This window comes from Sphingomonas sp. DMC8, assembly GCF_056314185.1.
This window is the reverse complement of sequence record NZ_JBQUYV010000006.1, coordinates 1-55575: the sequence shown is the minus strand read 5'-3', so window position 1 is coordinate 55575 and position 55575 is coordinate 1. Positions and strand designations below refer to the sequence as shown.

Here is a 55575-nt window from a genome sequence, read left to right as displayed (position 1 = left end):
GGCCATCGTCTTTTGCGGGATTTCCCCGTTGCGCTGGCTCGGCTCGACCGTGGGTTGAGACTGCGCGGAAGCCGGGAAGTCATCAAATTGTAAAATCTTATGTAGCCATCTGATTCCTGGATGCCACCGGACGGGCGATTGCCTGCCAGCCCCGCTTCAATTCCTCGACCAGCCACTTGATCATCGGCTCGCGCGCGCGATACGGTTGCCACTGTGCTACGGCCTGCGACGACAGCTTCAGGAACGGCAGTTCCGCGAGGCTCATCGACAGGTTGGCTGCATTGTGCTGCGCAAACCAGTCGCTGGTGGTCACCACCAGATCGGAGCCGAGTGCGAGGAGCGGCAGCATCGAATATAGGCTGGTGCGCACAGCAACGGTCCGCCGGGCCAAGACGTGCTCTGGGCCATATTCGCCAAACATAGCCTTCTCGATTTCTTCGGAGACGGCCACGTGCTGCGCAGCAAGATACGCATCCTCCGACACGACCTGACCCGCAAAGGGGTGGCGGCTGCAAACCAGCCCGGTCAGCCGCTGGCGAAACAGGGGCTCTGCGCATAGCCCATCATCGACCATGGCCTCGGGTAAGATTGCAACATCGGCGCCCGAATCGAACAGGCGCCGCGCAGAACCGTGCACGAAGGGCAGCATCCTGATCTTGATACCCGGCGCCCTAGCGCGAATGTCGGGAATCACTCGGCCCAGAAACATTAGCTCGATGGCTTCGGGGGCGGTGATCGTCACGGTTTGGGTGGCCGTGGCCGGATCGAAATCGAGCGTCAGGTTGAACGTGTCGTCCACTTCGCGCAGCAGCCGTCCCGTGCGCGGCAGCAGCGCCTCGCCCAGCGCGGTCAGACGCCGGCGCTCGCCATAGACTACCAGTTCATCGCCGAAATGCTGGCGCAACTGACGCAGCTTCGCGCTCATGGCCGGCTGACTGAGCGCGATCGAATGGGCGGCTGCGGTAAGCGTATGCGACCGCAGCACCGCATCGAGCGCATAGAGCAGGTTGATGTTCAGGCGGCGCAGCCGGGGGCCCACCTGCTGCGGGGCCGGGTTCTGGTCGGGAAGATTCAATGCGTTCTCCCTTTCGCCGGCATCGGTTCGTGCGGGACGGGCTATCGAGAAGCCATCGTGCAGCGCCTGGGCCTTCCCCGCAAGTCGTGGCGCTACGGGGCCTCGGCGGTACCAAAATTACCACCGCCCGGCGTACCCATTGCGAGGCGGTCCCCGCCGCCAGCTTGATGCTTGACGTCCCCCCTGTTTTCCCCTGTTTTTTGGCCCGTTTTGAGCGAGAGTTTTCCGGCCTTTGAAGCCTTTTGGCAAGGAGCTGGGACATGAAGAAATCGCGGTACACGGAAGAGCAGATTGCGTTTGCGCTGAAGCAGGCGGAGACGGGCACGCCGGTTGCCGAGGTGATCCGCGGATGGGGATGGCGGAGCAGACCTTCTTCTCCGCCGTCGCTCTTGCTGCCACTTCATTTTCTGGCTGTGATCAAGGAGTCCTGACCCTAGGTGTTCAGTCCCGGCATTTGGTGGATCGGATTGACGATGAACCGTTCTGGGTCTGACGTCCAGATTTTGGCGATGTATTCGTAGGGCGTGAGGCCGCTGAGCGTCTTGAGCCGGCGGGCGAAGTTGTAGGCGGCCATGAAGTCGGCGAGGTGCGCCCGCAGCTGGTTGTGACTTTCGTAGTGGAAGCGTGTGACGGTCGCCTCCTTGATGGTCCGGTTCATCCGTTCGACCTGACCGTTGGTCCACGGGTGGTTGGGCTTGGTGAGCCGGTGCTCGATGTCGTTGGCGTCACAGATCATGTCGAAACGCATCTGACGCGCCCAGGCGGTGTTACGGTTGCGGGGCTGCTCGCCTTCCACCTGACGCCGGGTCAGGTCGCGGACCGTCGAGCGGCCGAAGCATTGCTGGGCAGCCTGCCAACGCGCTGCATCGTCCATGCGGACCGCGCCTATGACACCAACCGCATCCGCGACCTGATTGAGCAGGGTGCCGTTCCCAACATCCCGCCCAAGGCCAATCGACGCTGGAAAAGCTGTTTCAGCCGCAACCATCGCAAAGCTGGCAGGGACATTGCCGCTCTCTTCAGGGGGGGCTTATCGCGTCGAGGCATGAAGCCGAGATCTGCGAGCAACGCGACGATCAGGTGGATGCATTGCGACGGCGAACGACCGTTTGGGCATTGGTATATTCAAGTAGCCCTTCCACCCCGCCTTCCACCCCGAGTCCCGATTGCTTCATCCCGCCAAAGGCAGCGAGGGGGCTGAGATGCTGGGTCTCGTTGATCCACACCGTGCCGCTGGCGATCCGCCGTGCCACCGCGAGCGCGGCATCCTCGTCGCTGCCCCAGACCGAGGCGCCCAACCCATAATCGCTTGCATTGGCGCGAGCGATCACCTCGTCGATATCGCGAAACTTCACTAGCGGTAGCACCGGGCCGAACTGTTCCTCCTGGACGATCCGGCTCGTTTCGGGCGGATTATCGAGGATCGTCACCGGCACGAAATAGCCTGGTCCTTCATGCGGCGCGTCGCCGGTCAGGAAGCGATAGCCCTTCTCGCGCGCATCCGCGATCAGATCGAGCACCCGGCGATATTGCACGGCATTGTTGATCGGCCCCAACTGCGTTCCCTGCTCGGCACCGTCGCCCAGCCTCACCGTGCGGGCATAGGCGACCAGCGCGTCCTTCAGGCGATCATAGACCTGCTCGTGCACATACATGCGCTTGGTGGCGATGCAGACCTGCCCGTTATTGGCGAAGGCGGCCCAGAACAGCCGCTCGGCCAGCGCCTCCACATCCGCGTCGGCCAGCACGATCGCCGGATCGTTGCCGCCCAGTTCCAGTGTGACGCGCTTGAGCGTCGCCGAGGCGCTCTGCATGACCCGGCGGCCGGTGGCGGTCGAGCCGGTGAAGCTCACCTTATCGATGCCGGGATGTTCGGTCAGCCACGGGCCGAGCCGGTCGCCGCCGCTGATGGTGTTGAGCACGCCGGCGGGCAGGATCGCCGCCGCCAGTTCGCCGAATTTCAGCGTCGTCAGCGGCGTGAAGGGCGAGGGTTTCAGCACCACGGTGTTGCCCGCCAGCAGCGCCGGACCCAGCTTGAACATCGCCAGCACCATCGGGAAATTCCACGGCGCGATCGCGCCGACCACGCCGATCGGCACGTGCCGCGTTTCGCTGTAGCGTTCGGCGCTGTCCTCGTTGACGGTGACCGGCAGGTCCAGGGCCGCCGCCCCTTGCAGCCAATAGGCGGAGGCGAGGATCTCGGTACGGGCATCAGCATGGGGCTTGCCCTGCTCCGCGGTCAGGAGGCGGGTGAAGCCGTCGATTTCGGCCATCAGCGCATTCGCCAGTTTCTCCAGGAGCGCGCGGCGCGTCGCGATTGGCGTGTCGGCCCAGCCCGGGAAAGCTGCGCGTGCCGCAGCGACGGCGGCATCCAGCTCTGCGCTTGTGGCGTCGGGGGCCTGCGCGATCGGCGTTTCGGTGGCGGGATTGAGCACGTCGAACCGGTGCTCGCCGGCAACCGCGCGCCCACCGATGGTCATCGAAAACAGCCCGTCAAACTGCATGTCACTCTCCTGTGCGTCGGCGCGATGCCGGGGCCGCGCTCTTAAACGGGGGCGTATCAGATTGCGCGGCGCTTGCCGCCCGCAGCGCAAAAAATGTCAAAAAGCGCGGCAAGTCGGTGCAACGCGCTTGGCGGCGGGCTGGGCTACACCCTCGAGTGGAAGAGGCCGCAACAGAGCCTCATCGAAAAATGGAGAGGCACCATGAAGGCCAGCATCATCGCTGCGCTGCTTGCAGGGGTCACATCGATACTTCCCGTGTCGGCCTATGCGCAGTCCGCAACGGACACCGACCCGGTTGCACCCGATCAGACCACGCCGCCGGCGCAGGCAAGCGTGGCGGGCGACGGGGAGATCATCGTCACGGCACAGAGGCGGGCGGAATCGATCCTCACCGTGCCGATCGCCATTTCGGCGATCGGGGGCGACACGCTGGCCAGCAAGGGAATTGTCAACTCCGCCAGCCTGGCGACGGCGGTGCCGAACCTTCAGGTCAGCAGCCCCTATGGATCGACCCAGCCGAACTTCTCGCTGCGCGGCATCAGCGTAGCCAACGAGTATAACTCGAACCAGGCGTCGCCGATCGGCGTGTATGTCGACGATGTCTATCTCGCGAGCCGCACCGCGCACGGCATGGGCCTGTTCGACATGGAACGTGTAGAGGTGCTACGTGGGCCCCAGGGCACGCTGTTCGGCCGCAACACGACCGGCGGCGCGATCAACTTCATCACCAAGACGCCCACACTGAGCGGCAACCAGGGCTATGCCGAGGCCGGGTACGGCAATTTCAACACCGTCACTGCCCAGGCAGCGATTGAAGCGACGATGGTGGAGGACGAACTGGGCGTGCGGATCGCCGGCAACTATGTGAAGGGCGACGGCCAGATCCAGAATGTCTATCCCGGTGGCCGCGATGCCAATTCGCAGGACACGCTGCAGGGCCGCGCGACCCTGCGCATCCGGCCCGGCGCTGGGCCGCTCGACATCAAGCTCAAAGTCTATGGGGGGCGCGATCGCGGCAGCCAGGCTGCCGTGCAAGGGCTGCTGCCCTATCGCAGCGGACTCGATTTTTTCCAGGTCAACGAGAACCGCATCGGCCTGAACAAGACCGAGGCCTATGGTGGATCGGCGACGATCGCCTACACCATCTCGCCGGCGCTCACCTTCACCTCGATCACCTCGCGCGACGGCGGCAAGCAGAATCTGCAACAGGCTGCCGACGGATCACCGCTCGATGTCCTCGACATCAACTGGCAATCGAAATTCCAGCAGTTCAGCGAGGAGGCGCGCTTCAACTATGATGCGGGCAAGCTGAAGCTGGTCGGCGGCGGCTTCTATGGCTGGGACGAGACGATCACGGACAACACGTTCAACATCGGCCAGGCGATCGCGCCGACGATCAACGGCGGCTTCTTCCAGCATTATCGCCAGGTCCGCCGCTCCTATGCGGTGTTTGCACAGGGCGATTATGCGCTCACCCCCAAGCTGACCCTCACCCTCGGCGCCCGCTATACCTGGGACCGCAGCCAGTATCGCGACGGCTATGCCTATCTCTTCGCCGGCAATGTCGATGGCGCCCGGACGCCGCTTGCGACGACGGTGCCGTGCCCGACCGTGCCTGGCACCTGTGCCTACAACCCCGCGGTGCGCTACCAGCTGGATGGCCGTAACAATGCGCTCACGGGGCGGGTGTCGCTCAGCTATACCTTCGACAACGGCACGCTCGTCTATGCCAGCTACAATCGTGGCTATCGCTCGGGCGCATTCAACGGCGGCGGCTATACCTCGTCGGCGGGCATCAACTACATCAATCCCGAACGGGTCAACGCCTATGAGGTGGGCCTGAAGGGCCGCTATCTCGACAATGCACTGACCCTGTCGATGGCCGGCTTCTACTATGACTATCGCAACCAGCAGGTGCAGGATACGCGGCCGGGTCCGGTCTCATTCCTGGTCAACGCGCCCAAGGCCGAAGTCTATGGGCTGGAGGGCGAGGCGCGACTTCGCGTGGCGCCGACGCTGACCCTGAACGCCGCCGCCGGCTATCTCCATTCGACCTACAAGGAACTGACCCTTCAGGGCACGAACCTGTCTGGCAACGACCTGCCGTTCGCGCCGCGCTTCACGGCGCAGGCGGGGGCGGACCTGACCCTGTTCCGGCGGGGCACCACCGGCCTGACCCTCTCGCCCAGCGTCGCCTATTTCTCGCGGCAATATTTTTCGCCGTTCAACGCGGTGAACGCCGTGGGCACGGCGCAGCAGAACGGCGAACTGCAGCAGGAAGGCTATGCCAAGGTGAATCTAACCGCCGCGCTTACCGTGGATCGCTTCACCTTCAAGGCGTTCGCCAACAACCTGCTCAACGCCCGCACCTATGCCTATGGGCTCGATCTTCGCGGCGCCGGCTTCCCCTACAACTTCCTGGTTCCGGCGATGCCGCGAACCTATGGCCTCTCCGCCCGGGTGAGTTTCTGATCATGGCAACATTGCTGCAAACCGACCTGAAGGATCCAGGCCTGTACGAGGCCGGGGTTCCCTGGGACCTCTTCGCGGCGCTGCGCCGCGAAAATCCGGTCCACTGGACGGCCGAAACCGATGGCGCCGGCTTCTGGTCGGTGCTGCGCCATGCCGATATCGTCGAGGTATCGCGCCAGCCCCAACTATTCTCCTCGGCGCACGAAAATGGCGGGCACCGCATCTTCAACGAGAATGAAGTGGGCCTGACCGGCGCGGGTGAATCGGCGATCGGCGTACCGTTCATCTCGCGCGATCCGCCGGTGCATACCCGCTATCGCAAGTTCGTCATGCCCGCGCTGGCGCCCGGCCGGCTGGGAGACATCGAGACGCGGATTCGCGAGCGCGTGACGCGGCTGGTCGACGCGATTCCGCTCGGCGAACCGGTCAATCTTGTACCGCTCCTGTCGGCGCCGCTGCCGTTGATGACACTGGCCGAACTGCTCGGCGTGTCGGGCGATCTGTGGCCGAGCCTTTATGATTGGACCAACGCCTTTGTCGGCGAGGACGATCCCGAGTTCCGCCAGAGCCCTGAGGCGATGGCCGCAACCCTCAGCGAATTCTTCGCCTTCGGGCAGGAGCTGTTCGAGGCGCGCCGTGCCGAACCCACGTCGGACATCGCCTCGCTGCTTGCCAATGCCGAGATCGACGGCGCGCCGGTGCCGTTCCGGGATTTCATCGGCAACCTGATCCTGGTGCTGGTCGGCGGCAACGAGACCACCCGCAATTCGCTGAGCCACAGCGTCGCGGCCTTTTCGGCAAACCCAGATCAGTGGCAGGCGATCCGTGCCGACCGCAGCCTGCTCAAGACTGCGACGGCGGAGATGGTGCGCCATGCCAGCCCGGTGATGCACATGCGCCGCACCGCGATGGAAGACACGGTCATCGGCGGGCAGAAGGTAGCCAAGGGGGACAAGGTGGTCCTCTGGTACATTTCCGCCAATCGCGATGAACAGGTGTTCCCCGATGCCGATCGCTTCCTGGTCTGGCGCAAGGGCGCGCAGCATGTCGGTTTCGGATCGGGACAGCATGTCTGCGTCGGCTCGCGGCTGGCCGAGATGCAGTTGCGCGTCGCCTTCGACATGCTGGCGGATCGTGTTACCTCGTTCGAGGTGCAAGCGCCGCCGCGACGGTTCCGGTCGAATTTCATCAACGGCCTCAAGAACCTCGACGTCATTCTGCGGCCTGCCTGAGGAGAGGTGCGATGGCGAACCGGCCGATGAGCAACGAAACCATCATTGCGGATACGATCGGCCGAGCGCCCGATCGCAGCGTGAACATAGGCGCCTGGCAATTCGCCCGCTGGCGCCAGTTCATCGGCAGCTACGAGCTGCCCGCGCTGGTGGATCCGGTGTTCGTCGTCCACGTCGGCGGCAAGCCCGATACCCGGTTGTGGGAAGCCGACCATTGGAGCGCCTCGCGCTCGATCCCGGGCTGCGCAACGATCGTGCCCGCGGGGTGCCGCACCGGCTGGCGGATCGACGGGGAGCTGGACGTCGTCACCGTCTCGGTGCCGCTCGCACAGTTGCAGGACCAGAGCGCCTATAACCAGTTCCGCGAGATGCGCTTCGCCTTTGCCGATCCGCTGGGCATCGCATTGACCCGGCAGATTCTGGGAGAGCTCTACGGCGCGCCCACGCCCGAACGCACCGCCTATATTGGCACGCTGCTCGATGCGCTGAAGGCGCATACCCTGCGCGGAACCACGCCGGGCACCGAGGGCGCGTTCCCCAGTGCCGACTTCTCCGCCTATCGCATCCACCAGATTATGAACGATATTCTGGCACGACCCGAAGCCGAGCACAGCCTGGAGGCGCTCGCCGCCAAGGCGGGGTTGACGGCATCGCACTTCTGCCGCGTGTTCAAGCGCGCGACCGGCATGTCGCCGCACCAATATGTGATGAAGGCGCGGCTCGACCGCGCCCGCGATCTGCTGGGGCAATCCGACCTTTCGGTCGCGCAGGTCGCCGACATGACCGGCTTCACCAGCCAGAGCCACTTCACCCGCGCCTTCCGCCAATATGCCGGCCAGACGCCGAGCAGCTGGCGACACCCCTCCCAATAATCCGAGGAAAGCATGCAGACACTCGCCGCCGTTGCCCGTGAACCCCATGGGCCCTTTTCGATCGAGATGGTGGCGGTGGAAGCGCCGCGCGCCGGCGAGGTGCTCGTGCGCATCGTCGGGGTCGGCCTGTGCCATACGGATCTGGTGTTCCGCGACCAATTCGCGCCCTATCCGCTGCCGGCGGTACTAGGCCATGAGGGCGCGGGGATCGTCGAGGCGGTGGGCGAAGGGGTGGTGGACCTGGCGCCTGGCGACCGCGTGGTGCTCGGCTTTTCGAGCTGCGGCCATTGCCCGCGCTGCGACGAGGGGTTGCCCAGCTATTGCCGTGAATTCCCGCCGCTCAACTATGCGGGGATGCGGCTGGACGACGGCTCCAAGGCCTATGCCAACGGCGACGAGGCGATCGCCTCGCACTTCTTCGGCCAGTCGAGCTTTGCGGGCCATGCGGTGGTGCGCGCGCGGAACGTGGTGAAGATCGAGGACCCGGAAGCGCCGCTCGAACTCCTCGGGCCGCTCGGCTGCGGGTTTCAGACCGGGGCGGGCGGGGTGATGCGCTCGATGGCGTGCCCGGCCGGGTCGAGCATCGCGATCGTCGGCGGCGGGCCTGTTGGCCTCGCCGCGGTTATGGGCGCCGTGATCCAGGGCTGTTCGACGATAGTGCTTATCGAGCCGGTTGCCGCGCGGCGCCAGCTTGCGCTCGATTTGGGGGCGACGCAGGTGATCGATCCCGCCGCCGGCGACGTGACCGAGGCATTGCGCGCCTTGTTGCCGGACGGCGTCGACTTCGCCTTCGATACCAGCGGCCGGGTGGAGGCGATCCAGGCGGTGCTCGGCGCCCTGACGTCGCGCGGGATGCTCGGGCTGGTCGGCGTGCCGCCGCGCGCCGAGGATGCGCTGACGATCAATCTCGCCGGCATGATCACCTATGGCCAGCGGGTGGTGGGAATCATGGAAGGTGACAGCGATCCGCAGCGCTTCATTCCCGAACTGGTCGCCGCGCACCGCGCCGGGCGGTTCCCGTTCGACCGGCTGGTGAAGACCTTCCCGCTCTCCGCGATCAATGAGGCGATCGACGCCCAGAAGCGCGGCGAGTGCGTGAAGGTGGTGTTGATTCCCTGAATCGCGAAGCCCCCCGTCAGACGGCGGGGGGCATGTAGCGCTCGCGCAGCAGCCGCTTGAACAGCTTGCCGGTGGGTTCACGCGGCAGGGCGTCGGTGAAGTCGATCCGGCGCGGCGTCTTAACCGGGCCGAGTTCCTGCCGGGCGAAGGCGCGCAGTTCCTCAGCCAGCGCGGCATCGGCGGTCGCCGAGGGGGCGGGCTGCACCACCGCCAGCACCATCTCGCCCATTTCCTCGCACGGCACTCCGATCACCGCCACGTCGGCGACGGCGGGATGCGTGACGAGCAGATTCTCGATTTCCTGGGGGTAGATGTTCACGCCCCCCGAGATAATCATGAAGCTCTTGCGATCGGACAGGAACAGATAGCCGTCGGCATCGACATGGCCGATATCGCCCAGCGTCGCCCAGCCGCGCGCGTCATGCGCTTCCGCGGTCTTGGCGGGATCGTTAAGATATTCGAAGACGGGCCCGTCGCTGAAGAAAATCGCGCCGGTCTCCCCTGGTGGCAACTCGCGCCCCGCCTCGTCGAGCACGTGCAGTTTGCCGAGCACCGCGCGGCCGACCGATCCCGGTCTTTCGAGCCATTCCGTGCAGGAGAGCGCGGTGATTCCGCAGCATTCGGTGCCCGAATAATATTCATGGACGATCGGTCCGACCCAGTCGATCATCGCCTGCTTGACCGGCACGGGGCAGGGCGCTGCGGCGTGGACCACCGCGCGGAGCGACGAGAGGTCGTACGCCGATCGTACGGCCTCCGGCAGCTTCAGCATCCGTACGAAATGGGTCGGCACGAAGGTGGCGTGGGTGATCCGGTGGCGCGCGATCAGGCGCAGCGTCTCCTCCGCATCAAACCGCGCCATCACCACCACCGTGCCGCCGAGCTGCTGCACCGCCATCGCCCAGCGTAGCGGCGCGGCATGATAAAGCGGGGAGGTGGAGAGATAGATGGTGTCCTCGCCCATGCCGTAGAGGGTCGCGCCCATTCGCATCAGTGGCGTTTCGGCACCGATCGAGCCGGTGGGCAGCATGGGCTTCACGCCCTTGGGGCGGCCCGTGGTGCCCGAGGAATAGAGCAGGTCGGTGCCGGCGCTTTCGTCGTCGATGGGAGATTGTGGGTGCAGCGATGCCGCCGCCCGCCAGTCGCCCAGCCGGTCGTCGCTGCCGGTCCAGCGATAGGCGACGAGTTCCGGCAGCTCGGCAAGCGCGGTGCGGGCGAGCTCGGCATGCTCCGGGGAGACGAGCAGCAGCTTCGCGCCGCAATCGCGCAGGACATAGGCGATGTCGCGCGGGCTCAGCTTGTTCGAGATCGCCGTCTGGTACAGCCCGGAACGTTGTGCCGCCCAACCGAACACGAAGACTTCGGGCGCATTGGCGAATAGCGTCGCAACCACGTCGCCGCGCCGCAGCCCCAGCGCGCGCAACTGCCACGCGCTCTGGTTTGACAGCGCGTCCAGGGTGCCGAAGCTGATCGTCTCGCCGGTTTCGGCCAGCACTAGGGCGGGCCTGTGCGGATGGCGCGCGGCATGATCGGCCGGGTGCATCGTTCCTCTCCTTCACTGTTCTGCGGGCGAGGAACCACGCGCATGGTCGGGGCAGCAACGGGCGCGCAAGAAATGTCAAAATCCGCGCATCGCCCGGGCAAAGCCCAAAGGACCACCGTCCGCTATTCCGGTTCCAGCGGCAATCCGGCCAACGGATGCCGGTGGAGAGGCGATGTGATTCTCACCGAAGACCAGCGACAGATCCGCGACTCCGTCCGCGCATTCGCGCAGGAACGAATTCGCCCGGACAGCGGGAGGTTCGAGGCCGAGGGCGGCTTCCCGCCCGCATTGTTTCGCGACCTGGGGGCGATGGGCCTCATGGGCATGACCGCGCCGGCCGAGTGGGGTGGAGCGGGAGCCGATAGCGTCGCCTATGCGCTGGCGCTGATCGAGCTCGCCGCGGCCGATGGTGCGCTTTCGACCATCGTCTCGATCCAGAACTCGATCCTGGTGAACGGACTGCTGCAGCATGGATCGGCGGCGCAGCAGGCACGCTGGCTGCCGGCGCTGATCGCGGGGGAAGCGATAGGCGCCTTCGCGCTTACCGAAAGCGAAGCAGGCTCGGATGCCGCGGCGATCCGCACCCGTGCCACCCGCGTCGGTGGCGGCTGGCGGATCGACGGCGCCAAACAGTTCATCACCTCGGGGCGGATCGCCTCGGTCGCGATCGTGATCGCGGTCACCGATCCGGCGCTCGGGCGGAAGGGTATCTCCGCCTTCCTCGTGCCGACCGACACGCCTGGGTTTTCGGTCGACAAGGTCGAACACAAGCTGGGGCAGGGGGCATCGGACACCTGCGCGCTCCGGTTCGATGCCTGTGTGGTGCCGGACGATGCGCTGTTCGGCGCCGAAGGCCGGGGCTATGCGCTGGCGCTGGCCAATCTGGAAGCCGGGCGGATCGGTATCGCCGCGCAGGCGGTGGGCATGGCGCAGGCCGCCCTCGACATCGCCGTCGCCTATGCGCGTGAGCGGCGCAGCTTCGGCAAGCCGATCCTCGAGCACCAGGCAGTGGGCTTCCGTCTTGCAGATCTCGCCACCCGGCTGGAGGCGGCGCGGCAGCTCGTGCTGCACGCCGCCGCGCTGAAGGATGCCGGCGCGCCGGCGCTGGAGGCGGCGTCGATGGCCAAGCTGTTCGCCTCGGAGACCGCCGAGACGGTGGTCTCGGGCGCGCTCCAGACGCTGGGCGGCTATGGCTATCTGGAGGAATTCGGCATCGCCCGCATCTATCGCGACGTCCGCGTCTGTCAGATCTACGAGGGTACGTCGGACATCCAGCGCATGGTGATCGCCCGTGGCCTCTGAACGCGACGCAATTGTGGTGGCGGGCCATGCCCGCACGCCGATGGGTGGGTTCCAGGGTGCCTTCGCGCCGCTCGGCGCAGTCGATCTCGGCGCGGCGGCCGTGCACGCTGCAGTTGCCCGAGCAGGTGTCGCCGATGCGGCAGTCGAGCGCATCTATATGGGCTGCGTGCTGCCGGCTGGGCTCGGTCAGGCGCCGGCGCGCCAGGCAGCGCGCAAGGCCTGTCTGCCGGACACGGTCGAGGCGACGACGCTCAACAAAATGTGCGGATCGGGGATGCAGGCGGTGATCCTCGCTGCCGAGACGCTGGCCGCCGGCGCCGCGGACTGCATCGTCGCGGGCGGCATGGAGAGCATGACCAACGCGCCCTATCTGCTGCCCCGGCATCGCGCCGGCGCGCGGATCGGGCATGACCGGGTGCTCGATTCGATGATGTTCGACGGGCTGGAGGACGCCTATGCCCCCGGCAAGCCGATGGGCGCCTTCGCCGAGGAGGCTGCGCGCCATTATGGCTTTGGGAGGGAAGCGCAGGATGCCTTCGCGCTCGAAAGCCTCGACCGCGCCCAGCGCGCCATCGCGTCGGGTGCCTTTGCCGGAGAGATCGTGACCGTCCCCGTTACGGGCCGCAAGGGGACGATCGAGGTCGCAACCGACGAACAGCCCGGCAATGCCCGGCCCGACAAGGTCCCGTTGCTGCGCCCGGCCTTTTCGCAGGACGGCACGATCACCGCCGCGAGTTCGGCGTCGATTTCCGATGGTGCGGCGGCGTTGGTGCTGACGCGCGTGGACAAAGCGGATCGGCTTGGCCTCGTGCCGCAAGCCCGCATTGTCGCGACCGCGGCGCATGCCCATGCGCCCGAATGGTTCACCACCGCCCCGGTGTTCGCGGTCCGCAAGGCGCTCGATCGCGCCGGCTGGACCGCTGCCGGGGTGGACCTGTTCGAAGTGAACGAGGCGTTCGCGGTCGTCGCCATGATCGCGATGCGCGAGCTCGGCATCGATCGCGAGCGTATGAACGTGAACGGTGGCGCGACGGCGCTCGGCCACCCGATCGGCGCCAGCGGCGCGCGCATCCTGGTTACCCTGATCGCAGCGCTGCGCGCCCGCGGCGGCCGGCGCGGCATCGCTTCGCTGTGCATCGGCGGCGGCGAGGCGACGGCGGTCGCGATCGAACTGATCTGATATCGAGGAGGAATCGACAGCATGGACATCAACGGCGTTCCCGCCATCGTCACCGGCGGTGCATCGGGACTTGGCGGTGGCACCGCCCGCAGGCTTGCCGCTAGCGGCGCGAAGGTCGCGATCTTCGATCTCAACGCCGATCTCGGCACGGCGTTGGCGGCGGAACTCGGCGGCCACTTCGTGCGCGTCGACGTGACCGACGCGCACGAAGTGGCCAACGCCATCGCGGAGGCGGAGGCGGTCAACGGCAAGGCGCGCATCCTGGTCAATTGCGCCGGCATCGGTCCGCCCGCCAAGGTGATCGACCGTGATGGCAATGCCCTGCCGCTCGCGTCCTTCTCGAAGATCGTGACGGTCAATCTGGTCGGCAGCTTCAACGTGCTGTCGAAGTTCGCCGCCGCCCTGCACGCTGCGGACCCGATCGGTGAGGAGCGGGGCGTGATCATCAACACGGCCTCGGTCGCGGCCTATGACGGGCAGATCGGCCAGGCCGCCTATGCGGCCTCGAAGGGCGGCGTGGTCGGCATGACGCTGCCGATCGCGCGCGAATTCGCGCGCTATGGCATCCGCGTGATGACCATCGCGCCTGGCATCTTCTGGACGCCGCTCCTCGAAACGCTGCCGGCCGAAGCGCAGGCAAGCCTGGGCGCACAGGTGCCGTTCCCGTCGCGGCTGGGCCAGCCCGACGAATATGCCCGGCTGGTCGAGGCGATCGTGACGAACCCGATGCTCAACGGCGAGACGATCCGGATCGACGGTGCGATCCGTATGGCGCCGCGATGAACCCGCCGACGCCGCGCGCGGCCGAGATAGGCGCCCGCGTCGAAGCGTTCGTGCGCGAGCTGGTCGTGCCCTATGAGCGCGATCCTCGCCGCGACACACACGGCCCCAGCGATGCGATGGTCGCCGAGCTGCGCCAGCTGGCCCGCGCGGCGGGCGTGCTGACGCCGCATATCCTCGCGGACGGCACCCATCTCACCCAGCGCGAGACCGCATACGTGCTGTGCCTCTCTGGCCTGTCGCCGCTGGGGCCGGTGGCGCTCAACACCGCCGCGCCCGACGAAGGCAATATGTACCTGCTCGGTAAGGTGGGCAGCGCCGAGCAGAAGCGCCGCTTTCTCGATCCGATGGTGCGCGGCGAGGTCCGCTCGGCGTTCTTCATGACCGAGCCGGCGGAGGAAGGCGGCGCCGGCTCCGACCCGTCGATGATGCAGACCACTGCGGTGCTCGACGGCAACCATTGGGTGGTGAACGGGCGCAAGGCGTTCATAACCGGGGCGCAGGGTGCCGGGCTGGGCATCGTCATGGCCAAATCCGCCGATGGCGCCTGCATGTTCCTGGTCGGCCTGCCCGACCCGGCGATCACGATCGAACGCGTGCTCGACACGATCGACAGTTCGATGCCGGGCGGCCACGCGGTGGTGCGGATCGACCATCTGCGCGTGCCCGCCGACCAGATGCTCGGGCATAGCGGCGAAGGTTTTCGCTATGCTCAGGTGCGCCTGGCGCCGGCGCGGCTGTCACACTGCATGCGCTGGCTGGGGGCATGCATCCGCGCGCACGAGATCGCCACCGACTATGCCTGCCGCCGCCAGGCGTTCGGCAAGCTGCTTATCGACCATGAGGGCGTCGGGTTTCAGCTCGCCGACAACCTGATCGACCTCAAACAGGCCGAGCGGATGATCGACTGGTGCGCCGGCGTGCTCGATGCGGGTGAAGCCGGCGGCGTCGAAAGCTCGATGACGAAGGTGGCGGTTTCCGAGGCGCTGATGCGCGTCGCGGATCGCTGCGTGCAAGTGATGGGCGGCACCGGGGTGACCGGCGACACCATCGTCGAACAGGTGTTCCGCGAGATCCGGGCTTTCCGGATCTATGACGGCCCCAGCGAAGTGCATCGCTGGAGCCTCGCCAAGCACATCAAGCGCACATTGAAGGAGCGCGCATGACCGCGTCCAGCATCACCGTCGAACGCGACGGTCCGCTTACCATTGTGACGCTCGCGCGGCCGGAGGCGCACAATGCACTCCACGCTGCGGCGCACGAGGAATTGGCGGGGGCGTTCGACGCCTTCGCCGCCGACCCCGATCAATGGGTGGCGATCATCACCGGCACCGGCGAGAAGGCGTTCTGCGCCGGCCATGACCTGAAGCAGCAGGCGGCGGGCGGCGGCCTCAAGACGCCGCCCAGCGGCTTTGCCGGGCTCACTGCGCGGTTCGGCATGACCAAACCGGTGATCGCGGCGGTGAATGGCGTGGCGATGGGCGGCGGCTTCGAGATCGCGCTCGCCTGCGACATCGTCGTCGCGCACGCCCGGGCGGTGTTCGCGCTGCCCGAGCCGCGTGTCGGGCTGGCGGCGCTTGCCGGGGGCATGCAGCGGCTGCCCCGCGCAATCGGCCTCAAGCAGGCGATGGGGATGATGCTCACCGGCCGGCGGGTCTCGGCCGAAGAGGGGATGCGGCTGGGCTTCGTCAATGCGGTGACCGAGGGCGATGTGCTGGCGCTCGCCCGGCAATGGGCCGCTGACATCCTGGCCTGCAGCCCGATGGCAGTGCGCGCTACCAAGGATGCGGTGCTGCGCGGGCTGGAGACGCCGGTAGAACGGGCGATGGCCGAGCAGTGGTCCTATCCTGCGCTCGCGGCGATGCTGGCATCGCAGGATGCGGTGGAAGGCCCTGCCGCCTTCGCCGAGAAGCGTCCGCCGGCCTGGAAGGGGTGCTGACCATGGCGACCCCGCTCGATCAGGCGAGCAATGCCGGCACCACGCCGGTGCGCGAGGGGCACCGCTTCGACGAGGCCGCGCTCGCGCGCTGGATGGCTGCGGAAGTGGAGGGCTTTGCCGGGCCGCTGGTCGTCGAGCAATTCAAGGGCGGCCAGTCTAACCCCACCTATCGGCTCTCCACGCCGAAACGCCGCTATGTGTTGCGGCGCAAGCCACCGGGCCCGCTGCTGAAGGGCGCGCACGACGTGCTGCGCGAGGCGCGCGTGCTCCGCGCGCTCGCGGGATCGAACGTGCCCGTCGCGGCGGTCGTCGGTATCTGCGCCGACGAAGCGGTGATCGGCTCGCCCTTCTATGTGATGGACCTCGTGGAGGGCCGCATCTTCTGGGACGCGACCTTCTCCGATGTGCCGGTTATGGAGCGTTCCGCCTATTTCGATGCGATGAACGCGACCATCGCCACGCTGCACCAGCTCGACCCGGCTGTGATCGGGCTGGCCGATTACGGCAAGCCGGGCAATTACTTCGCGCGCCAGATCGGCCGCTGGACCCGGCAATATCTCGACGACATCGACGCCGGCCGCGATGCGGACATGGACGCGCTCGTCGCGTGGCTGCCCGCGCATATCCCCGAAGGTGACGAGACCCGGCTGGTGCATGGGGATTTCCGTTGCGACAATCTGATCTTCCATCCCAGCGAGCCGCGCATCGTCGCGGTGCTCGACTGGGAGTTGTCGACACTCGGCCATCCGCTCGCCGATTTCGCCTATCACGCGCTGATGTACCGGATGCCGCCGGATATCGTCGCGGGGCTGGGCGGGGCGGACATCGCCGGGCTGGGGATCCCGGACGAGCAGGCCTATGTCGCCGACTATTGCGCGCGCACAGGCCGCGCCGGGCTGCCCGACTATGACTTCTACGTCGCGTTCAATTTCTTCCGGCTGGCCGCGATCTTCCACGGGATCAAGGGACGGGTGATCCGCGGCACGGCGGCCTCTGCCCATGCCCGCGAACGTGCTGCCAGCTTTCCCCGGCTCGCGCGCCTCGCGCGCGCGGCGATGGAGGCGTGCCAATGAGCCCGATCCTGCTCGAACGCGATGGTCCGGTGGCGCAGATCCGGCTCCATCGGCCCGAGGCGGGCAACGCAATCAACCTCGCGCTTGCCGAGGCGCTGGCTGAGGCTGCGGTCGAGGTGGCGGCCGATGCGACGATACGCTGCGTGGTGCTGACCGGTACCGGCCGCATCTTTTGCGCCGGGGGCGACGTCGCGGCGATGGCAACCGCGGGGGCCGAGGCGCCACGCCTGCTGCGCGGGCTGATCGATCCGCTCAACCGCGCGATCCTGACGCTGATGACGATGCCCAAGCCGCTGCTGGGAGTGGTCAACGGCGCGGCGGCGGGCGCCGGGCTCAGTCTCGCGTTGATCGGCGATGTCGTCATCGCGGCGCGCTCGGCCCATTTCACCGCTGCCTATACCGGTGTGGGTCTAACCCCCGATGGCGGCATGAGCTGGTTCCTGCCGCGCCTGATCGGCCTGCGCCGCGCCCAGGCGATGATCCTCACCAACCAGCGGCTCGATGCCGAGGCAGCGGAGCGATCGGGCCTCGTCACTGCCACCGTCGACGATGGAGCGCTGGCGGAGGAGGCGGCGGCTTGCGTCGTCCGGCTGGTCGCCGCGCCCGTCGCGGCACTGGGTGCGGCGCGCGGACTGTTGCTGGAGGGCGGGGCGGTATCGCTGCGCGACCATCTCGAAAGCGAGGCCGCCACCATCGAACGCAGCGGCGCACAGGCGGAGGCCCGGGAGGGGTTCGCCGCCTTCGCCGCCCGCCGCAAACCGAATTTCCAGGGAGTCTGAGCATGGCCGAAGCCTATATCGTCGAAGCCGTTCGCACCGCCGGCGGCCGCCGCAACGGTCGCCTTGCCGGGGTGCACCCCGCCGATCTCGCCGCCACCGTGCTTAACGCGCTGGTCGATCGCAACGGGATCGATCCGGCGGCGGTGGACGACGTGATCCTCGGCTGCGTCACCCAGGCGGGCGAGCAGGCATTTGCCTTTGCCCGCAACGCGGTGCTCGCCTCGAAGCTGCCGGCCAGCGTGCCGGCGGTGACGATCGACCGGCAATGCGGCTCGTCGCAACAGGCGGTCCACTTCGCGGCGCAGGCGGTGATGTCCGGCACGCAGGACGTGGTGATCGCGGCGGGCGCCGAAAGCATGACGCGAGTGCCGATGTTCTCCAACCTGTCGTTCCACCAGCGCGAGGGGATCGGCATCGGCCCGGTCAGCCCCAGCATCGCCGCGCGCTTCGGCGTGCGCGAGTTCAGCCAGTTTCAGGGCGCGGAAGCGATCGCGCGCAAGCATGGCTTCGATCGCGAGACGCTCGATCGCTATGCGCTCGAAAGCCACCGCCGCGCCGCCGCCGCCACCGATGGCGGTGCCTTTGCCGACGAGATCGTGCCAGTGCCGGTCGACGGCGGCCTGCATGTTCGAGACGAGGGCATTCGCTACGATGCGACGCTGGAAGGCATAGGTGGCGTCAAGCTGTTGCAGGAAGGCGGCATCATCTCCGCTGCCAATGCGAGCCAGATCTGCGATGGGGCGAGCGGCGTGCTGGTGGTGAGCGAACGTGCGCTGAAGGCGCACGGGCTGACGCCGATCGCCCGGATCGTCGACATGACCGTTACCGCCGGCGATCCGGTGATCATGCTCGAAGAGCCGTTGTTTGCCACCGATCGTGCACTCGCCAAGGCGGGGCTGTCGATCGACGATATCGACCTGTACGAAGTCAACGAAGCGTTCGCGCCGGTGCCGCTGGCCTGGCTGGGCCATGTTGACGGCGATCCCGCGCGGCTGAATGTGAACGGGGGGGCGATCGCACTCGGCCATCCGCTCGGCGCCAGCGGCACCAAGCTGATGGCGACGCTGATCCACGCGCTGCGCGCGCGCGGTAAGCGCTATGGCCTGCAGACCATGTGCGAAGGCGGTGGCATCGCCAACGTCACCATCGTCGAGGCGCTGTGATGGCCCTCCGCACGCGAATTACCGAGCTGCTCGGCATCGAGCACCCGATCGTGCAGGGCGGCATGATGTGGGTGGGGCGGGCGGAGCTTGCCGCTGCCGTGTCGAACGCCGGCGGCTTGGGGATGCTCACCGCGCTGACCCAGCCGACGCCCGATGACCTTCGCCGCGAGATCGATCGTTGCCGTGCGATGACCGATCGGCCGTTCGGGGTGAACCTGACGATCCTGCCCGCGGTCTCGCCGCCGCCTTATGCCGAGTATCGGCAGGCGATCATCGACAGCGGCGTCACCATCGTCGAGACTGCCGGCCATCGCCCGCAGGAACATGTCGAGGCGTTCAAGGCGCACGGCATCACCGTGATCCACAAATGCACCGCCGTCCGCCATGCCCTTTCGGCCGAGCGGATGGGTGTGGACGCGATCTCGATCGACGGGTTCGAATGCGCCGGCCATCCCGGCGAAGACGATGTGCCTGGTCTGGTCCTGATCCCGGCTGCTGCCGATCGGGTGCGGGTGCCGATGCTTGCGAGCGGCGGCTTTGCCGATGGGCGCGGGCTGGTCGCAGCGCTGGCGCTGGGAGCGGAGGGCATCAATATGGGCACGCGCTTCTGCGCGACCGTGGAAGCGCCGATCCACGATGCGGTCAAGCGCTTCCTTGTCGACAATGACGAGCGCGCGACCAACCTTATCTTCCGCCGTTTCGGCAATACTGGACGGGTGGCGAAGAACAGCGTGTCGGATGCGGTGGTCGCGCGTTCCGGCGCGCCGGACACGGTGTTCGAGGATATCCGCCCGCTGGTTTCCGGCGCGCGGGGACGGACAGCGCTGGAAACAGGCGATCTCGATGCCGGCCTCATCTGGGCGGGGCAGGTCCAGGGGCTGATCCATGACGTGCCGACCTGCCGCGACCTGGTCAGTCGGATTGTCGCCGAGGCGGAAGCCCTGATCGCTGGCCGGCTGGCCGCATGTGCAACCGTGTAACATGGGGTGGAAATCACATGATCCGCCAGGTCACCGTTATCGGCCGCGACGGAGCGCCATGCGCGTTCCCTCTCAGGTACCGGCACCCCATCCTCCCCAAGCAACTCGCCAGGGATGACGGCCAATCGGTAGGCACCCTCCACCCCAACTGCGCTATCAACAGGCCGAGCGAGCACGGTGAACTGATCGGTGGGGGCCGGCGCGTTGCGAACGTGGTCGATGACCGCGCGAACGAAGCCGCGAAAATCCGCCCAGCTTTCCGAACGCCGAATCCACATCCTCGACATGGCCGACCATCCAGGACGGTGTACTATGTTCCCGATAGACGAGAGCCTGGATGATGAGCTCGCCACCTCCCTCGTGCTCACCGCGATCGGGTTCGGTGGTTTGGACGATACGCCGCCTCCCATGTTCGGAACTGTGGCGTACGCGCTCGCTCGCGACATTCACCAAGCGCCCCTGAGCCGATGGAACTACTTCAATTGAACGACCAAGGATCAGTGGAAGTACATCACTTCCATCGAGTTTTTACAAATCGGGAAATCTCGGACGCCAGATCTTCATCCTCCGGCGTGTTCCCCTGAAATCCTCCATGCGGCATCGCCTCGAACACGTGCAGTTCGGCGTCTACCTTCGCCTGTCGAAGCGCACGGTGCATCCGTACCGCGTTGGACAGGAACAGGTCGCGCGTGCCCGTTTGGAGGAAAGTCGGCGGAAGGCCTGTCAGGTCGCCGAACAACGGCGAGAGATGGGGGTGCGACAGATCGGTCCCACCGGCATAGAGTTCGTTGTTCTGCATCAGCGACTTGGGCAGCACCACATCGATCATCTGATTGACCTGGAAGCTGTCACCTGATTCCGTCAGATCGACCTGCGGGGAAAGCAGGATCAAACCGGCAGGCATGGGGAGCCCTTCCTGCTTCGCGCGGAGGAGCATCGCCGCAGCCAGGTTGCCGCCGGCCGATCGCCCGCCGACGATGATGCGCGAGGGTGCGTGCCGTCCCAGCACATAGCGATACGCCGCCATCGCATCATCCAGACCCGCAGGGTAGGGATATTCAGGCGGCATCCGGTAATCGATGCCATAACAGAGCGCCTTGTGCTGATCGGCCTGCATCTGCGCCTGCGCTCGACACGCTTCTCCGCCGCCAAACACAAACGCTCCCCCGTGAAAATCGACATAGGCACAATGCGGCGCCTCCACGGTTTCAGGCGTAGCGACGTGAATCGTGGTCGCGCCGGTTCGAACCGTCTCGACGGTGGCGTGCGTGGTGCCGGCGAGCCCTTTCACCGACGTCGCATAAAGCCCGTCTGCCGCAGCCTTAAGCTGCACCCAGCCGGCATGGTCGCCCGGCAGGGGTATCGTGTAGAGCGCATTCAGCGGAACGCCCTCGTCGTTCACCAGTCGCTTGAGACTGACGTGTGCCTCCCGACTTATCGAGGAAGGAAAGGGAATCAGACGGCCTTTGACCAAGACGCCGTTTTTCTGGTCGCTCATCTCGTTACGCTACTCTCGATTTTTGCCCGGTCGCGGGCAGTCCTTTGCTGGCTCAGGCATTCCCCGTCAAACTCGCAACATCGCTTATGACGAGGCTCCTCCCATGAAGCCCACACGCCGCGTTTTTTCGCTTGGTTTGCCTGCGCTGGTTTGCTGGCCTGGGCTCGCGCGATCGGCTGTTTCCGACCCGATCGCACAGTATGAGCGGGTGACGGGCGGTCGGATCGGCGTCTATGCGGTCAACGTCAGGACGGGCGCGAAGCTGGCATGGCGCGCCGACGAACGATTCATCATGTGCAGCTCCTACAAAGCCCCCCTGGCGGCCTTCGTGCCGTCGCGCGTTGATCGCGGAGAGGAAAAGCTGAACGCCGCCATACGTTATGGAGTCCAGGACACGAAGGATCTGTGGGGGCCCGTCGCCAAGGCCAATCTGACAAAGGGCGCGATGACCGTCGAGGCGATGTGCAAGGCTGCGGTGGAGATAAGCGACGGCCTTTGTGCCAACCTGCTGTTGGCGCGTTCTGGCGGTCCGGCTGCGCTCACCGCATTCCTGCGGTCGATCGGAGATGGCATAACCCGCGTCGATCACTACGAACCGCAGCTCGATCGCGTACCCTCGGGTGGGCCATGGGACTCGACGACCCCAGAGGCGATGGCAGCCACCTTGCAGAAAATCGTCCTCGGAGAGGTTTTGTCCTCCCGGTCAAAGGCGCTGCTGACACGCTGGCTCATCGGGAACCAGACCAACCCCGCCTGCGCGGCGGCCTGCCGACAAGCTGGCGGATCGGCAACAAGACCGGGCATAGCGGGCGCGACATGGCCGGCGACATCGCCGTTGCGTGGCCTCGGTCAGATACGCCGATCGTGATCGCGGTGTACACGCGCGAGGGAAGACCGACAGAAACGCGGCAAGAAGAAGCCCGGCAGTCCCGCGCTACGGCTCCTGTCGATCATCCAGCGCAAGGGAGTGGAGGGTGTGGCCTGAGTTTGGCGCCTGTCGGTACGACTTTCGAAAAGCAGTTAGCCAATAATATCTCTCATTTACTACAATTTACAGGGGGCTTGCGTCTTGCCGAGCGAGATGTACTCTGTGCCGGCGCCGTGAATGCATGGCGCCGAGGCGTGAGAACCTCGTGCGAGACCGAACTGATCTGCCATCCTGTAGCCGGGTGGCCCACGCGCATGTCCAAGCCGTTCGCGGCCAAAGGCGTCGGCGCATGTTCTCGTGCATGTTCTCAACACCCGGCTTTCGCCGGCATCGCCTCGCAGATTGCGAGGAGGTGGAAGCGATGCGATCCCGCGCGAAGGTCAGTGCAAGGCGCCCCGCGACGTGCGCGCCGCGCTAGGTCCTGTCCGCCTGCCGCTGGAGGAAGGCAATCCGCTGCCACCCGACCATGACCGGGTGGCGCCCATAACGGTTGCGGACACACTCTATCGCGCCGAGCGACCGGGTCTTTTGCGGTTTCTGCACCGCCGCGCCGCAGAGGATCGCGCCGAGGATATCGTCCAGCAGGTATTCGTCCGCCTCGTCGCGCGAGAGCGAAAGGAGGCGGTCACGCTCGACGCGCCGGGTGCCTATTTGCGCGAGGCGGCGAACAATCTTCTGCTGGACCATGCTCGCGCCGCCGGGCGTACCTCTCAAGCCCAGCATGTGTCGATCGACGATGTCGATATCAGCGATGGCGATCCGGTGGCCGCGCTGGAGGCGCGCGACCGGCTTGCGCGGATCGAACAGGCCGTCCTTCGTTTGAAGCCCCTTACGCGACAGATATTTCTCGCTTGCCGGCTCGACGGCTATAGTTACGCGGAAATCGCGGAGCAGACGGGGCTGAGCGTGCGAGGGGTGGAAAAGCAGATGAGCCGGGCGATCAAGCAGCTTGGACGGCATCTCCGCCGCCATGACTGACACAAAGAAGCACATTCCGCAGCGTATCCATGATGCCGCTGGGGAATGGCTGGTGCGTCGCCAGGGCGGCGCCAGCCCGACGGTCGAGCAGGCTTTCGTTGCCTGGATTGCCGCAGATCGCCGTCACGGCATCGCCTATCAACAGGCGGAGCGAAACTGGCGCGACAGCGCCCAGCTTGCCAGCAGTATGGTAGCTGGCAACCGAAAGCTTGTGCCCGCGCCTTTCCTGATGCGGCACAGCACGCATATGGCTGCCGCCACGGTCGGCATCGTTGCCGCGCTCGGCATCGGCACGGCTGGCCTGCTCCGCTACGGTCCACCTGTCGGATGGATTGCGGCGGCAAAGGCCACAACCTACGAGACCCCGCGCGGCGAAATCAGGACGATCGCGCTCACCGACGGATCACAACTGACCCTCGATACCGGCACGCGCATAGAGGTCACGTTATCATCTGGCGAGCGGCGGGTGTCCCTCGAGCGCGGCCGCGCCCGCTTTCGCGTTATGCGCGACGGCAACCGCCCCTTTATCGTTGCCGTGCCCGGTGGCACCGTCGCTGCGGGCAGCACCGTTTTCGACGTCAGTGTCATCGGCCGCACCCCGACCATTGCCGTACTGGAAGGCCATGTCGACTGGATGCGCAGGGAGGGCGGAAAAGCCAGGCAAACCCGCACGCTGGTCGCGGGTCAGGCTGCGGCACTAGACGACAAGGCTGCGCCCCGGCCTGCGGTGGCAGGAGAAGCGCGCTGGGTATCCGGCATGCTGGTGCTCGACAACACGCCGCTTGGCCAGGCCGTGGAGGCCATCAACCGCTACAACCATGTCCAGCTGCGCCTGGCGGATACGCGCCTGTCACGGCTGACGGCAACCGGGGCGTTCCAGGTGCATAACCCCGAAGCATTCGCCCATGCGGTGGCAGTGACTTTCCACCTCGGCATCGACCGATCCGACCCTGGCCTCCTGCTGTTGCGCCCGGGGCCACAGGGAGCGAGCGCACCGCGCTAAAAAAGTTGTCGGGGGTTTTCCTCCCCCGGCGTCTCCCCGTCCGAGCAGCCACGTCGTGGCTAAGGGGAGGCAAAAGAGAATGGTGCGGTTTCACGCGAAAAACTGGCTGCATGGCGGCGCTGTCGTGGCGCTGATTGTAGCGCCCTCGGTCGTGGGAGCGCAGGTGGTGCGACGCGTTGCTTTCGACCTCCCGGCCCAATCGCTTGGCGAGTCGCTCAAGGCGCTGGCGCTGCAGTCCGGTGTGACGGTGCTGGCGGCCAGCGAAGACGTAGCGGCGCGGCAGGCGCCCGCGCTGCACGGCTCTTATACGCCGGAGGAGGCGCTTCGTATTCTGCTCGGGGCTTCCGGACTGGTCTTCACGCCCGTTGAGGGTGGATTTGCCGTGCGGCAAGCCCGCGGGAATCGCGACACTGGCACCGCAAGCGATCCGCAGGACATCGTCGTCACCGGTAGCCGGTTGCGGGGTGCCGCGATTGCGTCACCCATCGTCCGGATTGGCCGGGAAGAAATTCGCGATTCCGGTCAGCTCGGCCTGGGTGACGTGGTTCGCCGTATTCCGCAGAGTTTCGGCGGGGGGCAGAATCCTGGCATCGGCATGAACGTACCCTCTGCCAGTGGCGTCGATGTCGGTGGCGGATCTTCCCTCAATCTGCGTGGCCTTGGCAGCGACGCGACCCTGACGCTGCTCAATGGGCATCGTCTCGCCTATACGGCGGTCCGGCAGAGCGTCGACGTGTCGGGCATCCCGGTCGCTGCGCTTGATCGCATCGAGATTGTTCCGGACGGTGCCTCGGCGATCTATGGCTCGGATGCCGTCGCCGGGGTCGCCAACATCATCCTGCGGCACGACTATGACGGGCTGGAAACCAGCGCACGCCTCGCGAGCACGACGGACGGCGGTGACTTTCGGCAGCAATATGGCGCGCTCGCCGGACGCACCTGGGCCTCCGGGGGGCTGTTTGCCGCCTATGAATATGGGAGCAACACCGCCATCCGCGCGGAGGAGCGATCCTATGCGGCCAGCCGCTCGCCGGGGCTCGACCTGTTTCCTGCGCTTCGCCACCACAGCGTCGTCGCCAGCGGGCATCAGGACCTGGGTGGCGGCCTGACCTTCTCGCTCGACGGGCTGTACAATATCCGCTGGAGCGACCTGACCTTTCCGACGATCGCGGGCGGCAATCTCGATCAGGGCAAAGCGACCTTCTCGTCCGTCGACAAGTCCTTCGGCGTCGCGCCGACGCTGGCGCTGGACCTGTCCGACGGCTGGCAGATCGCGCTCGGCGGCACCTATGGCAAGGAGCGCGTCGACTATCACCAAGTCGAGTGCGCCGCCTCGGTCTGCAGCGATTCCGGTCCGAGTTTCTACCGCAACACCGCCAAGTCGCTCGAGGTCAATGCCAATGGCAATCTCTTCCGTCTGCCGGGTGGTATCGCCAAGCTCGCGGTCGGCGGCGGATATCGCGATATCGCCTTCCGGCGGTTCGTCGGGACGGGGAGCGCGGTCAACACGGCCGCCTCACAGGATAACTGGTTCGCCTTTGGCGAGCTGAGCCTGCCGCTGATCGGTCCAGAAGCGAATCTGCCCTTCGTAACCAGGCTCGATGCGAGCGCGGCGCTGCGCTACGAGCGCTACCCCGGCATCGGCGACGTGGCGACGCCGAAGCTCGGCTTGTCCTGGGCGGTAACGCCCGACGTCAGCGTCAAGGGAAGCTGGGGCACCTCGTTTCGCGCGCCGACGCTCTACCAGCAATATCAGCCGCGCGCCGTCTATCTGTTTCCGCCCCGATCGCTGGGCGCGACCGGCACGCCTGCGACGGCGGGAGCGATCCTGATCCTGGGCGGCAATCCCGATCTAAAGCCGGAAAAAGCGACGACCTGGTCGAGCACGCTCGCACTCCATCCCCGCGGCTTGCCGGGAGCGACCCTCGAGATCAGCTATTTCAACGTGCAGTATCGAGACCGCATCGTCGCGCCGATCACGCTGCTTGCCCAGGCACTCAGCAATCCGATCTATCGGGACCAGATCATCTTCAATCCCAGTGCCGCAACGCAGGCCGCGGCGATCGCCAGCGCGGGCACGTTCCTCAACGTTACCGGCGTTCCCTATGATCCTGCGAACGTCGTCGCCATCGTCGACGATGCCAACCTCAATGCCGGGCGGCAGCGTGCGCGGGGCATCGACGTGCTGGCGAGCTACAGTGCAGCGATCGCACGGGATCAACATCTGCGCCTGTCGTTCGACCTCGCCTATCTCAAAAGCGACCAGCAGCTCAGCGCCAGCCAGCCCGTCTATGACCTTGCGGGCACCATCTTCAATCCGCCCCATTGGCGGGGCCAGATGGCGGCGGCGTGGACCGGTGGTGGCCTCACCCTGGCGGCAAACGCGAATTATATCGGCATGGTTCGCGACACGCGGTCGTCGCCGGCCCCGCGGATCGGGTCGATGACCACGCTCGACCTGACCACGCGCTACCGGGTTGCTCCCGGTACTCCGCTCGGCGGTCTCGAGTTCAGCCTGTCGGTGCAGAATCTGTTCAACGCCAAGCCGGACCCGATCGCCACCGCGATTCCCTATGACACGCCCTATGATTCGACCAATTATTCACCCGTGGGCCGACTGATCGCATTCGGGATCACCCGCACATGGTGAGCCCGGCCTTCTGTCTGCGTTTCGTTGCTCCGCTCTGGTGTGCGCTGCTTCCGACCACCGCCTGGTCGCGCTGCGAGCAGGTCCTGCCGGGGGACGATAGCATCCGCCCGGCAGCCCGTGACCTCACGGCGGCAGACCTTATCGAGCTCCGCGAAATCGGCGATCCCGATTCGGCATCCTTTGGTGGACCCAGTCCGTTCGCGCTGTCCCCCGACGGCAGCCGTATCGCCTATATCGTCAACCGCGCCGATCTCGCCACGAACAGCTATTGCCGCGCGGTGGTGGTGAGCGGGCTGACCGGGAAGGAACCACCGCGTGTGGTTGACCGGGGCGGCGCGCTTATCACGATCCTGGACGTGCAGCGGGGCCATTATCTGCCGAGTGGCGCCACCCGCACGATCGTGCCGGCCTGGTCGCCCGACGGGCGCCGGATCGCCTATCTGCGGCGTGATGCCAGCGTAACCCAGGCGTGGGTGGCGGAGGCGGACGGCAGTGGCGCGCGTGCCGTCACGCACGTCGCCGTCGATGTCGAAGCGGTGGCGTGGAGCAGCGATGGATCCCTGCTGCTCTATGGAACGCGGAAGGGGACGGCCGACACGGAGGCGGCACTCGATCGCGAGGGGCAGTCGGGGTGGCTCTACGACCGCAGGGTGTCGCCGGAGATTTCGGCGCGACCGTTGATGCCCGCAACCGACCTTCTGGATGCGAACGCGGTCGATCTGCGCACCGGCGCGATTCTGCCTGCGGACCCGGCAGACCAGGCTGCGGTCGCGCAGGCTGCTCCGAACGACATGCCCGTCGAACCAAGGGCGGTCGGGCCCGATGGCAGCAAAGCCCTGCTCGAGCGCCGGGACAGTTCGCCGCTTGCACCTGCCCGATTGGTCGTCGCCGGCGGCGTCGGCAGGCATCGCTGCGATGCGGAAGCCTGTGCGGGCGGTATCCTCTCGCTCTGGTGGCAGGGCGATGCGGTTCTCTTCCTGCGCCGTGAGGGGTGGGCGAAGGAAGCCATGGCGCTCTATCGCTGGCAGCCCGGCGGCGCGCCTCCCGCTGTCATTTTGCGCACCACCGATGTACTGCACGGGTGCGTGATGGCCGGTATCGAACTGGTCTGCACGCGCGAGGATAGCAGCACGCCGCGCAGGGTGGTCGCGATCAACACCGCAACGGGCGCTTCCCGAACGATCTTCGATCCCAACCCCGAGTTCGCCAGCGTCCGTTTAGGCCCCGTCCGCCGTCTCAAGTGGCGCAACGAGCTCGGGCTGGAGGCATGGGGCGATCTTGTCCTCCCGCCTGGCTACACGCCCGGCACGCGGCTGCCGATGGTGATCGTCCAGTATCATAGCGACGGATTTTTGCGGGGTGGTACCGGCAACGAGTACCCGATCTTCCTGCTCGCCCAGCGTGGTATTGCCGTGCTGAGCACCGAACGTCCGAGCTTTTTCGCGGCAGCCTTTCCCCAGCTCAAGACCTGGTACGAGATCAACGCCGCCAACCAGAAGGACTGGGGCGAGCGCCGCAGCCTTTTGTCATCGGTGCTCACCGGCGTTCATATTGCTGTGGAGCAAGGCTATGCCGACCCTAAACGTGTCGGTATCACCGGGCTCAGCGACGGCGCGACCACGGTTGCGTTTGCGCTGATCAACAGCAAAGCCTTTGCTGCGGCTGCGCTCAGCAGCTGCTGCATGGAGCCCAATACGACCGCGACCTATGGCGGGATCGCCTGGGCGGAATGGTTGCGCGGCATGGGGTATCCGCCAGCGACCCACGACAATCCCGCTTTCTGGCGTGACATGTCGCTGGCACGCAATGCCACCCGCGTCGGTACGCCGCTTCTGATGCAACTTGCCGACAATGAGTTCCGGCTGGCGCTCGAAGCCTTTGGGGCCCTCCATGAGCAGAACAAGCCGGTGGAGATGTACGTCTACCCGGACGAATATCATGTGAAGTGGCAGCCGATCCATCGCCGTGCCGTCTATGCGCGCACGCTCGACTGGTTCTCCTTCTGGTTGCAGGACCGGGAGGATCCCGACGTGGCCAAGGCCCCGCAATATGCCCGGTGGCGCGCCCTGCGGTCGGGCTCTCCGCCGACGCTTCCGCCGAAGCCGACTCGATAGGCGCAAGTGCCCTCTGCTCGTCGACGAATTTCGATTTCTTGCTGTAAAATCTTCTGCTCGCTTCAGCTGCGATTCTGCCTGATTTTTCGCTTGTTCTCGGGAGGCTGTTCACGGGGGAGGGGAGTGCTCCCTCCCGACTAGGGTCTCCCCCAGAGGCTCCGTTGGGAGGAGGCCATCATCATGCTCAGACCAATTAGTCGAGAATGAATTTCGCAGATTGGTCGATCCGTGATAGATTTTCGCAGATTGTGAATGCTTCTCAGGAAGCATGAGCTGCTTGAGAATGGTTTTCACAGGAATTTGGGATGCGTGAATGGCTTTCACAGCCGGTGATCGAATTTCGCACGCTTCCTTTGCCGGAGCCCGGCATTCTCGCCGGCTACGCGGCCCTCATCGAGCGCTTCGATCTCGCGGTTCCGCTTGCTGACCGATTTACAGCAATTGCCGAACGGCACCATCCGCACTCCAGCGACCAGTGGCGAATGCTTACACCGCGTTACGCGCCGGCCTTCGAGCTTGCTGCGCAGCTGACCTTCGCGCTTCGCTACGAAGGGCTTAATCTAGCTGTTCTTGCGAGGCTGTTCGGTACCGTCCCGCCCGCAGAGATTGCTGCCATCGTCGAGGCCAGTCCGACCGGCGCCTATGCGCGGCGAATCTGGTTCCTGTACGAGTGGCTCACCGAGACCAAGCTTGAACTCCCCGACGCTGGGAAGGTCCGTGCGGTCGACGTCGTGGACCCGGCGCTCCAGCTCGCGCTCCCGAAGGGCGAACCCTCGCCTCGGCATAGGGTCATCAACAATCTGCCTGGAACGCCTGGGTTCTGTCCGATGGTGCGCAGAACCCAGGCGCTTGACGCCTATCGTGCGCGGCAATTCGATGTGCGCGCGCGCGAAACCGCCGGTCGCGTCCGGCCCGATTTGCTGGCGCGCGCGGCGGCGTTCCTGCTGCTCAACGATTCCAAGTCTTCGTTCGCGATCGAGGGGGAACGTCCGTCAGGCACCCGCGCAACGCGCTGGGGGCAGGCGATCGCTCAAGCAGGTACGCGCACACTGAGTCTTGCCGAATTCGACCGCCTGCAACGCATCGTGATCGGCGATGACCGTTTCGTGCGTCTTGGCCTGCGCGAGGAAGGGGGCTTTGTCGGGGTCCATGACCGCGACACGCAGATGCCCATCCCCGATCACATCAGCGCGCGGGCCGAGGATCTGCAATCGCTGCTGCAAGGGGTGATCGCCTACGCGGAGCGGGCCATTCGCGGCGGCATGGCCCCCGTCGCAGCCGCTGCCTGCCTGGCGTTCGGCTTCGTCTATATCCATCCCTATGTCGACGGGAACGGGCGCCTCCATCGGTGGCTGTTCCACCACGCGCTTGCGCTTGCGCATTTCAATCCACCCGGCCTGATATTCCCTGTGAGCGTGGCCATCTACCGCCGGATCGCCGAATATCGTGCGGTGCTGGAATCCTATTCGTCGCCGCTGCTTCCGTGCATCAGCTGGGAGCCAACGGGCGACGGCAATCTCCGCGTGCTGAACGACACCGCGGATTTCTATCGCTTCTTTGACGCGACCAGGCATGTCGAGTTTCTTTATGCCTGTGTCGAGCAAGTCATCGAACAGGATATGCCGGAGGAGATACGCTTCCTCGAGAGCTTCGAACGCTTCAGCGAGCATATTCAGCAGATCGTGGATATGCCGGCCGCGCAGGTCGAGCTGCTCCGCGGCTTCCTCGCACAAAACGAGGGCAGGCTGTCCGGGCGCGCCCGGACCCGCGAGTTCGCTGCGCTCGACGACGACGAAGTCGCGGCAGTCGAGCAAGCATATGCGTTCAGCTTTTTGGATTGATCTGCACCCAGCCGCGTCTCTGAATCTTCCGAGCCACCGTCGCTCGGAGCCGTTCGGTGGTACGGCGGCCTTAGGGTAGACCGGCCTTGGTCATCCTCAACGCCATGGTCCGCAAATGACAGCATATCGCCCTCGGATGATCATACGGTTGCCCCGGCCGGCGTCTTGCCGGACAGATCGGCGGTCGCGAACAGTCTTCAGCCTTGGGCTGCCGCCCATGCTTCGGCATCGACGAGTTCCATGAGCCGCACGAAGCGCAGGCCGCGCACCGGGCCAGGCAACGAGAGTGCCTCGGCGAGCTTGCCCGTGTCGATCAGGCCCAACGCGGCCAGGCGGCCGCCGAGCAGCATATCGCGGATGACGGGCCGATGCCGGTCGAAGATCGTCGCGACGAAGCCGGTGGGCGTGCCTTTCGAACGGCGCGAGACAATCGCTGCGGGGAGATCGGGTTCGAAGGCGCGCCGCGCCACCGCCCGGTCTCGGCCCGGTGCCAGCCAATGCCAGCTCGGGATGCGCAGGCACGCCTCGACGACGGGCTGCGAGACCAGCGGCGAGACCGCACGCTGCGGTGCCAGGGCGTTGACCGCTTCGACCAGGTTCTGCGCCGGAACCAGCAATGCGACATGCGCCGCCCGGCCCGGCAGGATGCCGGGCGGCGGCAGGAACCAGGGATGCGCGGGTGTGTCGCGGACGATGGCACGCGCAGCGTCCGAGAGAAAGTCGATCGCCGGCGCCTGACGCGGGGCAGGCGAGCGGAACCATGCGCGATGGGCCGCACGCCAGGCCAGCGTCCAGATTCCTGCCTGTCCGAGATCGCCTAGCACGCGCGCCGCGTCCCAGAAGCTGCGGTTCGGCCCCCGCATGGCGAGGCAGTCGGCGAGGATGGCGACAGTACGCGACGCGAAGAAGACATTGTCGCCACCGCCGCCGTCGATGACGCGGTCAGCGCCCCATTCCGCCGCCATCTCCGCAGCGATCGCGTCCTGCGCCTGGGTGAAGCAGCGATGCACCGGATAGGGCATATGCGCCGCGCCGGAGCTACGGACATCGATGCGCGCTAGCTCGAAGCGGCGGGTCTGCAGGTCGATACTCGCCGCTTGGGCAGCCAGCGCCGCATAGTGGCGCTCATCGCTTGCCGCATCGTCTCCGACAAGGTTGAGGCCGATGACGTCCGCGCGCATCCCTTTGAGACTGGAGGCGACAATCGCCGAATCGAGGCCGCCGGAAAGCAGCAGGACCAGACGATCGCTCTTAGCCGCACGGACACGGACGGCGTGATGGACGGCGCTCCGGACCAGGTGTGCCGCTTGCGCCGCATCATCGATCTGCCGGTTCGGCGCGACATGCGTCCAGGGCGACCATAAGCGATGCTGGGCAGCACCGTCTGCCGACACGGTCAGGCGATCGCCGCCGCGCAGCTCGGCGATCCCGACAAGACAGGTCTCGCTTCGACGCCATTCGGGATGGGCGATATGGCGCGCCAGCGCGCCCCGGTCGATAATGCGACGGCAACCCAGCGCCTCGAGTAGCGCGAGATCGGAGGCGAACAGGCGAACGCCGTCAGCCTCGGCATGGTAGCAGCCAAGATCGCCGAAGGGCGCGCGCACGATACTGGTGGTGCTTTCGCCAGACAGAAAGGCGACATAGCTGCCCCAATAGCGGTCGATCAGCATTGCCCCGCGCGACTGCGTAATGCCGCTCCATGCGGTCTCGTCGAGCGTCTGCTCCGGCCGCGCGCACCCGCGGTCGAACAGGTCGCCAAGGATGGCATGGCCTTCAGGGTGTGCGATCCGGTGCGGGTGATCGCTCCACAGCAAAAGGCGGTCGGTTGCGACAAGCGGGGTGAGCGCCGTCGCTGCCGCGCGCGCCCTGTCGATCGCATGCGGGGGCAGGGGGATGCCTGGAGGCGACAGGAGCGCGAGGAAGCGCCGACCCCTCATAGGACGAGTATCGGCGTGAAGGTCCGCACCATGTCGACGCGGTCATTGATTAGCCTGTCGCCCTGCTGGACCCAGCAATGCGCACAGAAGGGGCCGAGCTGGACGCCCAGTACCAGTTCGGGCAAGACGCCCAGCGCGATCATGCGTGACGCCACGGCGATCGACTGGGCGAGGCAATTGTCGCGCTGGGTGCGGATACGCGACGCGGCGGCAAAGCCTGCCATGATCTGGTCGACCTTCGCTTTCGCAGGGCCCCCTGATTGCGCCAGTCGCGTCTTGCGCGCCTTGAGATGCACGAGCGTCCGCCCAAGTCCCGCCCAGCGTAGATGCACGCGCGTTCCCGCCAGACTGGCGAGCGCGCGGCCGGTTGCGATCAACCCGACAGGACCAAGCGGAAGGTCGAGGATGCTCGATGACGGAATCCGGAGGGGGGCGCAGGGCGCGGGCGCCTCGGTACTCGCGGATGGGATCAGCATGCCCCGTGACACCAGACCCTCGATATGTCGGTCATCGGGCGGCAGCATGCCGTCTAGCATCTGCCGGAAGCTGTGCTCGACGGGCAGCGAAAGGCAGAAATAGCGGTCGGCGACGATGTCCAGGAAGAGGAGGCGGTCGCCTACCTCGCAGTAGGAGATGCCTTCGCGGAGCGAGAAGCCCATGGTCGAGGCCCGGATCGGCGCACGATCCTTGAAGAACCGTGCGCCGACGCGGTCAGTCTTCGGTAATGCCGAAGGGTTCCTGGCCATTCTTTATATCGATCACAAGGCCGGCGCCTCCCTTGGTTTCGACGCTTGCAGTGCCGAGATTGATCAGATCGTCTTCGCGTTCCATGATGCTCTCCTTGGTCCTGCTGCGATGTGCAGCCACAGGAGACTAGGAAGTTTGGCTCGCTATCCGAACTTTATACGGACTCTATATCGATTTTGTTTGGCGAGCCCGGTGCGCATCATTGCGCGCGATAGACGGCGCGGACGAGTGCGGCTGCGGCGCGACGACGTCGGCGGTGATAGCTGGCGCACAGGCGTCTGAAGCCGGCGTGGTCATCGACGCTGGCAGCATGTGCCAATGCGTCGAGTTCGGCATCACTCGCGCCGATGGTCATGGGTTCGACGATCCGAACCGCATGCACGCGCGCGTTGAGCCGGTCGACTGCATGGGCGTGCTCGCCATTTCCGGAATGCCGGGCAATGGCGAGAAACAGGGCAGCCGTACGATCGGCCAGGCTCGCGTCGCCTTTCCTCTCGGTAGTGCGCGCGGGCGCAACAGGGCGTTGCCAGGCGCGGACCGCGAGGAGGAGCAGTTCGCCCGACCAGTCATAGAGATCCTCGAGACGAGGTTCGTCGAGCGGCGGTATGTAAAAGCCGCCTGCCGTCCGCGTCTCGACGAGACCTTCGCCCGTCAGTCGGTGGAGCGTGTCGCGCACCGGTGTGACGCTCGATGCCAGCGACGTGGCGAGTACTGTCGGGTCGAGCCGTTCGCCCGGTCCAAAGACGCCGTGCATGATCTGCAGGCGCAATACGCTATAGACCCGTTCGGCGGTCTGCCCGGCGTTCACGAGGTGCCTCGCTGCGCCCGCCGGTGGGCCTCGACCAGCGCCTGCTGATCGGGGCGAAGCGCATCGACTGCGCCGAGCGCTCGATCGGTCGGCCCATGGAGCAGCACCGAAGGGCATTGCCCTTCGAAATTGCCGAGATTGGGCCGATGCTGGCGATAGCCGACCAGCGCTGCCAGATCGGGCGAGAAGCTACGCGCGATCTCTGGCGGATAGGCCAGCCATTGATTTTCATAGGGTTTAAGCCAGCCGAGCGCGTAACCGATGATGATTCCGCGCCGTACCGCCTGCGTGCGATTCGCTCCGGCGCCGTGCAGCGTCGAACCGAGAAACAGAAGGGCATCGCCCGGACGCATCGCTGCGGCGAAGGGCAAGCCAGAGGTATCGGTCAGGGAATGCGCACCGTGGCTGTCAGGCCAGACCAACGTCGCGCCATTGTCGGTGGTGAATGCAGTGAGCGGCCACATCACGTTGACGAGATATTCGATGGTGCCAATCGGGCCGCGCCACATGTCCTGATCGCGGTGCGGTAATTGCGCGGGCGCACCGGGATGGACGGCAATGGCCTGGGTCGTATTGAGCTGGATGCAGTCGCACCAGGGCGCGAGCATGGCTTCGGCGATACCGAGAATGCGCGGGTGCTGGACCAGCGCCGCCGCGCCCGCCGCGCGTCGCAGCAGTCGTCCGAACCGCTTGGTGGTCGTGCCGTAGAAACCGCCTTCGCCGAAGGGCGTTGTCGTGAAGCCGTCCGCCAGTTCGACGTCCAGCGCGTGAATCTGCGCCGGCGGCAGCACCTTGCGAAGGATGCACCAGCCATGGGCGCGAAGATCGCGTGCGTCTTGGGCGATCAGATCGGAAGCATCGGGTCGGTCGAACATGCGCCTTCTCCTTTTATGCGAGCTGCGGTGCAGGCGTTGTTCGGAGCGTGGCGGCCGACCCTATGCCTGCCGCGGCGAGCAGGCTGGGGGTATCGGGAGCGATGTCGATGCGCAGTGCGGCGAGCAGTGCACCGTCGATAAGTCTTGGGGGACCCAGCGGGCGACAGCGCCAGCCAAAGGCGAGGATCTGCTGGACCCAGCCCAACGCCGCAACCGCGCTATAGGCGGCGATGCCATGCTCCAGCGCATGGTCGACCAGCGCACGCACGAGCGTGTCGCGCACCGCACGGCGCTCGGCTGCCCGCAGACGCCGGTCGAGGCAGAACCGCGTAATCTCGAACAGGTCCGGCGCGCGCGGCGGGCCGTCCTCGCACAGTCCCGGATAGACACTGTCGAGGAGATGCGGGCGCATGGTCGGCAGCAGCCGCGCCGATCCCAGATGGCTTCCGTCCGGCTCCGCGAGAATCAGATAGGTGGCGTGTTCGTCGTCGAACTGGTCGATTTCATAGCAGCCGGCGAGGACGGGCACGTCCCATTTGAGCAGATCGACGAACACCGACTTGCGCGCCGCGAACATTGCGCGGAGCACAGCGTCCGGCACGGACCGGGCGTCGGATTGCAGGACATGCAGCATGGCATTGCCTCCCTTGACCGTGATTGGTCGAGGGTCGGCGAGGTGCCCTGTGTCGCGCTATGCCCGGAAAGGGGCATAGCGGGCGCGGAAGATATCCGAGAAGGTCAGCGTTCCGTCGAACAGCGTCCGGATCACCAGCAATGTCCGCTTGTTCACGCCGTAGCGCTCGCAGGCCTGCTTGATATGCCGGGCGACCGTCTCCTCGCTGATCCCCAGGATGAGGCTGATTTCCCAGTCGCCCTTGCCGCGTGCTACCCACAGGACACAGTCGCGCTGGCGGTCGGTCAGTCGAGGGCCGGACCGGCCCGGATCGCTACCGCGCCCGGTCCACAGCCGGCGGCCTGCCTCGAACGCGAACGCGCCGGCCAGCTGGGCGAGCGGCAGCATCGTGTCCGGCAGGGGGCGCCCTGTTTCGTTGGCGAAAGAACAGGAGCCGCGTGCTTCGCCTGGCACATGGACCGGCACGGTGAAGCCGTTGCCGATGCCCTGCGCCCGCCCAAGAGCGAGAATCCTCAGATCGGTCGGCGTCAGCGGGATCATCGTCGCCATTTGCGACCATCTAAAGCCGATTCCGGTGACATGGCTTGCGCGATGCACCGGATCGCTCACGCCCAGCGCATTACGGTCATAATACTCCGCCCAGCGTTGCGGGTAATTGTGCAATCGCATCGCGGCCGGGCCTGCTGCGACGATGTCGACATGATGGCCGAGCGCGAAATATTGAAATCCGAGCTCGGCGGTAATGGCGGCCATGGCCGCCGCGAGTTCGTCGGCGCCGGCGACCGTTTCCACGATGCGCGCAAGCTGCATCGCCATGCCCATCCATGGCATCTGGTGCTGTCGCGACCACCGGCGGGCGTCTCGTGGTGCCTCGAACCCGGTACTCGCCCTTTCTCATGGCACGGGCCCGGCGACGGGGCCTCACGCCGTCGCCGGGCGAATCCTGTCATGAATCTGTCATATCATCTTGTTCATGCAGGTAGAAGTGCGTTTGCGCATTGCGATGGCTCGACTGCCGCTGGCTTTCTCGGTTCATGATGGTGGCCCGGCACTGGCAGGACGATACCGTCTATGTTTGCCTGCGCGACATCGATCGTGCCGGTCTGATGTGGGAATGGCTGCGCCGCGACCCCGAGTACATCGCCTGGCATGCGCGGGCGAGTCGCGTCACCGGCGGCCGGATCGTCGATCCGGGCCGATGGGGATTGCACTTTCGCTGAAGACCCGGCCCGGTCGGCACCCGCGGCACGGCTCCTGTGGCATGCCGATCTTGATCCGGGGACGCTGCAAGTCGGAGCGATGCCGGCCGATCGGAGCGATCCTGACGGTCTCGACCTGGAGCGCATGATCCGCTGGCTCACTATCGTCACCGATCCCGCGGGCTACGACCATGCTGTCCTTTCGGATGGGATGCATCATATCCGGCTGGACGTCGTAGAGGGCCGGTTGACCGATCGGGCGGTCGTCCATCTTCACTATCGGCTGGACGGATTCGGCAAGGCGGACGCGGCGATATTGCCGCTCCGGCGATTGCTCCATCTCCAGCGTCATGGTCGTTTCGGCCGTTCGCTGTTCCCGCGCGATCCCTGGATCGGGCGCGGCATCCAGTTGCTGCGTGTCCATGACGCGCTCGCCGACGGGGCCGGGCAGCGCGATATCGGTCGGTTCCTGTTTGGTGCGCGTCGCGTCGCCGAGGAGTGGAACGGCCGATCGGACGCGCTACGATCTCGCGTCAGGCGACTGGTGCGCGAGGCTAGGGCGTTGGCGAAAGGCGGGTATCGTCAGCTGATGCGGCGGCGCCCCTGATCGACCCCGTGCTATCTTCTGACATCCGCCATCGAGTCTCGTGCCCGGACCTCGGCCGGAAGGTCACGATCGGCTGGCGCGGGTCAGCGGCTGCTGACCCCGATGGAGCGGGGCTGAGGACACTCCCTGCCGACGCAGGCTTTTCGGCAGGGTGCGGCACCCGAAGCGACCCCGCAGGCATTGCCGCCCCCGCCTCACAAAGCCCGACCCTGCAACGCCGATCCGCCCGCATCGACCGGGGTGCGATCCTTTGCATGCGGCGGCTTCGCCGCCGGGATGTGCGGTCGCCCCGCACGCGGCGGCGCTGTTGGTGGGCCTCTCCCGGGCAAGCGCGGGTGGGCGGCGCTCCCTGCTAGGCCCGCTCGCGTCGCCGGCAAGCCGGGCTGCGCCCGGCTCCTTCACTGGCGTTGCGGCCCTGCGCCACCCCGTCGCGAGGGCGACGGGGCCCCCGGACTTGGGTGCCGGTGCCGCTTGGAGCGGGCCTTTCCGGTCGCATCTTGCCGCCCACCCCCGCTTTCCGGGGAGGCCATGGTGGTTTTTGGGGCGGTGCAGGAGGTGAACGATGCCTGTCTCCCCTAACGTCCGCGCGCGTGGCAAGGGCCGGAAACCCGAGGCTTCCAACACGGGAACCCCAAACCCGAGCGCTTTCCCAGCGAAACCCGAGACCGCCCGCGCCAGCCTCTATGACGAGGTGACGGGGCGGATCATCGCCGAATTGGAGGCGGGCCGCTTCCCATGGGTGCAACCTTGGGGACGGCCCGATGGCGACGGCGGCGCGATCAGCCCCGGCCTGCCGCGCAATGCGCTGACCGCGCGCCCTTACTCCGGCGTCAATGTGCTGATCCTGTGGGGCGCGGTGATCGAGCATGGCTATCCCTCGCAAGCGTGGCTGACCTTCCGCCAAGCGCTGGAGGCAGGGGGCTGCGTCCGCAAGGGCGAGCGCGGCACGACCGTCGTCTATGCCGACCGTTTCACCCCCGAAGCCGAAAAGGCGCGGGCCGCCGAAACCGGCGGCGACGCCAAGACCATTGCATTCCTGAAGCGCTTTACCGTGTTCAACGTCGCGCAGTGCGAGGGACTGCGCCCGGGCCTTGTGCCCGATCCGGCCCCCTTGCCCGAACGGCAGATCGTCCCCGTCGCCGAGGAAGTGATTGCGGCGAGCGGCATCGATTTCCGCGTCGGCGGCAACCGCGCTTTCTACGTGCCCGCGCAGGATTACGTGCAGGTGCCGCCGCAGCCGGCCTTTTTCGAACAGGTCAACTATTACCGAACCTGCCTGCACGAACTTTGTCACGGCACTGGCCACCCCACGCGCTTGAACCGCAATCTCGCCAATAGATTCGGATCGAAAGACTATGCCCGCGAGGAATTAATAGCCGAAATGGGCTCGGCTTTTCTCTGCGCCGCTCTCGGCATCACCCCAACCGTCCGCCACGCCGACTATCTCGGCAGTTGGCTGGACGTGCTGCGCGAGGATAACCGCGCGATCTTCCGCGCGGCGAGCGCCGCCAGCAAGGCCGCCGATTGGCTGCTGGCGCGGCACGCCGCCACGCAGGCGGAGGCAGCTCGGGCCGAGGCAACCCGAGGCGACACTGGCGAACGCCCCACCCCGCAGGAAGGGAGGCTCGCGGCATGATCGTGCTCACCCCCGAACTTCACGCGGCACTGCGCAGGAACGCCGAGCGCTCCGCCGAAACCGATCATGACCCTGCGCCGGTCGTCAAATTGTTCTCGCCCATAGGCGCGGCAACCTGGCTCGCGACCGAGCTGCTGGACGATGGCGATACGCTGTTCGGCCTCGCCGATCTGGGGTTCGGCTGTCCTGAACTCGGCTATTTCTCGCTCGGCGAGATCGCGCGGCTCCATTTGCCGTTCGGACTTACCATCGAACGCGACATCGGCTTTTCGACAAGCACCAGCCTGTCGGTCTGGGCCGACACCGCGCGCCGCGCCGGTTCGATCAGAGAGGCCCAATCGATCCTCTGGCGCATCGAAGCAGCGCCGGTTCCCGAGCTTCCGACCAATCCCGACGAGGGAAACGGCGGATGACGTGCGGCGCGTGACGCCGTTTTGTAAGCCGGTCCGCCCACCCGGAAAGATCGACGGACCGGCACTCACAAGGAGTGCTGACATGAAACTCGAATTCATCCCGCTCGACAAGCTCGTCGTGAGCAAGGCCAACATGCGCCATGGCAGGAAGGCGCCCGATGTCGCCGACATCCTGCCGACCGTGCGCAGCCGTGGCGTCCTCCAGCCGGTCATCGTCCGAGCGCATTGCGCGCCCCCCAAGGGTGAAGATGGCGGCTATGAGATCATCGCCGGAAGCCGTCGCTTCCACGCCGCAAAGATCGTCGCCGAGGAACGCCGCGCGGCCAGGGACGGCTCGGCCGAGGCCGATGCCGAAACGGCGTTGCTGCCCTGTGCGATCCTCGATGCGGGCGACGATGCCGCCGCCGTCGAAGCCTCGCTGATCGAAAATCTGGCGCGGCTCGATCCCGACGAGGTGACGCAGTGGGAAACCTTCACCCGGCTGGTCAAGGAAGGCCGCAGCGTTGCGGATATTGCTGCCACCTTCGGCCTGCCCGACCTTGCCGTCCGCCGCGTGCTCGCGCTCGGCAACCTGCTCCCCGCCGTCCGCGACCTCTACCGCAAGGAGCGGATCGACGCGGCGACCGTGCGCCATCTGACGATGGCGTCCAAGCGCCAGCAAAAGGCATGGCTGGCATTGGCCGACGACGAAAATGCCTATCTGCCGACCGGCCACCAGCTGAAAGCATGGCTGTTCGGCGGGCAGTCGATCCCGGCAAAACATGCGCTGTTTGACGTGGACGCGATCGGCCTTGCGACCATCGCCGACCTGTTCGGCGAGGACCGTTATGTCGGCGATGTCGATGCCTTCTGGACGGCCCAGAATGCCGCCATCGAATCGCGCCGCGCCGCCTATGTCGAACAGGGCTGGGCCGACGCGATCATCGTGCCACCGTCCGAGCATTTTGCGACATGGGAATATGAGAAGGCAGGCAAGCGCAAGGGCGGGCGCGTCTATCTCGACGTGCGCGCGACCGGCGAGGTGATCGTCCACGAAGGCTATATCAGCCGCAAGGAGGCCGCGCGTCTCGGCAAGCTGGAAGGGGCGGGCCATTGCGTCGTCGGCGGGCAGAAGTCCATGCGGCCCGAAGTCACTTCGACGATGCAGACCTATATCGACCTGCATCGTCATGCCACCGTCCGCGCCGCGCTGACCGGCCATCCGGCGGTCGCGCTACGCCTGATGGTGGCCCATGCCATCGCCGGTTCGCACCTGTGGCGGATCACTCCCGAACCGCAGGCTACCCGCAACGACGCGGTGCGCGACAGCCTCGATAACAGCCACGCCGAGGCGGATTTTGACGAGCGCCGACGCGCGGTGCTCGCTGTTCTCGGCTTCGCGCCCGAGGAACCGACCGTGACCGGCGGCACGATGGCAACGGGCGGCGGCGACCTCGGCCTCGTCGGCATTTTCCAGCGGCTGCTCGACCTTCCCGACACGGTCGTCCTGGAGGTGATCGCCATCGTCATGGGCGAAACCCTCGCCAGCGGCAGCGCCGCCGTCGAGGCGGTGGGTGTCGAGATCGGCGTCGATATGGCCCGCTACTGGCAGGCTGACGATGTCTTTTTCGAACTGATTCGCGACCGCGAGCTACTGACCCGGATCGTCGCCGAGGTGGCAGGCGAAGCCGTCGCCAGCGCCAACCGGCAAGAGAAGACCAAGACCCTCAAACGCATCGTTCGCGATCATCTCGACGGCGTGGGCGGGCGCGACCGGCGCGCGCATTGGGTGCCGCGCTGGATGGCCTTCCCGCCCGATGCCTATACGGCGCGCGGCGGCGTCGGCACGGTCGCGGCGCATGACACAGCGCAGGCGGCGCGGGAGATCGGGAGACGGAATCCGGGTGACGATGAGCCCGTAGCGGGCCCGTCCTGCGTCCGCCATGGCCCGAAGCGCACGGGATGCTGTTCACCCGAAACGCCGACCGCACCCGGCGCGGTGATGGCGCTACCGGACCCCGGCGACGCGGCCGACTGTCTCGCCGCCTGATGACCTTTGCGGGCGGCCGGGAAACCGCCGCCCGCCCCTCTTCCCCCTCGAAAAATTTCGGCCGCGCGCGACCTCGATCCCGACTATCGAACCCATGCGGTGATGGCGGCTACAGCGCTTGGACTGGCGCGGTCCGCTGCCATGTTTTCGCTCAGTGAGGGCATGTTGGAGCGCCGATACTTCGACCTTTTTGACGATCTGTGTGCCGAGCTGCGGGGCGGACCCAAGGGGGAACGCCGCTGACGCCTGCGGGCTGGCCGTCCCCTGATCGACGCCGCACGCTGCCTGCCGCGCGCGCTTTCGGCACCGCATCGCCGGCGACGCGAGCGCGCGTTCCGCGCGTCAGCCGGATGCCGTCGCGGTCTTGTCCTTACCCGACATGCGCCTGGCCCGGCGGCGCAGCGGCGATCCCTGGGCGTGCGGCGCAGCGCGGCGCAAGGCGCAGGAGGATCATCGACAGGATCGCGGCCGCTATCGCCTTCTGCGCCGAATCCGAAAGCCTGTCCTGTCGTCCTTGGCCACACAGCGGGAATGTCGGTGGTATCGGCGTGCGAGCGTTTGGACGGTTGCCCAATAGTGCGGCGGCGTGTCCGCGCAGTCCACGACCCCTCCATCGCGCGGGAGGAACCGGTGGCATGGTCGTCGTCACTACCGCCGTGTCCCGCACTGTTTCCGGCTCCTCGGGCGCAGGACCTGGGACGGCCGCGGCCCTGCGAAACCATCGCCGTGCGGCTTATTTCCCCGCCCGCGCCCACCCCGCGCGGCATGCCGCGCGGGGACCCCGAGCTTGCGGGCTCCTCGCGGTCGCTGCGCTTCAAATAAGCCTCCGGCTCCGGTCCTCCGCTGCCGCTCCGGCCTGCCGGTTCGCCGGCCCGCTGTGCCCGTCCCTTTGGTCCGCCCATCGCCCGGAAACGGTTCGGGGCGACTTTTCAGGAGACGAACAATGCCCGCCATCGGTTATGTCACGCGCAACGGAGAAGGCTTCAAGGGCCAGCTCAAGACGCTCTCGATCCGCACCGACATCGAGATCATTCCCAACGCCCGCAAATCCGGCGACACCCAGCCCGACTATCGCGTGTCGGCGGCCGGCGTCGAGGTCGGCGCGGGATGGGTCCGGCGCGGCGAAATGTCTGGCCGCGACTATGTGTCGCTGTCGCTTGCCGCCCCCGAATTCGGCCCGCGTCGGCTCTACGCCAATCTCGGCCGCGCCGCGGGCCAGGATGATGACGACGCCTTCGCGATCATCTGGAACCCGGCCGACTGAGCGAACCGCCCCGCGTCCGCCAAGGGCGCGGGGCACCGCAACCGGCTCGAAAACGCCGGTGTAAGAAGGGGGGCGGAATCGCGAGGGGCGATTTGCGACCCTGCCGAAGATGGCCGGATCGATCCAATCCAGGCCCATCAGCCGGCGCTCTACGCACCGGCAGGGAGGCACTGGAATCATGGATGATGCCATCGACCGCGCGCAGGCCGCGCGCGAAACCTGCCCCTACCTGACCGCCAAGCAGGCGGCCTTTCATCTCGGCATCGCCTATTCGACGCTGAAGGGCCTGCGCCTCGCGGGAACGGGTCCGAAATGCCGCCTGCATGGCCGCACCTGGCGCTATCATATCGACGATATCGAGGCCTGGTCGGCAGCCCGCGCGCGCGGCGGCGAGCGTGGTTGAGCGCCGCGACCTGCCGCTGTTCGCCTGGGGCGACGCGCTGCGCGCTGCCCGCGCACGCCGAACGAAGCTGCGTCGCCGCGCCGTGCTATTGGGTGCCGGAATCGCCTGCCTCGGCGTCACGATGGTGCTGCCGCCGAGGCCCCGGCTGGTCTGGAATGCGAGCGCCAGCGCGCCGATCGGCCTCTATGCCGTATCGCCCGGCGCGGCGCTCAAACGCGGCGACATGGTGATCGCATGGGCCCCGGTCGAAGCGCGGCAACTGGCCGCGCGCCGCCGCTATCTGCCGCTGCGCGTGCCGCTGGTAAAGCGCGTCGCCGCGGTCGCTGGCGATACGATTTGCGGCATGGACAATGTGGTGACGGTCAACGGAAAGCCGCTCGCCAGGCGTCGCGCCGCCGATGCTGCGGGCCGTCCGCTGCCTGCCTGGCAGGGGTGTGTCCGGCTCGGGCCCGGCAGGGTCTTCCTGCTCATGACCGAGATCCCGGACTCGTTCGACGGGCGCTATTTCGGACCGACCTTGGCGCAGGATGTTATCGGCAAGGCGACCCCTTTATGGTTCCGCTGAAGCTGCTCGCATGCGCGCTCGCATGCCTGGTCGCGACTCCCGCCGCAGCCGGTCCGCCAAAGACCGATCCGGTGTCCCGCTGGCGCGCCGAGATCGCCGAGGCGTCCGCGCGGTTCGGCGTGCCGGTCGCCTGGATCGAGCGGGTGATGCGTGCCGAAAGCGGCGGCCAGACCATGCGCGACGGACGCCCGATCACCTCACGGGCGGGCGCAATGGGGCTGATGCAGGTGATGCCGGCAACCTGGGCGGTGCTGCGCGCAGCGCACGGCCTGGGCGCCAATCCGCATAACCCCCACGACAATATCGTCGCAGGCACCGCCTATCTGCGCACGATGTATGACCGGTTCGGCTATCCCGGGCTGTTCGCCGCCTACAACGCCGGTCCCGGCCGGTACGCCGCCCATCTCGCAACCGGTCGTGCGCTGCCAGCCGAGACGCGCATCTATCTCGCGCGGGTGTCGGGCACCCATTTGGATTGGCGGCCATCCCTGCCAAGGCGTTCGCCGCCAGCATTGTTCATCGTGCTTCGGACCAGCCACACATCCGCCGCTCCCGCGCCATCGCGCGCTCCAGACGCCCCGGCGGACAGGCTGTTTGCGGTTCGCGCACCCCGCTGTCCAGACACGTCCGGCAGCCTCAAGCGCGGCCTGCCGAAAGGGCTCGGCGCACCGGTGGGCGGGGGAGGGGCTCGTCTCGGCAAGGCCCAGCATGACGGGCGGCGAAGCGGCTGTGCAAGGCCGGCGGCCCCTCCAATTTTGCCGCGAGCCGGAGCGTGCTGCGCACGCGAGTCTGTTTGTTTTCAGCGCGACAAAATCGGTTCCTCCGCCGCCGCTTACGCGGCGCTTCCGGCTTCGCCTCCAGCGGCCCTGACAGCCGCTCCGCCGCCCGTCGTCGAAGGTCTGTCCTCGAGGATGGGGACTTCAAGCGAAGGAGGCGATCATGACCATGTACCATGTAGCTAGTGCGGTTTCGGCCAACGACACGGATCGCGTGGCGGCAACGCTGGTGGCGGGGCTCGAAATCGAGTTCGGACGGGGCGCGGGCGAGGCGCTGGCGCAGCGGTTCCTGGACGCCGAAGAGAGCGATTTCCTCTGGGATGCGCGGGCGTCGGAGCGCTGGCTCGGGGCTTACCGCGCACAAGACGACGCGGCGTTCGAACTCGATCGGGTGGCGATTGTCGGGCGGCTGGACGGCCGCTGGTTCGTCGCGGTGAGCATCGTCGATGGCGATGGCAACGCGCACGGATTGATCGGGCGGCGCAGCTTCAGGAGCGAACGCCGGGCCCGCCAAGCCTTTGCAGCGACGCATTGATTTGCGGCTCGGAAACGCCGGGACAGGGTGCCGGACAGGTACCTTCGTCCCGGCTTCTTTTTGCCTCGGCTCGAGTGCGTTGGACGAGCAGGTGGATAGTGGAAACGGGCGGCAGGAGCGGGTGAGAGGGTAGGGCGGCGTAAGGCAAGATAAAGCTATGGCACTGGTGTGCCATAAGCCTTTGCCTGCACATCGTTTTTTGGAGCCGTTGCCGGCACTGCCTTCCCGGTGCCGGTGCCGTTCCGCACTCAAGGGTCGGCATTCCGCCATGTTGGCCGGCACCGGTTTCCTTGAAGGCGGCTGGGGAGCATGCTTGCCGCTCCTCGCTTCCGGAATCACGATGATGGCCGACGACGACCGCTTCTTGCCCATCCTCGGACGCCAGCGCCAGCAGGGCGGCAGGCACGCACGCCGCTATCTCGGCCGCGTCCTCGCCGCCGCCAATCTTGCACGCGGCGGCATCGCGGTGCCCGGGTTCGCGCGGGGAGCCTTTTCGGGCACCCGAATCGGGCGCGGCGCGGGCGTCGGGCGCGTGCTCGCCAGCCGCGGCGGTCATGCGGCATCAAACAGTCGTCGCGTGGTCATCAAGGCCAGCATCGTCAAGCTCGCCGGCAAGGGGGTGTCGGCCGCGGCCGCGCACCTGCGCTATCTCCAGCGCGACGGCACGACACGCGAGGGCGAACGCGGCACGCTCTACGGGCGCGATACCGATACGGCCGACGGCAAGGCGTTCGGCGAACGGGGGGCAAGCGATCGCCACCAGTTCCGCTTCATCGTCTCGCCCGAGGACGGCGATCAATATGACGATCTGAAACCCCTGACCCGCCGGCTGATGGCGCGCATTGAAGAGGATCTCGGCACCAGGCTCGACTGGGTCGCGGTCGACCATTTCAACACCGGCCATCCGCACACCCATATCGTCGTGCGCGGGAAGGACGACCGCGGCGGCGATCTCGTCATCGCCCGCGACTATCTGACGACCGGCATTCGCGAACGCGCCGCCGAACTGGTCGATCTCGATCTTGGCCCGCGCACCGAGCGCGAAATCGTGCAGACGCTCCGCGCCGAAGTCGAGCAGGAGCGGCTGACCTCGATCGACCGGTCCTTGCTCAAGGGGGCGGATGCCGAGCTGGTGGTCGCGACCAAGGGTCGCGACGCCTTCGACCAGACGCTGCGCGTTGGCAGGCTCGCGAAGCTGTCGCGGCTGGGCCTGGCCGAACCGCTCGGCGCCGGCCGCTTCCGGCTCGCGCCCGCCCTTGCCGAGACGCTGCGGGCATTGGGCGAACGCGGCGACATCATCCGCACCATGCAGCGCGAATTTTCGCGCACCGCGATTACCCGGACGCTGGCCGACCAGGCGATCTACGACCCTGCCGCGCCCGATGCCCGCCCGCTGGTCGGCCGGGTGCTCGCGCATGGGCTCGCCGACGAGCACGAAGATCGCCACTACCTGATCGTCGATGGCGTGGATGGTCGCAGCCATTACGTGGCGATCGGCCGGGGCACGGAAACCGATGCCAGTCTGCCGCGTGGTGCGATTGTACGTATCGACCCCGTCCGGCCGGCGGTGCGGGAGGTGGATAGGACCATCGCAGCGGTCGCCGCCGCCAATGCTGGGTGCTACGATGTAGATGCCCATCTTCGCCATGATCCGACCGCGACCCAGGCCTTCGCGGAAGCCCATGTCCGGCGACTAGAGGCGATGCGTCGGGCAGCGGGCGTCGTCGAGCGCGAGCCATCGGGCCGCTGGATCATCGCGGTGGACCATCTCGACCGCGTCGCGGCCTATGAGGCGGCGCGGCTGCAGGACCGTCCGGTCGCGCTCACCATGCTGTCGGCGCAACCGCTCGATCGGCTGGTCGATGCCGAGGCCGCGACGTGGATCGACCGGGAGCTGGTTTCTGGCGCGCCCGTGCCTGTTCGTGATGCTGGGTTCGGTCACGATTTGCGCGAGGCCCAAGCGTGTCGCCGGCAGTGGTTGGTGGCGCAGAGGTTTGCCGAGGAGACGGGCGGCACCACGACGTTTCCGAACGGCATGATCGCCGCACTCCAGCGGCGCGAACTGCTGCGGGTCGCAGGTCAGCTCGTCGACGAGCTGAAGATGCCCTATCGGGAAGCTACCGAGGGTTCCCGCATCGAGGGCATCTATCGTCGGCCGGCTGATCTCGTCAGCGGGCGATTCGCCGTGATCGAACGGAGTAGGGATTTCACGCTCGTGCCGTGGCGCCCGGTGCTGGAGCGGCAGGTTGGCAAATCGGTATCGGGATTGATGCGCAGCGACAGCATCAGCTGGTCGATCGGACGCGGCCGTAGCGGGCCAGGAATTTCGTGAATTGGGACAAAACGGTCGTTCCGGAAAGATATGTTCAACGGCAGCTTCAGTCAGGAGCCGACCATCGCCCTCCTGCAGCATGAAACCGCGCCCATCCTTCAATAACCTACCGTCGTCCACGTCCCACGCCTATAGCGATACGCCAGCGGCCTCGATGGTCAGCCCGAAATGGTTGGCATGCGAATCATGCTTTGCCTGCTTCGCTGGATGTGCCGGTTCCGTACCTGATCGTCAGCCAGCTTAAGCCTGACGCCGCAGCACGGCAGCCGATAGATGCAATCGCATCTATTCATAGCGCTTCGGCGTCCCCATCTTCAGTCTATCGCAGCCCCCGCCACGAGCGCCGCTGCGACTGAGAGATGCTACGTGCTCCCGCTCGGCGAGGACACACGCATGACCATCGACCAGAAAAAGACACGCCTGCTTGACGAAGCTGCCCCGCGCCCCTGCGCGCCAGCCGGATCGGATGCGGATGCGCTTGAGGCCGCGCTTGCGGACATGACCAGGGCGTTCACCAGCGACTTCGTCGCCGGTCGGGTGGGGGAGCGCCATAACACCTATCAGCATCGCACCCGCGTGCTGCGCCAGTTGAGCGGTCAGTTGGCCAAGCTGCGCGAACGGGAAGCGGCGGGGCACTGAGGGGGAGAAAGCCTGAGCGTGGAGATGCGCTCCGCCGAACAACGATCAGACATGGCGGTGCCAGCTTCTTTCGCACGCGCCGGCACCCGATCCGCTCGGCGACCGGTTAAGCAACGATGGACCATGCCAGCTTGCTCCCCTCCACCTATATCCTTGTCCTGACCGGGACGGGCCTGTTGGTGGCGCTGGTGGCGTGGCTGCCGCTCGCACTCCGCAAATTGCCGCTATCGCTGCCGATCGTGTGCATGGGCATCGGCGCAACGATCTTCCTTCTGCCCCAGATAACGCTGCGACCGCTGCCCATGCGGTATCCGGACATCACGGAGCGATTTTCAGAGCTGATCGTCATCATCGCGCTGATGGGCGCCGGTCTCAAGATCGACCGGGTGTTTGGATGGGCGCGCTGGGCGGTCACCTGGCGACTGCTGGCGATCACAATGCCGCTCAGCATCCTCGCGATCGCGGGCATTGCCGGATGGACCCTGGGGCTGCCGTTGGCGACGGCGCTGCTGCTGGGGGCGAGCCTCGCGCCCACCGATCCGGTGCTCGCCTCGGACGTCCAGGTCGGCCCCCCAAAGACCGGGGAAGAGGATGAGGTCCGCTTCGGGCTCACCTCGGAAGCAGGGCTCAACGACGGCGCCGCCTTTCCCTTCGTCCATCTGGCCATCCTGCTCGCGGCCAGCGCCGTGTCGGGCGCGCCGTGGCTCGGCGCGTGGCTGGGCTATCGGGTGGTGTGGGAAATCGGCGGCGGCATTCTCGGCGGATGGCTGGTTGGTCTCGCCTTTGGCTGGCTCACCTTCCACGTGCGCGCCGACTCCAAGCTCGCCAAGACGGGTGACGGTCTGATCGCGCTTTCGGCGACGTTCGTGTCCTACGGCCTGACCGAGATCGTCCATGTCTACGGTTTCCTGGCGGTGTTCGTGACCGCGCTGACCTTCCGCCACACGCATCGCGAGCACGAATTCCACCATGAGATGCACACGATCATTGAGCAGCTCGAGCGGCTGGTGATGATGGCGCTGCTGATCCTGTTCGGTGGCGCGCTCGTCAGCGGCCTGCTGGCGCATGTCGGCTGGGTCGACATTGGCGTTGCGGCGACGATCCTGCTGGTCGTGCGGCCGGTGGCGGGGTTGATCGGGCTGCTCGGCTACCGCGCCGATCGCAGCGAGAAGCTGACGCTGGCCTTTTTCGGCATCCGCGGCGTGGGGACGATCTATTACCTGGCCTATGGCATGAACCATATGACGGTGGTGGAGGCCGAGCGGCTATGGGGCATCGTCGGGCTGGTAGTGCTATTCTCGATCCTGCTGCACGGGCTGACGGTGACGCCGATTATGCGGTCCCTGGATCGTCAGCAGGGGCGGGATCCGGACACAGGCCGAGCCCCTGCTGCCCGCATCGCCGGGTAAGCCACGTCATGCGCCCAAACCACAATCCGAAGTCAATCGTCCGAGCCAGCACCGTTGCGGAAAGCCACGACCGCAAGCGCAACCGGCGCCGATGCCCGATTTGCAAAGCCGCGGTCCGGGTTTTCACTCAAACTGCGGTCATCGAACGGCGAGGTGGCCCGGCCGAGGTTTGCCTCGCCTCGGCGGCGACGGGTCTCGCGGTCGCGGGCCTCGCGCTTCTCTGCGGCCAGGGCTTCCTTTTCCCAGGCCGCAGCCGCGACGAAAGCAATGTCTCGCACATTGGGCAGCGATGCGTTCGCGGCCAGCTGGCGCTGACGCGCTTCCTGCGCGCGGCAGGTGATGGCGGTAGGCTGCATCAGACAGTGTCCTCGGACATAGGGTTGGAAGCGGCGGCGCGTTCTGCGCGACGGGCGGCGGCCAGCGCATCCTTGAAGCTGGAGTAGCGATAGCCACCCCAATGGAAGACGTCAGCGGGAACGCGCGCGATTCCATAGCCGGCCATCAGCCGATGCTCTTCCACGGTTGCTGCGTCGGGCGCCGGATCGGCGGATGGGGACATGCAAGAATTCCTTTTGGAGGCAGGCTTCGGAGGAAAGTCAGACGCGCCTTCGGCCGCCGCTGGTCCGCGTGACGGCGCCATCGAGGAGACGATCGCGGTAGAGACGGCGCATGCGCTCGGCATCCTCTACGCGGGCAAAGACGACGTGCGTGCCGCTCGGTGATATCGGTTCGATCGCGCTAATCCGCGCCTGCTGCTGCGCGCAGGTCGCGAGTACCTGTTGCACGGCCGCGTCGATGTTGACGACGCGCGACATTCACGCGGACTTTGGACTGGGTGGCCCTGCGGGATCGCGCCGGGGGGCGAAGATCGACAGGACCGGCCGGCGGCGCACACTGCCATCGACAAACGGAACGACGTTCGGGGAACGCGGAACGAGGGAGAAAGAAGACATGGGGCTGCTCCTTCGAGAAGAGCGGGAGCAGGATTCTCTCTCAGCCGCGGCCTTGCTCAGGCAGGGCGAACCGCGATGCTATCAAGATGGGGACTCCGCCGCGTATTTACTAGAGCGGCCCCACGAGATCGTCGGCAAGCCTGTGGTAGAATTGGCCGACACCCTGCAGGTCCATCGGTACAACGACGAGCATCATGCCCGGATCGGACACCGGTGGCGTGCCAGCCCTGCCTAGGCCAGTCCAGCACGCCGCCGCCATCGCGCGGCTGCGCAGGATACCGTCACAGTGGAACAGGCAGGCGCGCGTGCTGCCTAGCGCCAGCAGACGCGCGTAATCGTCGCCGCCTCGCCCCAGCGCCGCGTGCAGCGCGCGCAACTTGTTGGCGCCGTTCCGCTGGGCGGGCGCAGTACCCAGGCCATGGGCGTGCGCGAACGCGTCGAGCAGATGGTGGAGGAACCGATCCAGTTCGCGCAGGCCGTTTCCAATCCATTTCGACCGGTGCTGATGACTGATCGGCACGACGCTCTCCGGCCGCGTCGCGGCTTGCCCCATGGGGCCGGCGACGAAGCGCGCGCCCCGGCACAACGTCCGATAGGCGCGATCGAGTTCGGCGGCGCGTCCGTTCGGGTCGGGCATCTCAGAGGGCGAAAGCGTCGAAGGCACCGGAGGGCGTGCTGCTCGTCTCGACCGTCACGTCGACCTGCATTTCGAGAAAGTCCTCGGGCGCGCCAAGATAGCTGCCCCGCACCGGATGGATCCGGGCGATGTTACCCCCGACTGCCACCGGGATGAGGCCTGCCCCGCCCATGCGGCCATGGGTGGGATCGAAAGGGATCCAGCCGGCACAGGGCAAATATACCTCGGCCCAGGCATGGGTGGTGCCGTGCTGGTCACCCGGCAGGTCGGGCTGGAGATAGCCAGACACCGCATGCGCGCCAAAGCCGAGGTGGCGCACCGCCTCGATCAACAGCGTCGCGAAGTCGCGGCACGATCCGCTGCCCCGGTCGAGTGTCTCTTCCGGCGTCTGGGTGCCCTCTTCCTCCCGCACCCGATAGGCGAGGCTGGTGGCGATGGCGGTATTGATCGTCTTGAGCAGCGTGAGCGTATCGGTCGGCCCGGTGCCGCGGAACTGCGCCACCCAAGCGCCTACCCGGCCCGCCGCCTGCGGATAGTGTGGCACCCGCATCCCGCCAAGATCGGCGATGTCCGCATCGGAATAGGCGAAGGGAAATTGATGCGCGGATGGCGCGATGCTGAAAACCGGCCATGCCGCGGCGGAATGATCCACCACCATCCGGCTGTCGATCGTCAGCGTCTGGGTCGCCTCCGCGAAGCTTGCCGTCGCGATCAGGTTGCCGAACACGTCCTGCGCCCATTCGATGGCGGCCGGCGGCACGCAGCGGAGCTCGGTCGCAAGCAGCCGCAGATCATGCTGGCCGCGCGGGCACAGCATCATCCGGTGTGGCTGCAACCAGACCGGCCGCGCATACCGATAGCTGGTGCGGTGACGGATGGTCAGCAGCACGGCAGCGCTTTAACAGCGCTCGGCGCGGGCGGTGATCGCCTGCTCCACCGCCTCGCAACCGTATGCGCTGGCGACGGCAAGGTCGAGCGGCCGCCCGCCGAGCGCCTTGTCATGACTGTTGAGAAAGGCGATCGCGGCATCGCCACCGAGCAGGTTCCAGGCGAGCAGCGCGACACGGCTCTGCCGCTCGAGACTGTCCGGTGAGGGGCGCGCCATTCCAAACTTGCTGCGGAACTGCTTGCGCGCCGGCGCGCGCGGGGCCGTCGGTTCGGTTGTCGTCGGAGCGGACATCGGCATTCCTTTTTTGTCGCGAAGCGCGGGAGAAAGGGGCGCGAAAGCGCGGGCAAGCGCATGGTGATCTGCGTTTAAGACGCAGCAGAGGACCGAAGGCGGCTGCACGGACCGAGCCCTTCGATTCGCGAAGAAGGTCAGCCCTTTTTGGGCAATTGCGCCTGCGGCGCGCCCTTGAGCGAGGGATTGGAAGCGTTCTGCTTCGGCGGCTCCGGTTTTTTCGGCTTGCGTGCCTCGCGGTTGCCGCGCTGCTGTCCTTTGGCCATGTCGTACTCTCCTTGGTTTTGGGGTCAGATGGACCCCGCGTGCAGATGATGGTCCGTTCGGGAAGCGCGATAGAAGCGGACGAGCTCAGCCCAGGCGGCCGGCGCTGCGGTATCGGCCACGCGCGGCCCTCTGCTTGGCGCAGGACTTAGGGAACGCTAGTTTGAAGGGCCTTATGGGCCGCATGTCGGAAATCGAAGGCATGAGAGCGTTCCGCGTCAGAGCGGGAGCATCGATCGCTCTCGGTCGCGGCCAGGCTCGGGAAGGACGGCGCGATGAGCCCTATATGGGAACGTCGGGACGCGTGGGCTACCCCCAATCGTACGGAAGCCGAAATAGTTTGTGGTGCGCTTGTGATTCAATCGCCAAGACACGACATCGCGTGTGCGATCCTGAAGCTGATGCATCAGCCCTTGTACCGCGGATAGGGCGACAAGGATGACAAGCTGATGTTCCTCGACGAGCGCGACGCACAGCCCGGCCAAGAGACAGCCTTGCCGTGGAACACGCAGCCATCCAATCTGGGTTCGGCCGAATGCCGTTGGTGCTGGCGTTTCATCTACGCACCTGCAATTCCGTGTTCGATCGAGGTTCTTCCAGGGCTCGCGGAAATCGCGATTTCTTCGGGGCTTGGTGCCCGATGCAAGTGGGAGCTTGCGACCCGCGTACAAGATGACAGAGTCCCCTCGAAGGTCAGCCGATGACGGACACGCACCAGCGCTGGACCCAGACCAACATCAACGATTTGAGAAGCGGCATCACCGCCGGCATCGGCATCGAAGCCATAGCTGACGATTTAGGCAGGACGGTGGAAGACACGCGGGCGATGGCATTGCGGCTGCGCCTTCGTGTGACCCCGGAGCGGCCATTCTCCAGCATCTAAGCATCTTGGCACGCGCGTAAATAGATCACGCCCGCCCTTGCATCCGCGCCGCGCCGCCCGACATTGTGCGGTGCAGCATCCCAACCAGGATCGGCTGCGTGTCAGGGCTTCCGCCGTGGCCAGGAGAAAAGCCGCATGCGTAACCTGAACGACACTTTGAATCGCCTTTCCCGCTTCCGCGACAGTGCCTTGGTCGGCGGAACCGCCACCGCGACAGAAGATCGGCTCTCCGAGCTGGTGGCGTTCGGCTCGAACCCCGGCGCGCTCCGAGGGCGCTTCTACCTGCCTCGATCGGGGCAAGCACCATCGGCATTGGTCGTCGTGCTGCATGGCTGCACGCAGGATGCCGCCGGCTATGATCACGGTTCGGGCTGGTCCCGTCTCGCCGACGAAGAGGGCTTTGCGCTGCTCTATCCTGAGCAGCAGCGCGGCAACAACCCCAACCTCTGCTTCAACTGGTTCAACGCGGGTGATACCCGACGCGGCGACGGCGAGGCGCTGTCTGTCCGCCAGATGGTCGCGACGATGGTGGCAGAGCATGCGATCGATCCGGCCCGCATCTTCGTGACCGGACTGTCGGCGGGCGGCGCGATGGCGTCGGTGATGCTCGCCACCTATCCCGACGTTTTTGCCGGTGGGGCCATTATCGCAGGTCTCCCCTACGGCACCGCATCCTCGATTCCCGAAGCGTTTGATCGCATGCGGGCGCACGGCGGGCCTCCGGCGGCGGCGCTCGGCACACTCGTGACTGCGGCATCTCCACACCAGGGGCCATGGCCAAGAATCTCGATTTGGCACGGCGATCGCGACGCGACGGTGAGCCATGCCAATTCTGCCCTGATTGTCGAACAATGGCGCAGCATCCACGGCGTTGCACCCGAGCCCACCGTTGTCGAGCAGATCGACGGTCATATCCGCCGCGCCTGGCGTGACGCGCATGGGCGTGCGGTGATCGAGGAATATCGGATCGACGGTCTTGGTCACGGCACACCGCTGAGCACCACGGGTGCGAATGCTTGCGGCAATGCTGGGGCTTACATGCTGGAGGCCGGTATTTCCTCGACGCGCCGGATCGCCGGTTTTTGGGGTTTGGCGGCGACCAAGTCAGGAAATCAGGCCAATCCGGCCCCTTCACAGCCGTTCTCGGCGCCACAACTGCCGAGAAAGGCCGCACCGGTCATTCATTCCGAAGCACCGCCCCAGCCTCAGCCTCAGCCTCAGCCCGCCTCTAACGGCGTTGGACGGGTGATAGAAGATGCTCTGCGCGCTGCCGGACTGATGCGCTGAAGCAGATCACTGCCACGCGGCCCGATCTGTCGTACCGCAACCGTCTTATGAGACCTGTGCGCGGGTGGGCGTAGACAGGGACATCAGTTGCTGATTCTATAGCTTTCCCAAGCAGGAGAGCTGCCGATGGCGCGTCGTTCGATTGGACAGGAGCGGTTCGGTTTTGCTGGACGGGAGCGGGCGGCGACATCGCTCGACGCGCTTGCCTCGCTAATCGATTGGAGCGTGGTAGATGCGCATCTGGCTTCCCTCTATCCTGCCTCCAAAGGCGAACCTGCTTGGCCGCCGCTGGCGATGTTCAGAGCCCTTTTGCTGTCCATCTGGTACGATCTGTCGGACGTGAAGCTGGCCGAGGCGCTGGACGATCGCGCCTCCTTCCGTCGTTTTTGCGGGTTCGCTGCGAACGAGGCGACACCGGAACGAACCGCCTTCGTCAGATTTCGCAGGTTGCTGGTCACGCACAAGCTCGATCGGGCGCTGTTCGAAGCCGTGACCGCGCAGCTCAAGTTGAAGGCGGTGACGGTCAAGACCGGCA

The 55575-nt window shown here is 66.4% G+C and carries 54 protein-coding genes and 3 pseudogenes; 38 read left to right on the top strand and 19 right to left on the bottom strand.

The genetic code is table 11. The features are described 5' to 3' along the window. Positions 1-97: 97 nt before the first annotated feature. Positions 98-1075 (bottom strand): LysR substrate-binding domain-containing protein, encoded by a 978-nt coding sequence (locus ACT53K_RS13085; RefSeq protein ID WP_476229109.1) that lies wholly within the window; start codon positions 1073-1075, stop codon positions 98-100. Positions 1076-1335: 260 nt separating this feature from the next. Here ACT53K_RS13085 and ACT53K_RS13080 point away from each other — a divergent pair. After that, positions 1336-1454, top strand: a pseudogene (locus tag ACT53K_RS13080) (transposase); the annotation flags it as partial. A 54-nt stretch (positions 1455-1508) separates the two neighbouring features. Here ACT53K_RS13080 and ACT53K_RS13075 read toward each other — a convergent pair. Next, positions 1509-1832 (bottom strand): annotated as a pseudogene (locus ACT53K_RS13075) (integrase core domain-containing protein); the annotation flags it as partial. A gap of 27 nt (positions 1833-1859) precedes the next feature. On the opposite strand from ACT53K_RS13075, the pseudogene ACT53K_RS13070 reads away from it, so the two are divergent. Beyond that, positions 1860-2054, top strand: a pseudogene (locus tag ACT53K_RS13070) (transposase); the annotation flags it as partial. Between the two features lie 97 nt (positions 2055-2151). Here the strand turns inward: ACT53K_RS13070 and ACT53K_RS13065 are convergent. Next, positions 2152-3579, bottom strand: a complete 1428-nt coding sequence (locus ACT53K_RS13065) for an aldehyde dehydrogenase family protein (protein WP_476229108.1) — start codon at positions 3577-3579, stop codon at positions 2152-2154. Positions 3580-3780: 201 nt separating this feature from the next. Here ACT53K_RS13065 and ACT53K_RS13060 point away from each other — a divergent pair, with 201 nt between their 5' ends. From ACT53K_RS13060 to ACT53K_RS13045, 4 genes are read left to right on the top strand one after another with little or no spacing between them, the layout of a single operon-like run. Beyond that, positions 3781-6051: a TonB-dependent receptor gene (locus ACT53K_RS13060; protein ID WP_476229107.1), complete on the top strand. Its 2271-nt coding sequence runs from the start codon at positions 3781-3783 to the stop codon at positions 6049-6051. A 2-nt stretch (positions 6052-6053) separates the two neighbouring features. After that, positions 6054-7283: a cytochrome P450 gene (locus tag ACT53K_RS13055; RefSeq protein ID WP_476229106.1), complete on the top strand. Its 1230-nt coding sequence runs from the start codon at positions 6054-6056 to the stop codon at positions 7281-7283. 26 nt (positions 7284-7309) lie between these two features. After that, positions 7310-8155 carry a helix-turn-helix domain-containing protein gene (locus ACT53K_RS13050; protein WP_476229105.1) on the top strand — a complete coding sequence of 282 codons (846 nt, stop codon included), beginning with the start codon at positions 7310-7312 and terminating at the stop codon, positions 8153-8155. Positions 8156-8167: 12 nt separating this feature from the next. After that, positions 8168-9274, top strand: a complete 1107-nt coding sequence (locus ACT53K_RS13045; RefSeq protein ID WP_476229104.1) for an NAD(P)-dependent alcohol dehydrogenase — start codon at positions 8168-8170, stop codon at positions 9272-9274. 16 nt (positions 9275-9290) lie between these two features. On the opposite strand, the gene ACT53K_RS13040 is transcribed toward ACT53K_RS13045, so the two are convergent. Beyond that, positions 9291-10817: an acyl-CoA synthetase gene (locus ACT53K_RS13040; RefSeq protein WP_476229103.1), complete on the bottom strand. Its 1527-nt coding sequence runs from the start codon at positions 10815-10817 to the stop codon at positions 9291-9293. Positions 10818-10994: 177 nt separating this feature from the next. Between ACT53K_RS13040 and ACT53K_RS13035 the strand changes: the two genes are divergently transcribed. The 10 genes from ACT53K_RS13035 (at position 10995) to ACT53K_RS12990 (ending at position 20499) form a co-directional block, all read left to right on the top strand. Next, a complete protein-coding gene (locus ACT53K_RS13035; RefSeq protein WP_476229392.1) occupies positions 10995-12119 on the top strand; it encodes an acyl-CoA dehydrogenase family protein in 1125 nt (374 codons plus the stop codon). Beyond that, complete coding sequence (locus tag ACT53K_RS13030) at positions 12109-13299, top strand: acetyl-CoA C-acyltransferase (protein WP_476229102.1); 1191 nt, start codon at positions 12109-12111, stop codon at positions 13297-13299. Before ACT53K_RS13035 ends, ACT53K_RS13030 begins: the two co-directional genes overlap by 11 nt. 21 nt (positions 13300-13320) lie before the next feature. Further along, positions 13321-14082 (top strand): SDR family NAD(P)-dependent oxidoreductase, encoded by a 762-nt coding sequence (locus ACT53K_RS13025; RefSeq protein ID WP_476229101.1) that lies wholly within the window; start codon positions 13321-13323, stop codon positions 14080-14082. After that, positions 14079-15245, top strand: coding sequence for an acyl-CoA dehydrogenase family protein (locus ACT53K_RS13020; RefSeq protein ID WP_476229100.1), 1167 nt, complete (start codon positions 14079-14081; stop codon positions 15243-15245). Before ACT53K_RS13025 ends, ACT53K_RS13020 begins: the two co-directional genes overlap by 4 nt. After that, positions 15242-16018, top strand: a complete 777-nt coding sequence (locus tag ACT53K_RS13015) for an enoyl-CoA hydratase-related protein (RefSeq protein ID WP_476229099.1) — start codon at positions 15242-15244, stop codon at positions 16016-16018. The genes ACT53K_RS13020 and ACT53K_RS13015 overlap by 4 nt, the downstream gene beginning before the upstream one ends. A 2-nt stretch (positions 16019-16020) precedes the next feature. Continuing rightward, positions 16021-17091 carry a phosphotransferase gene (locus tag ACT53K_RS13010; RefSeq protein WP_476229098.1) on the top strand — a complete coding sequence of 357 codons (1071 nt, stop codon included), beginning with the start codon at positions 16021-16023 and terminating at the stop codon, positions 17089-17091. Further along, positions 17088-17870 carry an enoyl-CoA hydratase/isomerase family protein gene (locus tag ACT53K_RS13005; RefSeq protein WP_476229097.1) on the top strand — a complete coding sequence of 261 codons (783 nt, stop codon included), beginning with the start codon at positions 17088-17090 and terminating at the stop codon, positions 17868-17870. Before ACT53K_RS13010 ends, ACT53K_RS13005 begins: the two co-directional genes overlap by 4 nt. A gap of 2 nt (positions 17871-17872) precedes the next feature. Further along, complete coding sequence (locus ACT53K_RS13000; RefSeq protein WP_476229096.1) at positions 17873-19033, top strand: acetyl-CoA C-acetyltransferase; 1161 nt, start codon at positions 17873-17875, stop codon at positions 19031-19033. Continuing rightward, positions 19033-20013 (top strand): NAD(P)H-dependent flavin oxidoreductase, encoded by a 981-nt coding sequence (locus tag ACT53K_RS12995; RefSeq protein WP_476229095.1) that lies wholly within the window; start codon positions 19033-19035, stop codon positions 20011-20013. Before ACT53K_RS13000 ends, ACT53K_RS12995 begins: the two co-directional genes overlap by 1 nt. Positions 20014-20232: 219 nt before the next feature. Continuing rightward, positions 20233-20499, top strand: a complete 267-nt coding sequence (locus ACT53K_RS12990; RefSeq protein ID WP_476229094.1) for a hypothetical protein — start codon at positions 20233-20235, stop codon at positions 20497-20499. Between the two features lie 25 nt (positions 20500-20524). On the opposite strand, the gene ACT53K_RS12985 is transcribed toward ACT53K_RS12990, so the two are convergent. Then, on the bottom strand, positions 20525-21511 hold the full coding sequence (locus tag ACT53K_RS12985; protein WP_476229093.1) for an alpha/beta hydrolase: 987 nt from the start codon (positions 21509-21511) through the stop codon (positions 20525-20527). On the opposite strand from ACT53K_RS12985, the gene ACT53K_RS12980 reads away from it, so the two are divergent. The 6 genes from ACT53K_RS12980 (at position 21480) to ACT53K_RS12955 (ending at position 31025) form a co-directional block, all read left to right on the top strand. Then, positions 21480-22379, top strand: coding sequence for a serine hydrolase (locus ACT53K_RS12980; protein WP_476229092.1), 900 nt, complete (start codon positions 21480-21482; stop codon positions 22377-22379). The two genes, ACT53K_RS12985 and ACT53K_RS12980, sit on opposite strands and share 32 nt — an antisense overlap. 462 nt (positions 22380-22841) lie before the next feature. Next, entirely contained in the window at positions 22842-23417 is a 576-nt protein-coding gene (locus tag ACT53K_RS12975) for an RNA polymerase sigma factor (RefSeq protein WP_476229091.1), read from the top strand. Further along, entirely contained in the window at positions 23410-24420 is a 1011-nt protein-coding gene (locus tag ACT53K_RS12970; RefSeq protein ID WP_476229090.1) for a FecR family protein, read from the top strand. Before ACT53K_RS12975 ends, ACT53K_RS12970 begins: the two co-directional genes overlap by 8 nt. A gap of 166 nt (positions 24421-24586) precedes the next feature. Next, complete coding sequence (locus tag ACT53K_RS12965) at positions 24587-27070, top strand: TonB-dependent receptor domain-containing protein (protein ID WP_476229089.1); 2484 nt, start codon at positions 24587-24589, stop codon at positions 27068-27070. After that, positions 27064-29184 (top strand): Atxe2 family lasso peptide isopeptidase, encoded by a 2121-nt coding sequence (locus ACT53K_RS12960; protein ID WP_476229088.1) that lies wholly within the window; start codon positions 27064-27066, stop codon positions 29182-29184. Before ACT53K_RS12965 ends, ACT53K_RS12960 begins: the two co-directional genes overlap by 7 nt. A 305-nt stretch (positions 29185-29489) precedes the next feature. Then, on the top strand, positions 29490-31025 hold the full coding sequence (locus tag ACT53K_RS12955; protein ID WP_476229087.1) for a Fic family protein: 1536 nt from the start codon (positions 29490-29492) through the stop codon (positions 31023-31025). A 197-nt stretch (positions 31026-31222) separates the two neighbouring features. On the opposite strand, the gene ACT53K_RS12950 is transcribed toward ACT53K_RS12955, so the two are convergent. From ACT53K_RS12950 to ACT53K_RS12920, 7 genes are all read right to left on the bottom strand, one after another. Further along, positions 31223-32965 carry an asparagine synthase-related protein gene (locus tag ACT53K_RS12950; RefSeq protein WP_476229086.1) on the bottom strand — a complete coding sequence of 581 codons (1743 nt, stop codon included), beginning with the start codon at positions 32963-32965 and terminating at the stop codon, positions 31223-31225. After that, positions 32962-33711: a lasso peptide biosynthesis B2 protein gene (locus ACT53K_RS12945; protein WP_476229085.1), complete on the bottom strand. Its 750-nt coding sequence runs from the start codon at positions 33709-33711 to the stop codon at positions 32962-32964. The genes ACT53K_RS12950 and ACT53K_RS12945 overlap by 4 nt, the downstream gene beginning before the upstream one ends. Beyond that, positions 33677-33796: a benenodin family lasso peptide gene (locus tag ACT53K_RS12940; RefSeq protein ID WP_476229084.1), complete on the bottom strand. Its 120-nt coding sequence runs from the start codon at positions 33794-33796 to the stop codon at positions 33677-33679. Before ACT53K_RS12940 ends, ACT53K_RS12945 begins: the two co-directional genes overlap by 35 nt. A gap of 115 nt (positions 33797-33911) precedes the next feature. Beyond that, positions 33912-34520, bottom strand: a complete 609-nt coding sequence (locus ACT53K_RS12935) for a GntR family transcriptional regulator (protein ID WP_476229083.1) — start codon at positions 34518-34520, stop codon at positions 33912-33914. Beyond that, positions 34517-35395, bottom strand: a complete 879-nt coding sequence (locus tag ACT53K_RS12930; protein ID WP_476229082.1) for a phytanoyl-CoA dioxygenase family protein — start codon at positions 35393-35395, stop codon at positions 34517-34519. The genes ACT53K_RS12935 and ACT53K_RS12930 overlap by 4 nt, the downstream gene beginning before the upstream one ends. 13 nt (positions 35396-35408) lie before the next feature. Beyond that, the gene (locus tag ACT53K_RS12925; RefSeq protein WP_476229081.1) at positions 35409-36029 is read right to left on the bottom strand and encodes an acyl-homoserine-lactone synthase; all 621 of its coding nucleotides are present in this window, start codon (positions 36027-36029) and stop codon (positions 35409-35411) included. A 57-nt stretch (positions 36030-36086) separates the two neighbouring features. Beyond that, positions 36087-36845 carry a LuxR family transcriptional regulator gene (locus ACT53K_RS12920; protein ID WP_476229079.1) on the bottom strand — a complete coding sequence of 253 codons (759 nt, stop codon included), beginning with the start codon at positions 36843-36845 and terminating at the stop codon, positions 36087-36089. Positions 36846-37063: 218 nt separating this feature from the next. Between ACT53K_RS12920 and ACT53K_RS12915 the strand changes: the two genes are divergently transcribed. The 13 genes from ACT53K_RS12915 (at position 37064) to ACT53K_RS12855 (ending at position 49836) form a co-directional block, all read left to right on the top strand. Then, positions 37064-37249, top strand: a complete 186-nt coding sequence (locus ACT53K_RS12915; RefSeq protein ID WP_476229078.1) for a transcriptional regulator domain-containing protein — start codon at positions 37064-37066, stop codon at positions 37247-37249. A gap of 79 nt (positions 37250-37328) precedes the next feature. Further along, the gene (locus ACT53K_RS12910; RefSeq protein WP_476229076.1) at positions 37329-37835 is read left to right on the top strand and encodes a DNA -binding domain-containing protein; all 507 of its coding nucleotides are present in this window, start codon (positions 37329-37331) and stop codon (positions 37833-37835) included. A 562-nt stretch (positions 37836-38397) separates the two neighbouring features. Then, a complete protein-coding gene (locus ACT53K_RS12905) occupies positions 38398-39471 on the top strand; it encodes an ArdC family protein (RefSeq protein WP_476229075.1) in 1074 nt (357 codons plus the stop codon). Next, entirely contained in the window at positions 39468-39884 is a 417-nt protein-coding gene (locus ACT53K_RS12900; RefSeq protein WP_476229074.1) for a DUF2958 domain-containing protein, read from the top strand. Before ACT53K_RS12905 ends, ACT53K_RS12900 begins: the two co-directional genes overlap by 4 nt. A gap of 82 nt (positions 39885-39966) precedes the next feature. Further along, positions 39967-41913, top strand: coding sequence for a ParB/RepB/Spo0J family partition protein (locus ACT53K_RS12895; RefSeq protein ID WP_476229073.1), 1947 nt, complete (start codon positions 39967-39969; stop codon positions 41911-41913). A gap of 943 nt (positions 41914-42856) precedes the next feature. Further along, entirely contained in the window at positions 42857-43177 is a 321-nt protein-coding gene (locus tag ACT53K_RS12890) for a DUF736 domain-containing protein (protein WP_476229072.1), read from the top strand. 178 nt (positions 43178-43355) lie between these two features. Continuing rightward, entirely contained in the window at positions 43356-43580 is a 225-nt protein-coding gene (locus ACT53K_RS12885) for a helix-turn-helix transcriptional regulator (protein ID WP_476229071.1), read from the top strand. Then, positions 43573-44145 (top strand): S26 family signal peptidase, encoded by a 573-nt coding sequence (locus ACT53K_RS12880; RefSeq protein WP_476229070.1) that lies wholly within the window; start codon positions 43573-43575, stop codon positions 44143-44145. Before ACT53K_RS12885 ends, ACT53K_RS12880 begins: the two co-directional genes overlap by 8 nt. After that, positions 44133-45107, top strand: coding sequence for a lytic transglycosylase domain-containing protein (locus ACT53K_RS12875; protein ID WP_476229069.1), 975 nt, complete (start codon positions 44133-44135; stop codon positions 45105-45107). Before ACT53K_RS12880 ends, ACT53K_RS12875 begins: the two co-directional genes overlap by 13 nt. Then, complete coding sequence (locus ACT53K_RS12870; protein ID WP_476229068.1) at positions 45085-45456, top strand: hypothetical protein; 372 nt, start codon at positions 45085-45087, stop codon at positions 45454-45456. The genes ACT53K_RS12875 and ACT53K_RS12870 overlap by 23 nt, the downstream gene beginning before the upstream one ends. 340 nt (positions 45457-45796) lie before the next feature. Beyond that, on the top strand, positions 45797-47788 hold the full coding sequence (rlxS, locus tag ACT53K_RS12865; protein ID WP_476229067.1) for a relaxase/mobilization nuclease RlxS: 1992 nt from the start codon (positions 45797-45799) through the stop codon (positions 47786-47788). A 393-nt stretch (positions 47789-48181) separates the two neighbouring features. Continuing rightward, positions 48182-48427, top strand: coding sequence for a hypothetical protein (locus ACT53K_RS12860; protein ID WP_476229066.1), 246 nt, complete (start codon positions 48182-48184; stop codon positions 48425-48427). Between the two features lie 116 nt (positions 48428-48543). Next, a complete protein-coding gene (locus tag ACT53K_RS12855) occupies positions 48544-49836 on the top strand; it encodes a cation:proton antiporter (RefSeq protein WP_476229065.1) in 1293 nt (430 codons plus the stop codon). A gap of 32 nt (positions 49837-49868) precedes the next feature. Here ACT53K_RS12855 and ACT53K_RS12850 read toward each other — a convergent pair whose 3' ends face one another. From ACT53K_RS12850 to ACT53K_RS12820, 7 genes are all read right to left on the bottom strand, one after another. Continuing rightward, positions 49869-50192, bottom strand: a complete 324-nt coding sequence (locus tag ACT53K_RS12850; protein WP_476227105.1) for a hypothetical protein — start codon at positions 50190-50192, stop codon at positions 49869-49871. Next, positions 50192-50395 (bottom strand): hypothetical protein, encoded by a 204-nt coding sequence (locus ACT53K_RS12845; RefSeq protein ID WP_476229064.1) that lies wholly within the window; start codon positions 50393-50395, stop codon positions 50192-50194. Before ACT53K_RS12845 ends, ACT53K_RS12850 begins: the two co-directional genes overlap by 1 nt. A 37-nt stretch (positions 50396-50432) precedes the next feature. Continuing rightward, positions 50433-50651, bottom strand: coding sequence for a hypothetical protein (locus ACT53K_RS12840; protein ID WP_476227103.1), 219 nt, complete (start codon positions 50649-50651; stop codon positions 50433-50435). Between the two features lie 247 nt (positions 50652-50898). After that, positions 50899-51426 carry a hypothetical protein gene (locus ACT53K_RS12835; protein ID WP_476229063.1) on the bottom strand — a complete coding sequence of 176 codons (528 nt, stop codon included), beginning with the start codon at positions 51424-51426 and terminating at the stop codon, positions 50899-50901. Position 51427: 1 nt separating this feature from the next. Beyond that, positions 51428-52315, bottom strand: a complete 888-nt coding sequence (locus ACT53K_RS12830; protein WP_476229062.1) for a transglutaminase family protein — start codon at positions 52313-52315, stop codon at positions 51428-51430. Positions 52316-52324: 9 nt separating this feature from the next. Next, the gene (locus tag ACT53K_RS12825; RefSeq protein ID WP_476229061.1) at positions 52325-52606 is read right to left on the bottom strand and encodes a hypothetical protein; all 282 of its coding nucleotides are present in this window, start codon (positions 52604-52606) and stop codon (positions 52325-52327) included. Between the two features lie 137 nt (positions 52607-52743). After that, positions 52744-52872, bottom strand: a complete 129-nt coding sequence (locus ACT53K_RS12820; RefSeq protein ID WP_476229060.1) for a hypothetical protein — start codon at positions 52870-52872, stop codon at positions 52744-52746. Positions 52873-53570: 698 nt separating this feature from the next. Between ACT53K_RS12820 and ACT53K_RS12815 the strand changes: the two genes are divergently transcribed. From ACT53K_RS12815 to ACT53K_RS12805, 3 genes are all read left to right on the top strand, one after another. Continuing rightward, positions 53571-53753: a hypothetical protein gene (locus ACT53K_RS12815; RefSeq protein ID WP_476229059.1), complete on the top strand. Its 183-nt coding sequence runs from the start codon at positions 53571-53573 to the stop codon at positions 53751-53753. A gap of 135 nt (positions 53754-53888) precedes the next feature. After that, positions 53889-55040, top strand: coding sequence for an extracellular catalytic domain type 1 short-chain-length polyhydroxyalkanoate depolymerase (locus ACT53K_RS12810; RefSeq protein WP_476229058.1), 1152 nt, complete (start codon positions 53889-53891; stop codon positions 55038-55040). Positions 55041-55166: 126 nt separating this feature from the next. After that, positions 55167-55575 (top strand): transposase (locus ACT53K_RS12805; RefSeq protein ID WP_476229057.1); only part of this gene is annotated, 409 nt, incomplete at its 3' end.

Excerpts from the sequence above, each read along its gene's own strand:
- ACT53K_RS12910 (WP_476229076.1), top strand. The coding sequence starts at position 37,329 with ATGCCGGCCGATCGGAGCGATCCTGACGGTCTCGACCTGGAGCGCATG.
- ACT53K_RS12915 (WP_476229078.1), top strand. The coding sequence starts at position 37,064 with ATGATGGTGGCCCGGCACTGGCAGGACGATACCGTCTATGTTTGCCTG.
- ACT53K_RS12890 (WP_476229072.1), top strand. The coding sequence starts at position 42,857 with ATGCCCGCCATCGGTTATGTCACGCGCAACGGAGAAGGCTTCAAGGGC.
- ACT53K_RS12870 (WP_476229068.1), top strand. The coding sequence starts at position 45,085 with ATGACCATGTACCATGTAGCTAGTGCGGTTTCGGCCAACGACACGGAT.
- ACT53K_RS12860 (WP_476229066.1), top strand. The coding sequence starts at position 48,182 with ATGACCATCGACCAGAAAAAGACACGCCTGCTTGACGAAGCTGCCCCG.
- ACT53K_RS13015 (WP_476229099.1), top strand. The coding sequence starts at position 15,242 with ATGACCGCGTCCAGCATCACCGTCGAACGCGACGGTCCGCTTACCATT.
- ACT53K_RS12990 (WP_476229094.1), top strand. The coding sequence starts at position 20,233 with ATGACCGCGCGAACGAAGCCGCGAAAATCCGCCCAGCTTTCCGAACGC.
- ACT53K_RS13020 (WP_476229100.1), top strand. The coding sequence starts at position 14,079 with ATGAACCCGCCGACGCCGCGCGCGGCCGAGATAGGCGCCCGCGTCGAA.
- ACT53K_RS12810 (WP_476229058.1), top strand. The coding sequence starts at position 53,889 with ATGCGTAACCTGAACGACACTTTGAATCGCCTTTCCCGCTTCCGCGAC.
- ACT53K_RS13040 (WP_476229103.1), bottom strand. The coding sequence starts at position 10,817 with ATGCACCCGGCCGATCATGCCGCGCGCCATCCGCACAGGCCCGCCCTA.
- ACT53K_RS12960 (WP_476229088.1), top strand. The coding sequence starts at position 27,064 with ATGGTGAGCCCGGCCTTCTGTCTGCGTTTCGTTGCTCCGCTCTGGTGT.
- ACT53K_RS12945 (WP_476229085.1), bottom strand. The coding sequence starts at position 33,711 with ATGGCCAGGAACCCTTCGGCATTACCGAAGACTGACCGCGTCGGCGCA.
- ACT53K_RS13000 (WP_476229096.1), top strand. The coding sequence starts at position 17,873 with ATGGCCGAAGCCTATATCGTCGAAGCCGTTCGCACCGCCGGCGGCCGC.
- ACT53K_RS13065 (WP_476229108.1), bottom strand. The coding sequence starts at position 3,579 with ATGCAGTTTGACGGGCTGTTTTCGATGACCATCGGTGGGCGCGCGGTT.
- ACT53K_RS12900 (WP_476229074.1), top strand. The coding sequence starts at position 39,468 with ATGATCGTGCTCACCCCCGAACTTCACGCGGCACTGCGCAGGAACGCC.
- ACT53K_RS12995 (WP_476229095.1), top strand. The coding sequence starts at position 19,033 with ATGGCCCTCCGCACGCGAATTACCGAGCTGCTCGGCATCGAGCACCCG.
- ACT53K_RS12895 (WP_476229073.1), top strand. The coding sequence starts at position 39,967 with ATGAAACTCGAATTCATCCCGCTCGACAAGCTCGTCGTGAGCAAGGCC.
- ACT53K_RS12970 (WP_476229090.1), top strand. The coding sequence starts at position 23,410 with ATGACTGACACAAAGAAGCACATTCCGCAGCGTATCCATGATGCCGCT.
- ACT53K_RS12835 (WP_476229063.1), bottom strand. The coding sequence starts at position 51,426 with ATGCCCGACCCGAACGGACGCGCCGCCGAACTCGATCGCGCCTATCGG.
- ACT53K_RS13010 (WP_476229098.1), top strand. The coding sequence starts at position 16,021 with ATGGCGACCCCGCTCGATCAGGCGAGCAATGCCGGCACCACGCCGGTG.
- ACT53K_RS12875 (WP_476229069.1), top strand. The coding sequence starts at position 44,133 with ATGGTTCCGCTGAAGCTGCTCGCATGCGCGCTCGCATGCCTGGTCGCG.
- ACT53K_RS13060 (WP_476229107.1), top strand. The coding sequence starts at position 3,781 with ATGAAGGCCAGCATCATCGCTGCGCTGCTTGCAGGGGTCACATCGATA.
- ACT53K_RS13025 (WP_476229101.1), top strand. The coding sequence starts at position 13,321 with ATGGACATCAACGGCGTTCCCGCCATCGTCACCGGCGGTGCATCGGGA.
- ACT53K_RS12825 (WP_476229061.1), bottom strand. The coding sequence starts at position 52,606 with ATGTCCGCTCCGACGACAACCGAACCGACGGCCCCGCGCGCGCCGGCG.
- ACT53K_RS12940 (WP_476229084.1), bottom strand. The coding sequence starts at position 33,796 with ATGGAACGCGAAGACGATCTGATCAATCTCGGCACTGCAAGCGTCGAA.
- ACT53K_RS13005 (WP_476229097.1), top strand. The coding sequence starts at position 17,088 with ATGAGCCCGATCCTGCTCGAACGCGATGGTCCGGTGGCGCAGATCCGG.
- ACT53K_RS12950 (WP_476229086.1), bottom strand. The coding sequence starts at position 32,965 with ATGAGGGGTCGGCGCTTCCTCGCGCTCCTGTCGCCTCCAGGCATCCCC.
- ACT53K_RS13045 (WP_476229104.1), top strand. The coding sequence starts at position 8,168 with ATGCAGACACTCGCCGCCGTTGCCCGTGAACCCCATGGGCCCTTTTCG.
- rlxS (WP_476229067.1), top strand. The coding sequence starts at position 45,797 with ATGATGGCCGACGACGACCGCTTCTTGCCCATCCTCGGACGCCAGCGC.
- ACT53K_RS12845 (WP_476229064.1), bottom strand. The coding sequence starts at position 50,395 with ATGTCCCCATCCGCCGATCCGGCGCCCGACGCAGCAACCGTGGAAGAG.
- ACT53K_RS12955 (WP_476229087.1), top strand. The coding sequence starts at position 29,490 with ATGCGTGAATGGCTTTCACAGCCGGTGATCGAATTTCGCACGCTTCCT.
- ACT53K_RS12815 (WP_476229059.1), top strand. The coding sequence starts at position 53,571 with ATGACGGACACGCACCAGCGCTGGACCCAGACCAACATCAACGATTTG.
- ACT53K_RS12925 (WP_476229081.1), bottom strand. The coding sequence starts at position 36,029 with ATGCTGCATGTCCTGCAATCCGACGCCCGGTCCGTGCCGGACGCTGTG.
- ACT53K_RS13055 (WP_476229106.1), top strand. The coding sequence starts at position 6,054 with ATGGCAACATTGCTGCAAACCGACCTGAAGGATCCAGGCCTGTACGAG.
- ACT53K_RS12930 (WP_476229082.1), bottom strand. The coding sequence starts at position 35,395 with ATGTTCGACCGACCCGATGCTTCCGATCTGATCGCCCAAGACGCACGC.
- ACT53K_RS12855 (WP_476229065.1), top strand. The coding sequence starts at position 48,544 with ATGGACCATGCCAGCTTGCTCCCCTCCACCTATATCCTTGTCCTGACC.
- ACT53K_RS12820 (WP_476229060.1), bottom strand. The coding sequence starts at position 52,872 with ATGGCCAAAGGACAGCAGCGCGGCAACCGCGAGGCACGCAAGCCGAAA.
- ACT53K_RS12840 (WP_476227103.1), bottom strand. The coding sequence starts at position 50,651 with ATGTCGCGCGTCGTCAACATCGACGCGGCCGTGCAACAGGTACTCGCG.
- ACT53K_RS13050 (WP_476229105.1), top strand. The coding sequence starts at position 7,310 with ATGAGCAACGAAACCATCATTGCGGATACGATCGGCCGAGCGCCCGAT.
- ACT53K_RS12850 (WP_476227105.1), bottom strand. The coding sequence starts at position 50,192 with ATGCAGCCTACCGCCATCACCTGCCGCGCGCAGGAAGCGCGTCAGCGC.
- ACT53K_RS12905 (WP_476229075.1), top strand. The coding sequence starts at position 38,398 with ATGCCTGTCTCCCCTAACGTCCGCGCGCGTGGCAAGGGCCGGAAACCC.
- ACT53K_RS12985 (WP_476229093.1), bottom strand. The coding sequence starts at position 21,511 with ATGAGCGACCAGAAAAACGGCGTCTTGGTCAAAGGCCGTCTGATTCCC.
- ACT53K_RS12885 (WP_476229071.1), top strand. The coding sequence starts at position 43,356 with ATGGATGATGCCATCGACCGCGCGCAGGCCGCGCGCGAAACCTGCCCC.
- ACT53K_RS12920 (WP_476229079.1), bottom strand. The coding sequence starts at position 36,845 with ATGGCGATGCAGCTTGCGCGCATCGTGGAAACGGTCGCCGGCGCCGAC.